The 57,671-nt window shown below is 73.6% G+C and carries 49 protein-coding genes and 2 tRNA genes (2 of these 51 only partly in view); 16 read left to right on the top strand and 35 right to left on the bottom strand.

Going from position 1 to position 57,671, the window contains the following annotated elements:
- Window positions 1-2,535 carry the 3' portion of a bifunctional FO biosynthesis protein CofGH gene (locus tag ACI78T_RS10855; protein WP_456558105.1) on the top strand. It extends 72 nt beyond the left edge of the window, so the window shows 2,535 of its 2,607 coding nt (coding positions 73-2,607); its start codon lies beyond the left edge, outside the window; the stop codon is at window positions 2,533-2,535.
- A 2-nt stretch (window positions 2,536-2,537) separates the two neighbouring features.
- Here the strand turns inward: ACI78T_RS10855 and ACI78T_RS10850 are convergent, their stop codons facing one another.
- The 10 genes from ACI78T_RS10850 to ACI78T_RS10805 all read right to left on the bottom strand — a co-directional run bounded on the left by ACI78T_RS10850 (window position 2,538) and on the right by ACI78T_RS10805 (window position 15,449).
- Window positions 2,538-3,365 carry an alpha/beta hydrolase gene (locus ACI78T_RS10850; RefSeq protein ID WP_456558104.1) on the bottom strand — a complete coding sequence of 276 codons (828 nt, stop codon included), beginning with the start codon at window positions 3,363-3,365 and terminating at the stop codon, window positions 2,538-2,540.
- Window positions 3,366-3,439: 74 nt separating this feature from the next.
- On the bottom strand, window positions 3,440-5,350 hold the full coding sequence (locus tag ACI78T_RS10845) for a hypothetical protein (RefSeq protein ID WP_456558103.1): 1,911 nt from the start codon (window positions 5,348-5,350) through the stop codon (window positions 3,440-3,442).
- Between the two features lie 91 nt (window positions 5,351-5,441).
- The gene (locus tag ACI78T_RS10840; RefSeq protein WP_456558102.1) at window positions 5,442-6,284 is read right to left on the bottom strand and encodes a formate/nitrite transporter family protein; all 843 of its coding nucleotides are present in this window, start codon (window positions 6,282-6,284) and stop codon (window positions 5,442-5,444) included.
- 80 nt (window positions 6,285-6,364) lie between these two features.
- Window positions 6,365-7,207, bottom strand: coding sequence for an HAD-IIA family hydrolase (locus tag ACI78T_RS10835; protein WP_456558101.1), 843 nt, complete (start codon window positions 7,205-7,207; stop codon window positions 6,365-6,367).
- Window positions 7,200-8,684 (bottom strand): biotin carboxyl carrier protein, encoded by a 1,485-nt coding sequence (locus ACI78T_RS10830; protein WP_456558100.1) that lies wholly within the window; start codon window positions 8,682-8,684, stop codon window positions 7,200-7,202. Before ACI78T_RS10830 ends, ACI78T_RS10835 begins: the two co-directional genes overlap by 8 nt.
- Window positions 8,684-10,057 carry an acetyl-CoA carboxylase biotin carboxylase subunit gene (locus ACI78T_RS10825; protein ID WP_456558099.1) on the bottom strand — a complete coding sequence of 458 codons (1,374 nt, stop codon included), beginning with the start codon at window positions 10,055-10,057 and terminating at the stop codon, window positions 8,684-8,686. Before ACI78T_RS10825 ends, ACI78T_RS10830 begins: the two co-directional genes overlap by 1 nt.
- Window positions 10,050-10,538 carry an acetyl-CoA carboxylase biotin carboxyl carrier protein gene (locus ACI78T_RS10820; protein ID WP_456558098.1) on the bottom strand — a complete coding sequence of 163 codons (489 nt, stop codon included), beginning with the start codon at window positions 10,536-10,538 and terminating at the stop codon, window positions 10,050-10,052. Before ACI78T_RS10820 ends, ACI78T_RS10825 begins: the two co-directional genes overlap by 8 nt.
- Before the next feature lie 5 nt (window positions 10,539-10,543).
- Window positions 10,544-11,614: a PEP/pyruvate-binding domain-containing protein gene (locus tag ACI78T_RS10815; protein ID WP_456558097.1), complete on the bottom strand. Its 1,071-nt coding sequence runs from the start codon at window positions 11,612-11,614 to the stop codon at window positions 10,544-10,546.
- Between the two features lie 11 nt (window positions 11,615-11,625).
- The gene (locus ACI78T_RS10810; RefSeq protein WP_456558096.1) at window positions 11,626-13,434 is read right to left on the bottom strand and encodes a PEP-utilizing enzyme; all 1,809 of its coding nucleotides are present in this window, start codon (window positions 13,432-13,434) and stop codon (window positions 11,626-11,628) included.
- 26 nt (window positions 13,435-13,460) lie between these two features.
- Entirely contained in the window at window positions 13,461-15,449 is a 1,989-nt protein-coding gene (locus ACI78T_RS10805; RefSeq protein ID WP_456558095.1) for an acetoacetate--CoA ligase, read from the bottom strand.
- Between the two features lie 86 nt (window positions 15,450-15,535).
- Here ACI78T_RS10805 and ACI78T_RS10800 point away from each other — a divergent pair, with 86 nt between their 5' ends.
- The 5 genes from ACI78T_RS10800 to ACI78T_RS10780 are packed head-to-tail and all read left to right on the top strand — an operon-like array spanning window position 15,536 to window position 18,895.
- The gene (locus ACI78T_RS10800) at window positions 15,536-16,381 is read left to right on the top strand and encodes an IclR family transcriptional regulator domain-containing protein (RefSeq protein ID WP_456558094.1); all 846 of its coding nucleotides are present in this window, start codon (window positions 15,536-15,538) and stop codon (window positions 16,379-16,381) included.
- Window positions 16,382-16,390: 9 nt separating this feature from the next.
- Window positions 16,391-17,020 carry a haloacid dehalogenase-like hydrolase gene (locus ACI78T_RS10795; protein ID WP_456558093.1) on the top strand — a complete coding sequence of 210 codons (630 nt, stop codon included), beginning with the start codon at window positions 16,391-16,393 and terminating at the stop codon, window positions 17,018-17,020.
- Between the two features lie 24 nt (window positions 17,021-17,044).
- A complete protein-coding gene (locus ACI78T_RS10790) occupies window positions 17,045-17,461 on the top strand; it encodes a hypothetical protein (RefSeq protein WP_456558092.1) in 417 nt (138 codons plus the stop codon).
- A gap of 50 nt (window positions 17,462-17,511) precedes the next feature.
- Window positions 17,512-18,525, top strand: a complete 1,014-nt coding sequence (locus ACI78T_RS10785) for an NADPH:quinone reductase (protein WP_456558091.1) — start codon at window positions 17,512-17,514, stop codon at window positions 18,523-18,525.
- A 22-nt stretch (window positions 18,526-18,547) separates the two neighbouring features.
- On the top strand, window positions 18,548-18,895 hold the full coding sequence (locus tag ACI78T_RS10780) for a LuxR family transcriptional regulator (protein ID WP_456558090.1): 348 nt from the start codon (window positions 18,548-18,550) through the stop codon (window positions 18,893-18,895).
- Window positions 18,896-18,972: 77 nt separating this feature from the next.
- Here ACI78T_RS10780 and ACI78T_RS10775 read toward each other — a convergent pair whose 3' ends face one another.
- The 3 genes from ACI78T_RS10775 to ACI78T_RS10765 form a co-directional block, all read right to left on the bottom strand.
- On the bottom strand, window positions 18,973-20,127 hold the full coding sequence (locus ACI78T_RS10775) for an acyl-CoA dehydrogenase family protein (RefSeq protein WP_456558089.1): 1,155 nt from the start codon (window positions 20,125-20,127) through the stop codon (window positions 18,973-18,975).
- Window positions 20,127-22,130 (bottom strand): ATP-binding protein, encoded by a 2,004-nt coding sequence (locus ACI78T_RS10770; protein ID WP_456558088.1) that lies wholly within the window; start codon window positions 22,128-22,130, stop codon window positions 20,127-20,129. The genes ACI78T_RS10775 and ACI78T_RS10770 overlap by 1 nt, the downstream gene beginning before the upstream one ends.
- A gap of 70 nt (window positions 22,131-22,200) precedes the next feature.
- Window positions 22,201-23,814: a carboxyl transferase domain-containing protein gene (locus ACI78T_RS10765; RefSeq protein ID WP_456558087.1), complete on the bottom strand. Its 1,614-nt coding sequence runs from the start codon at window positions 23,812-23,814 to the stop codon at window positions 22,201-22,203.
- Between the two features lie 91 nt (window positions 23,815-23,905).
- Between ACI78T_RS10765 and ACI78T_RS10760 the strand changes: the two genes are divergently transcribed.
- Complete coding sequence (locus ACI78T_RS10760) at window positions 23,906-24,511, top strand: SACE_7040 family transcriptional regulator (RefSeq protein WP_456558086.1); 606 nt, start codon at window positions 23,906-23,908, stop codon at window positions 24,509-24,511.
- A gap of 3 nt (window positions 24,512-24,514) precedes the next feature.
- Here ACI78T_RS10760 and ACI78T_RS10755 read toward each other — a convergent pair whose 3' ends face one another.
- The gene (locus ACI78T_RS10755) at window positions 24,515-26,275 is read right to left on the bottom strand and encodes a flagellar basal body-associated FliL family protein (RefSeq protein ID WP_456558085.1); all 1,761 of its coding nucleotides are present in this window, start codon (window positions 26,273-26,275) and stop codon (window positions 24,515-24,517) included.
- Window positions 26,276-26,456: 181 nt separating this feature from the next.
- Window positions 26,457-27,641: a hypothetical protein gene (locus tag ACI78T_RS10750; protein WP_456558084.1), complete on the bottom strand. Its 1,185-nt coding sequence runs from the start codon at window positions 27,639-27,641 to the stop codon at window positions 26,457-26,459.
- 147 nt (window positions 27,642-27,788) lie between these two features.
- On the opposite strand from ACI78T_RS10750, the gene orn reads away from it, so the two are divergent.
- Together orn and ACI78T_RS10740 are read left to right on the top strand one after the other, a co-directional pair.
- Window positions 27,789-28,478 carry an oligoribonuclease gene (gene orn / locus ACI78T_RS10745; protein WP_456558083.1) on the top strand — a complete coding sequence of 230 codons (690 nt, stop codon included), beginning with the start codon at window positions 27,789-27,791 and terminating at the stop codon, window positions 28,476-28,478.
- A gap of 61 nt (window positions 28,479-28,539) precedes the next feature.
- A tRNA-His gene (locus ACI78T_RS10740) sits at window positions 28,540-28,615 on the top strand.
- A gap of 42 nt (window positions 28,616-28,657) precedes the next feature.
- Here the strand turns inward: ACI78T_RS10740 and ACI78T_RS10735 are convergent.
- From ACI78T_RS10735 to ACI78T_RS10705, 7 genes are all read right to left on the bottom strand, one after another.
- The gene (locus tag ACI78T_RS10735) at window positions 28,658-30,376 is read right to left on the bottom strand and encodes an FAD-dependent oxidoreductase (protein WP_456558082.1); all 1,719 of its coding nucleotides are present in this window, start codon (window positions 30,374-30,376) and stop codon (window positions 28,658-28,660) included.
- Entirely contained in the window at window positions 30,363-31,844 is a 1,482-nt protein-coding gene (locus ACI78T_RS10730) for a flavin-containing monooxygenase (RefSeq protein WP_456558081.1), read from the bottom strand. The genes ACI78T_RS10735 and ACI78T_RS10730 overlap by 14 nt, the downstream gene beginning before the upstream one ends.
- 79 nt (window positions 31,845-31,923) lie before the next feature.
- Entirely contained in the window at window positions 31,924-33,471 is a 1,548-nt protein-coding gene (locus tag ACI78T_RS10725) for a hypothetical protein (protein ID WP_456558080.1), read from the bottom strand.
- A 17-nt stretch (window positions 33,472-33,488) separates the two neighbouring features.
- Window positions 33,489-34,130 (bottom strand): TetR/AcrR family transcriptional regulator, encoded by a 642-nt coding sequence (locus ACI78T_RS10720; protein WP_456558079.1) that lies wholly within the window; start codon window positions 34,128-34,130, stop codon window positions 33,489-33,491.
- Window positions 34,131-34,141: 11 nt separating this feature from the next.
- Window positions 34,142-36,292, bottom strand: coding sequence for a 3-hydroxyacyl-CoA dehydrogenase NAD-binding domain-containing protein (locus ACI78T_RS10715; protein WP_456558078.1), 2,151 nt, complete (start codon window positions 36,290-36,292; stop codon window positions 34,142-34,144).
- 13 nt (window positions 36,293-36,305) lie between these two features.
- Complete coding sequence (locus ACI78T_RS10710) at window positions 36,306-37,520, bottom strand: acetyl-CoA C-acetyltransferase (protein ID WP_456558077.1); 1,215 nt, start codon at window positions 37,518-37,520, stop codon at window positions 36,306-36,308.
- A 63-nt stretch (window positions 37,521-37,583) separates the two neighbouring features.
- Window positions 37,584-38,726, bottom strand: a complete 1,143-nt coding sequence (locus ACI78T_RS10705) for an acyl-CoA dehydrogenase family protein (protein WP_456558076.1) — start codon at window positions 38,724-38,726, stop codon at window positions 37,584-37,586.
- 128 nt (window positions 38,727-38,854) lie between these two features.
- Between ACI78T_RS10705 and ACI78T_RS10700 the strand changes: the two genes are divergently transcribed.
- A complete protein-coding gene (locus ACI78T_RS10700) occupies window positions 38,855-40,645 on the top strand; it encodes an AMP-dependent synthetase/ligase (protein ID WP_456558075.1) in 1,791 nt (596 codons plus the stop codon).
- 86 nt (window positions 40,646-40,731) lie between these two features.
- Window positions 40,732-40,974 (top strand): hypothetical protein, encoded by a 243-nt coding sequence (locus ACI78T_RS10695; protein WP_456558074.1) that lies wholly within the window; start codon window positions 40,732-40,734, stop codon window positions 40,972-40,974.
- A 69-nt stretch (window positions 40,975-41,043) separates the two neighbouring features.
- Here ACI78T_RS10695 and ACI78T_RS10690 read toward each other — a convergent pair whose 3' ends face one another.
- The 4 genes from ACI78T_RS10690 to ACI78T_RS10675 all read right to left on the bottom strand — a co-directional run bounded on the left by ACI78T_RS10690 (window position 41,044) and on the right by ACI78T_RS10675 (window position 44,141).
- Entirely contained in the window at window positions 41,044-41,325 is a 282-nt protein-coding gene (locus ACI78T_RS10690) for a ubiquitin-like small modifier protein 1 (protein ID WP_456558073.1), read from the bottom strand.
- Window positions 41,322-42,404 carry an exo-alpha-sialidase gene (locus tag ACI78T_RS10685; RefSeq protein ID WP_456558072.1) on the bottom strand — a complete coding sequence of 361 codons (1,083 nt, stop codon included), beginning with the start codon at window positions 42,402-42,404 and terminating at the stop codon, window positions 41,322-41,324. The genes ACI78T_RS10690 and ACI78T_RS10685 overlap by 4 nt, the downstream gene beginning before the upstream one ends.
- A gap of 91 nt (window positions 42,405-42,495) precedes the next feature.
- Window positions 42,496-42,915, bottom strand: a complete 420-nt coding sequence (locus ACI78T_RS10680; RefSeq protein ID WP_456558071.1) for a hypothetical protein — start codon at window positions 42,913-42,915, stop codon at window positions 42,496-42,498.
- Between the two features lie 68 nt (window positions 42,916-42,983).
- Window positions 42,984-44,141: a L,D-transpeptidase gene (locus ACI78T_RS10675; RefSeq protein WP_456558070.1), complete on the bottom strand. Its 1,158-nt coding sequence runs from the start codon at window positions 44,139-44,141 to the stop codon at window positions 42,984-42,986.
- Window positions 44,142-44,338: 197 nt separating this feature from the next.
- Here ACI78T_RS10675 and ACI78T_RS10670 point away from each other — a divergent pair.
- Both ACI78T_RS10670 and ACI78T_RS10665 read left to right on the top strand, forming a co-directional pair.
- Window positions 44,339-44,414 (top strand) — tRNA-Lys (locus tag ACI78T_RS10670).
- A 95-nt stretch (window positions 44,415-44,509) separates the two neighbouring features.
- Window positions 44,510-45,952: a hypothetical protein gene (locus tag ACI78T_RS10665; protein ID WP_456558069.1), complete on the top strand. Its 1,443-nt coding sequence runs from the start codon at window positions 44,510-44,512 to the stop codon at window positions 45,950-45,952.
- Between the two features lie 6 nt (window positions 45,953-45,958).
- Here ACI78T_RS10665 and ACI78T_RS10660 read toward each other — a convergent pair whose 3' ends face one another.
- The 6 genes from ACI78T_RS10660 to ACI78T_RS10635 all read right to left on the bottom strand — a co-directional run bounded on the left by ACI78T_RS10660 (window position 45,959) and on the right by ACI78T_RS10635 (window position 52,045).
- Entirely contained in the window at window positions 45,959-46,642 is a 684-nt protein-coding gene (locus tag ACI78T_RS10660) for a glycosyltransferase (RefSeq protein WP_456558068.1), read from the bottom strand.
- The gene (locus tag ACI78T_RS10655) at window positions 46,639-47,490 is read right to left on the bottom strand and encodes an NAD-dependent epimerase/dehydratase family protein (protein WP_456558067.1); all 852 of its coding nucleotides are present in this window, start codon (window positions 47,488-47,490) and stop codon (window positions 46,639-46,641) included. Before ACI78T_RS10655 ends, ACI78T_RS10660 begins: the two co-directional genes overlap by 4 nt.
- The gene (locus ACI78T_RS10650) at window positions 47,487-48,302 is read right to left on the bottom strand and encodes an aldolase/citrate lyase family protein (RefSeq protein WP_456558066.1); all 816 of its coding nucleotides are present in this window, start codon (window positions 48,300-48,302) and stop codon (window positions 47,487-47,489) included. Before ACI78T_RS10650 ends, ACI78T_RS10655 begins: the two co-directional genes overlap by 4 nt.
- A 61-nt stretch (window positions 48,303-48,363) precedes the next feature.
- Complete coding sequence (locus tag ACI78T_RS10645) at window positions 48,364-49,431, bottom strand: ABC transporter ATP-binding protein (protein ID WP_456558065.1); 1,068 nt, start codon at window positions 49,429-49,431, stop codon at window positions 48,364-48,366.
- Complete coding sequence (locus ACI78T_RS10640) at window positions 49,428-50,906, bottom strand: ABC transporter permease (protein WP_456558064.1); 1,479 nt, start codon at window positions 50,904-50,906, stop codon at window positions 49,428-49,430. The genes ACI78T_RS10645 and ACI78T_RS10640 overlap by 4 nt, the downstream gene beginning before the upstream one ends.
- A 128-nt stretch (window positions 50,907-51,034) precedes the next feature.
- Window positions 51,035-52,045, bottom strand: a complete 1,011-nt coding sequence (locus tag ACI78T_RS10635) for an iron ABC transporter substrate-binding protein (protein WP_456558063.1) — start codon at window positions 52,043-52,045, stop codon at window positions 51,035-51,037.
- A gap of 133 nt (window positions 52,046-52,178) precedes the next feature.
- Here ACI78T_RS10635 and ACI78T_RS10630 point away from each other — a divergent pair, with 133 nt between their 5' ends.
- Window positions 52,179-52,418, top strand: a complete 240-nt coding sequence (locus ACI78T_RS10630) for a hypothetical protein (RefSeq protein ID WP_456558062.1) — start codon at window positions 52,179-52,181, stop codon at window positions 52,416-52,418.
- On the opposite strand, the gene ACI78T_RS10625 is transcribed toward ACI78T_RS10630, so the two are convergent.
- Genes ACI78T_RS10625 through ACI78T_RS10615 form a run of 3 tightly spaced genes read right to left on the bottom strand, consistent with a single transcriptional unit; the run spans window position 52,419 to window position 54,971 of the window.
- A complete protein-coding gene (locus ACI78T_RS10625) occupies window positions 52,419-52,721 on the bottom strand; it encodes a hypothetical protein (protein ID WP_456558061.1) in 303 nt (100 codons plus the stop codon). It abuts the gene before it with no gap.
- 9 nt (window positions 52,722-52,730) lie between these two features.
- Window positions 52,731-54,572 carry a potassium channel family protein gene (locus tag ACI78T_RS10620; protein ID WP_456558060.1) on the bottom strand — a complete coding sequence of 614 codons (1,842 nt, stop codon included), beginning with the start codon at window positions 54,570-54,572 and terminating at the stop codon, window positions 52,731-52,733.
- A 12-nt stretch (window positions 54,573-54,584) separates the two neighbouring features.
- Window positions 54,585-54,971, bottom strand: coding sequence for a DUF6394 family protein (locus ACI78T_RS10615; protein ID WP_456558059.1), 387 nt, complete (start codon window positions 54,969-54,971; stop codon window positions 54,585-54,587).
- A 148-nt stretch (window positions 54,972-55,119) separates the two neighbouring features.
- Here ACI78T_RS10615 and ACI78T_RS10610 point away from each other — a divergent pair, with 148 nt between their 5' ends.
- Complete coding sequence (locus ACI78T_RS10610) at window positions 55,120-57,312, top strand: CocE/NonD family hydrolase (protein WP_456558058.1); 2,193 nt, start codon at window positions 55,120-55,122, stop codon at window positions 57,310-57,312.
- 104 nt (window positions 57,313-57,416) lie between these two features.
- On the top strand, window positions 57,417-57,671 hold the start of the coding sequence (locus tag ACI78T_RS10605; RefSeq protein ID WP_456558057.1) for an MFS transporter. It continues 951 nt past the right edge of the window; only the first 255 of its 1,206 coding nucleotides appear in the window; the start codon lies at window positions 57,417-57,419; its stop codon lies beyond the right edge, outside the window.

Raw genomic sequence — 57,671 nt, 5'->3', positions numbered from 1 at the left:
AGCCTCGACGCCGTCGAGGCCGAGACGCTGCTGCACGCCCGCGGGCTGGGCGAGGGCGAGCCGCTGGACCGGCTGCTGACCGCCGCCGGCCGCGTCCGCGACGCCGGCCTGGCCTCCGCCGGACGGCCGGGCGTGGTCACCTACAGCCGCAAGGTCTTCATCCCGCTCACCCACCTGTGCCGCGACCGGTGCCACTACTGCACGTTCGTGACGACGCCCGGGCAGCTCCGCGCGCAGGGCAAGGCGCCGTTCCTCTCCCCCGACGAGGTGCTCGACATCGCGCGCGCCGGCGCGGCGATGGGGTGCAAGGAGGCGCTGTTCACCCTCGGCGACCGCCCCGAGGACCGCTGGCCGGTCGCGGCGGAGTGGCTGGAGGCGCACGGCTTCGACTCGACGCTGGGCTATTTGCGCGCGATGGCGATCCGGGTGCTCGAGGAGACCGGGCTGCTGCCCCACCTCAACCCGGGAGTGCTGACCTGGGAGGAGATCCAGCGTCTCAAGCCGGTGTCGGCGTCGATGGGGATGATGCTCGAGACGACGGCGACCCGGCTCTGGTCGGAGCCGGGCGGCCCGCACTTCGGCTCGCCCGACAAGGAGCCCGCCGTCCGGCTCCGGGTGCTGGAGGACGCCGGCCGCTCCGCCGTCCCGTTCACGACCGGCGTGCTGCTCGGCATCGGTGAGGACTACGCCGAGCGGGTCGACGCGATCCTGCAGATCCGGACCGCGGCGCAGCGGCACGGGCACGTGCAGGAGGTCATCGTCCAGAACTTCCGGGCCAAGCCCCGGACGGCGATGCAGGCGCACGACGACCTGGAGCTGCAGGAGTACGTCGCCGCCGTCGCGGTGAGCCGGCTGCTGCTCGGCCCGAAGGCGCGCGTGCAGGCGCCGCCGAACCTGTCGGACTCCACCGAGCTCGGACTGCTGCTGCGCGCCGGCGTCGACGACTGGGGCGGCGTCTCCCCGTTGACGCCCGACCACGTGAACCCCGAGCGGCCGTGGCCGAACATCGACAAGCTCGCGGCGCTCTCGGCCGAGGCAGGCTTCGAGCTGCGCGAGCGGCTGGCCGCCCAGCCGGGGTACGTGCAGCAGCCCGAGCCGTGGCTGGACCCGCGGGTGCGGCCGCACGTCTCCGCCCTGGCCGGTCCCGACGGGCTGGCCGTCGAGGGACGCATCCCGGTCGGCCTGCCGTGGCAGGAGCCCGACGAGGCGTGGACGTCGTCCGGCCGGGTGGACCTGCACGTCGAGGTCGACACCGTCGGGCGCACCACCGACCGGCGCAGCGACTTCGACGCCGTCTACGGCGACTGGTCGGAGCTCCGCTCGCGCACGGAGAGCGCCCGTGACGGGCACTCGACCGCGCTCGCGGCGGGCGACCCGGAGGTGCTGGCGGCGCTGCTGCACGCCGAGCAGGACCCGGCCGGGCTCTCGGACGCGGAGTACCTGGCGCTGCTCGGCGCCGACGGCACCGACCTCGAGCACCTGTGCGCGCTGGCCGACGCCGTCCGGGCCGACGTCAACGGCGACGACGTCACCTACGTCGTGAACCGGAACATCAACTTCACCAACGTCTGCTACACCGGCTGCCGGTTCTGCGCGTTCGCCCAGCGCCGCACCGACGCCGACGCATACACGCTGTCGATGGAGCAGGTCGGCGACCGCGTCGACGAGGCGTGGGCGGCCGGGGCGACCGAGATCTGCATGCAGGGCGGCATCCACCCCGACCTGCCCGGGACGGCGTACTTCGACCTGGCGCGCGAGGTGAAGAAGCGGCAGCCGGGCATCCACCTGCACGCCTTCTCCCCCATGGAGATCGTCAACGGCGCGGCCCGCACGGGCCTGTCGTTCCGCGACTTCCTCACCGAGGCGAAGGCCGCCGGGCTCGACTCCATCCCCGGCACCGCGGCGGAGATCCTCGACGACGACGTCCGGTGGGTGCTGACCAAGGGCAAGCTGCCGACGGCGACCTGGCTGGAGATCATCCGCACCGCGCACGAGGTCGGCATCCCGACGACGTCGACGATGATGTACGGCCACGTCGACACCCCGGCGCACTGGGTCGCGCACCTGCGCACGCTGGCCGCGCTGCAGGACGTGACCGGCGGCTTCACCGAGTTCGTGCTGCTGCCCTTCGTGCACCACAACTCGCCGATCTACCTCGCCGGCGTCGCCCGGCCCGGCCCGACGGTGCGGGAGAACCGGGCGGTCCACGCGGTCGCCCGGCTGCTGCTGCACGGCCGGATCCACAACATCCAGACGTCGTGGGTGAAGCTCGCCGACGCCGGGACCAAAGCGGTGCTGCAGGGCGGGGCGAACGACCTCGGCGGCACGCTGATGGAGGAGACGATCAGCCGGATGGCCGGCAGCGAGAACGGCTCGCTGAAGACCATCGCGGAGCTGGAGTCGATGGCCGCCGCGATCGGCCGGCCCGCCCGTCAGCGCACCACGGAGTACGGGACGCCGTCGGCCGAGCGGATCGCCACCGCGCGGTCGGACGAGGGCCGACGGCGGCTCACGCTGTCGATCACCCCGCGCTGACCTCAGTCGGCGTCCACCCGCCGGGCCAGCTCCACGACGGCGCCCACCACCGCCTCGCCCTCGAGCAGGACGAGGTCGTTGTGGTCGGCACCCGGCACCTCCACCACCCGGTGCAGCCCGGCGGACGCGTCCGCGACGGCCCGGCTCTGGGCGGGCGGCACGATCACGTCGGCACTGCCGTAGACGACAGTGGTGGGCACCTGGATCCGGCGGACCTGTTCCGCCACCGGGTACCGGTCCCGCAGCAGCGCGCGCACCGGCAGGAACGGGTAGTGCTCGCGGCCCACCGCGGCCAGGTCGACGAACGGCGAGCGGAGCACGAGGCCGGCCGGTGGGTGCTCGACGGCGAGCCCGGCGGCGACCGCCGCGCCGAGGCTCTCCCCGAAGTACAGGAGCCGTCCGGGAGGCACCCGCCCCTCGGAGAGCAGGAATTCCCGGGCGGCTCGGGCGTCGAGGGCCAGACCGCTCTCGCTGGGGCTGCCCGGGTTGCCGCCGTAGCCGCGGTAGTCGAACAGCAGGACCGACAGCCCCTCGGCGTGCAGTGCCCGCGCCAACGGCGTCCGCAGCCCGCGGTGACCGCCGTTGCCGTTGGCGACGAGGACCGCCGGGGCCGCCGGGGCCGGTGCGGGCAGGTACCAGGCGGCGAGCTCGAGCCCGTCCTCCGTGGCCAGCCGTACGTCGCGGGCGCCGGGGAGCGCGGTCGAGGCGGATCCCACCGGCCCGGGGTCGGGCAGGTAGATCAGGGAGCGCTGGAACGCCCAGAGCAGGCCCACGAGCAGAGTGAACAGCACGACGATCACGACGGCCGTCCGGACCAGCACCTGCCGCACGACCCGATCATCGCGCGACGGTGCGCGGGCCGGCGGCGGGGCGTCCCCGCCGCCGGCCCGCGCTCAGCCGGGGGTCACGGCGTCGGGTAGTCGACGACGTACTGCGGCGTGCCCGGGTTGCTGCGGTCGGCCCGGCCACCCACGCCGTTGACCACGTGCTCGATGACGCCGAGCCCGTCCAGGTGGACGGTCATGACGTGGTGCAGCCGCACCCCCGGTGTCTCGGGCACCTCGAAGCCGTTCTCGGTGGTGATGCCCGGGCCGGCGTTGCGCTGGTAGCCGTACACGCCGCCGCCGTACAGCCGGTGCTGCTGCACGTCGTCCCCGACCTTGTACCCGGCCCAGCCGAGCGTGCCGTCCGGCTCCTGCCACTCGGCCTGCGAGGGCGGGTCGTAGGGCAGCTCGTTCTGGTACAGGACGACGGTGCCGTTCTCGCCGTTCCAGATCGTGTTGTGCTCCTGGAAGTGCTCGACGAACAGGCCGGTCGCCGTCACGTCGTCCCCGTTGATCAGCGCGCCGACCCGGCCGGTGTTGGTGCGCCACCGGTCGGTGTCGCCGTTGACGCCTTCGGTGAAGTCCTCGACGCCGTGGTCGGCCCGCCACACCCAGGTGTGGTCGATGAGGACGTCGTCGCTGTTGACCTCCAGCGCGACGTCGGCCTTGCCGATGTGCGGGCCGCCGACGCGGAAGTACACGTCGGAGATCGTCGTCGGGTTCGACGGGTCGGACTTCCCGCCGTTCCCGTGCGGCTTGCCCACCTGGAGCAGGGCCGGTGACGTCCTCGTCCCGGCGTCGATCGTCACCCCGGCGACGACGACGCCCGGGACGTCGGCGACCGTCAGCGGGACGGCGCCGCCGGCGGCGGTCAGCGTGGCGTGCCCGATGCCGAGCACCACGGTGTCCGCGCGCTTCACCGCGATGCTCTTGCCGATGTCGTAGATGCCCGGGGTGAGCAGCAGGTGCTTGCCGCGGGCCAGCTGGTTGTTGATCTCCTGCACCGAGGTGGACGGCCGGGCGATGAAGAACTCGGTGATCGGGATCGTGCGGCCCGCGGTCTGGCCCGTGGCCCAGCTCGTGCCGCGGGTGTTCGTCCGGGCGTCGGGGACGCGGACGTTGTAGCGGCCCTGCTGGTCGACGAAGAGGTAGGGCTTCTCCCGGCTGACCGGCGTCGTCTCCAGCGTCGTGTACGGCGGGTCCGGGAACGTGGCGTCGTCGGGGGCGCCCTCGACACCGGCGAACACCTGGTTCCAGACCGCGTTTGACCAGCCGGCCACGGAGCTGTTGCGGGTCAGCCACTGCTGCTGGGAGCCGTTGATCGTGAAGGGCAGCTGCGAGTCGGCGATGAAGCCGCCGCTGGCGTACTGGGGACCGGCCGTGCAGTAGTCCATCAGCGACAGGTTCGCGCCGCTGATGGCGACGCGGCGCATCGAGACGGCCTGCGAGACGGCCCAGAAGTTGGCCGAGGCGCGGCAGCCGTCCTGGCCGGCGGAGTTCACGGCGATCGACAGGTTCGACAGCGTGCGCCAGAAGTTGTTCAGCGCGATGCAGTTGCTGGTGCCGTTGTTCTCGAGGCACCGGTTGTACACCTCGGCCTTGCCGTTGATCACCACGTCACCGGGCGCGGCACCCAGGCCGCTGAGCTCGGTGTAGTAGCCGACCTTCGCCTGCAGGGGCTCGGCGGCCGTGCCGTAGGTGCCGGGCTCGAAGAGATAGGCGTAGCGCTCGCTGCCCATCTCGTTGTCCTTCTGTGCGGCCCAGGTGGCGTCGAGCTCGGCCTGGATGTCGCTGACCGGGGTGTCGGAGGTGAAGACGGTGACGTTGGGGCCGAGGTCGGGATTCGTCCAGCTCGTGGACGGCGGCGGCGCGGCGAGGGCCGGCCCGGCCGTGAGCGGGAGGGCGGACAGGGCGACGGCGACGGCGAGACCGCCGCCGAGCCGGCGGCGGCGCGGCGCCGAGGTGGAGGTGGGGTGCACGATCGTCCTCATCGTCGAGTCGTGTGGACCCGGTGTGACGGGCATCACCGGGATGACGCCAGGTTAGGACACGACCCCGTTCCGTCAACAGCCGCCCCCGGGCTCAGGCGCGCTCGGCGGGCTCCTCCGCAGGTGTGGCCTTCGCGGGCTGGTCGCGCAGGAACAGGTACCAGTACGACGTCGCGACGAAGACGACGGCGCCGACGAGGTTGCCCGAGCCGGCGAGCAGCCAGTTGTAGAGGGCGTCGCCCCAGCCGGTGTCCGGGACGCCGGCCCAGATGGCGGCCGGGATGAAGAACATGTTGGCCACGACGTGGTCGAAGCCCATCGCGACGAAGGCCATCACCGGGAAGAAGATCGCGAGGATCTTGCCCGACACGGACTGCGCCGCGAGCGACATCCAGACGGCGAGGCACACCAGCCAGTTGCAGCCCACCCCGCGCAGGAACGTCTCCCACGCGGTGTGCCCGGTCTTCCCCTCGGCGATCGACACCAGCCGCTCGTAGGTGAGCAGCGCGCTGCCCTCCGAGTCGGCGTCGCCGATCACCTTGGTCTGCACGGCGAGGAAGAAGGCGACGAAGAGCGCACCGACGAGGTTGCCGAACAGCACCAGCGTGAGGTTCTTCGCGACGTCGCCGCCGGTGATCCGCCCCCGCATGGCGCTCAGCGGGACCAGCATCATGTTCCCGGTCGCGAGGTCCGAGCCCGCGATGAGGACGAGGACCAGGCCGAGCGTGAACGCCGCCCCCATGAAGAGGGTCGGCAGCGTGCCCCACGTCGAGGGGTCCAGCCCCGAGGACACGGTGATGGCGACGAGCGCGCCGAACGAGATGTAGGCGCCGGCGAGGAAGGCGCTCACGAGCACCCGGTCCCACGTCCGATGGGTCTTCTTCGCCCCCGTCTCGGCGGCGACCTGGGCCATCTCAGCTGGTTCTCGCGCGGACACCGGCGCCCCCTGCGGCTCGGACCGTCAGTCGGAAGCCCGTAGTGCCCGCTCGGTCCGCGGTCCACGCACGAACGGGCCGATCAGCCGCGCAGCAGCTCCGCCAGCGCCCCGACGTCGGGCAGGTCCAGGTGCGGGCGCACCTCGGCGGGCAGGTCGCTGAAGGACTCCGCATGACCGATGCCCGTGTGCACGGCCACGGCGAACGCCCCGCCCGCATGGGCCATCGGCACCTCCAGCTCCGGGTCGTCGCCCACCACCGCGAGCTCGTCCGCCGCCAGCCCCAGCCGGCGCCCCGCCGTCCGCAACGCGGCCGGCGACGGCTTCCCGACGACGGTCGCCTCGCGCCCGGTGATGTCGCGGACGACGGCGCTGATCGCCCGTGACGTCCCGAGCGACCGTCCCTCCGCCGTCGCGAAGAACAGGGACTGGGACGCGCTGTACATCTCCGCCCCGTCGAAGACCGCGAAGACGGCCGCCTCGAGCGCGTCGAAGGTCAGCTCCTGCCGGAACCAGCCGGCCATCACCGCGTCGCACGGCGTCCCCCGCAGCGGGGGCACCGTCTCGATGCCCGCCGCCTCCAGCGGCTCGGTGATCCCCTTGCCGCCCAGCACCATCACCCGGCGGTAGCCACGGTCGAGGAAGACGTCCACCGCCGTCGACGCAGGCGTCAGCGCCTGGTCGGCGCCGACGGGCAGCCCGATCCCCTCCAGGACGTCGGCGATCTGCTGCGGCGTCTTCACGGTGCCGTTCGTGTAGATGCAGAACCCCGTCCCGCGCTCGAGGAGGGTCTCCAGCAGCGACGACGCGCCGGGCAGCGGGACCATGCCCTGGTTGTTGCGGTCCCCCATCACCAGCGTGCCGTCCATGTCGAGGACGAACCCGCGCACGCGCCGGAGCCGGTCGAGGACAGCGAGGTCAGGCAACGGACGTCCCTCCCGGGGCTCGACGGACCGACATGCGCAGCCCCGGCTTGGCCACGGCGAGGTCGTGCACGGCCTGCCGGGAGCCCAGCTCGTCCAGCAGGGTCAGCACCGGTGCCAGGGACGGGTTGAAGTGCCGGGGCGCGGGGCCGGCGGCCAGCATCGCGTCGACCTGCTCCTCGGGCATGTGCGCGCGCAGCAGCAGCTCCTCGTCGCTGATGCCCTTCGGGAACTGCCGGCGCAGCTCGGCCGGCGTCGGCGGCGGCGGCTCGGCCTGGAGCTCCTTCGCCCGTGGGCGGTCGAGGATCCGGTCCAGCACCGCGGGGTCGACCGGCGCGGTGGGCTTGCCGAAGCTGCCGAGCACGTACCGGATGACCTGGTCGGGCACGTTGCCGTAGCGCTCCTCGCCGATCACGTTGAACAGCGCCTGCGAGACGACCATCTGCGGGAACGGCGTGACCATGATCGGGTGGCCGAGCTCGGCCCGGACGACGCCGACCTCTTCGACCAGCGCCTCGAACCGGTGCTCCATCCCGATCTCCCGCAGCTGCCGGCGGGTCGTGGTCATGACGCCCCCGGCGATCTGGTGGTGCAGGAACGCCGCGTCGAAGTCCTGCGGGCCGCCCGCGGGCAGCCCCTCGGCCGCGGCCAGTCCCTCGAAGTAGTCGCAGACCAGGCCGAGCGCCCGGTCGTCGACGTCCACCCGGTGGCCCATCTCGCGCAGGTTGGCGACGGTCCGACGCGCCTCGGGCAGCGACGACCCGTTGCCCAGCGGCCCGCAGCCGACCTGCACCACCTCGACGCCCAGGTCCGGTGCGATCGAGTACGTCAGCGGGGAGAACCCGATGGTGGCGTGCGAGTGCAGCTCCAGCGACTTGCCGCCGAGCCGGGCGACGATCGCCGGCAGCAGCGTCCGGGCCCGCTCCGCGGAGAGGATGCCGGCCGGGTCCTTCACGTACACCCGGTCGAAGTTCGGGTCGGCGGCGTACTGCCCGGCCAGGTCGGCGTAGTAGGCGTCGTCGTGCACCACGCTGAGCGTGAAGGTCAGCGCGCCGATGACCTCGTCCACGCCGGCCTGCTTGAGCCGCCGGGCGGTCTCCCGGGCGGCGTCCATGTCGTGCATGGGGTCGAGGACGACGACCCGGTCGATCCCGTTGACGACGAGCCGGTCGTAGACGAGCTGCATCGTCTCCGGGTGGGAGTTCTGCCAGCTGATGAAGCGGAACCCGGTGCCGATGAACTGCAGCTTCGTCGTCGGCATCGCGGCCCGGGTCAGGCGCAGGCGCTCCCAGGGGTCCTCCCGGTGGGTGCGGACCGCGACCCCCATGGCGGTGCTGGAGCTGTAGTCCAGGGCCCGGAAGCCCACCCGCTCCAGCAGCGGCGCGACCTGCGCCACGTGTGCCGTCCGCAGCCCGGTCGCCCCCCACAGGCTCTGGTTGCCGTCGCGGATCGACACGTCGACCAGTCCCACGTCGGCCATCAGGACGCCCCCACCAGACGGCCGGCCAGGAACCGCTCGAAGAACGCGGTGTCCACTCCCCCGGCGGCGAACTCGGCGTCGGCCAGCAGCGCCTGGTGCACCGGCACGGTCGTGGTCACCCCGTCGATCCGCAGGAGGTCGAGCGCGGCGCGGGCGCGAGCCAGCGCGTCCGCCCGGTCGCGGCCGTGGACGACCAGCTTGGCCAGCAGCGAGTCGTAGTACGGCGGGACGACGGAGCCGCTCTGCACGTGGGTGTCCACGCGGAGCCCGTCACCGACGGGCAGCACCACCCGGTCGATCCGCCCGGGCGAGGGCCGGAAGTCGTGCGCGGCGTCCTCGGCGTTGATGCGGCACTCGACGGCGTGCCCGGTGAGGACGACGTCCTCCTGACGCAACCGGAGGGGCAGACCCTCGGCCACGGCGAGCTGCTCGGCGACCAGGTCGAGGCCGGTGATCATCTCGGTGACCGGGTGCTCGACCTGGATGCGGGCGTTCATCTCCAGGAAGTAGAAGGTGCCGCGCTCGCGGTCGACCAGCAGCTCCACCGTGCCCAGCCCCCGGTAGCCCAGGTGAGCGCACAGCCGCAGCGCCGCGTCGGCCATCTCGGCGCGCAACCCGTCGGGCAGCAGCGGGGCCGGCGCCTCCTCGACGAGCTTCTGGTACCTGCGCTGCACGGAGCAGTCGCGGTCGCCGAGGGCGACGGCCCGCTCGCCGTCCCCCAGCACCTGCACCTCGACGTGCCGCCCCGACGAGACGTAACGCTCCAGGTAGACCCGCGGGTCCCCGAACGCGGCGGCGGCCTCGGAGACGGCGAGGTCGAGGGTGTGCGCGAGGTCGTCGGGGCCGCGCACCAGCTTCATGCCGCGGCCGCCACCGCCACCGACCGCCTTGACCAGCAGGGGGTAGCCCACCTCGGCCGCCACCGCCCGGGCGCCGGCGAGGTCCGCGGCCTCGCCGCCGGGGACGACCGGCAGCCCGGCGGCCACGGCGTGCGAGCGGGCGGTGAGCTTGTCACCCACCGCCTCGAGCGACTCCGGCGTGGGACCCACGAAGACCACGCCCGCTGCGGCGCAGGCGCGCGCCAGGGACGGGTTCTCCGACAGGAAGCCGTAACCGGGGTGGACGGCGTCGGCGTGCACCGCCTGCGCGGCCCGCACGACGGCCTCCGGGTCGAGGTAGCTCTGCGCGGCGTTGGCCGGCCCGAGCCGGACGACACGGTCGGCCAGCCGCGCCGGCAGGGACTGCAGGTCGGCGTCCGAGGCGGCCAGGACCGACTCGATCCCCAGCCGTGTGCAGGTGCGGATGACCCGCGCGGCGATCTCGCCCCGGTTGGCGATGAGCAGGCGGTGGATCCGCCTCACGGTGCTAGCCACCCGCCCCACCGGCCCGGGCGGGGTCCACGACGCAGAGCACGGCGTCGGCGTCGGCGAACTCGCCGTTGCCGACCCGGAACTCGACCACCGTGCCGCTGACCCCGGCGTGCACCGGCGTCATCATCTTCATGGTCTCGACGATGCCGACGACCGTCTCGTGGTCGACCCGGTCGCCGACGTCCACGAACGGCGGAGCGCCGGGCTGCGGCGCCCGGAAGAAGGTGCCCAGCAGGGGTGGGTGCACGGCCACCAGCCCGTCGGCGACGCGGGACGACGTGGACGCCTGGGGCTCCGCAGCCACCGGCTCGGGCGTCTTCTCCAGCACCGGTTCGCGCGTCACCCGCTGCTCGGCGGTCCAGCCGTCCGCTCCCTCGCGGCGGACTGTGAGGGTCAGGTCGGCCAGCTCCAGGTGCAGCTCCGCCAGCCCGCTGGAGTCGAGCACCCGCAGGACGTCGCGGACGTCGTCGGGGGTCAGCTCCACCGCGCTCAGCCCTCGGACGGGCGCTTGCCGCCCAGCAGGTTGAAGACGTGGTCGAACGGGCGCGCGGCGGGGGCGGCGAGGCGGGCCCGGTCCTTCTCCGCCCACACCGTCTCGGGCCGGCTCTGCAGGAGGAACACGGCGCCGGCGTCGTCCACCGCCCACTCGATGTCCTGCGGGCAGCCGTAGTGCGCCTCGACCTCCCGCGCGGTCGCGACCAGCTGCGCGATCTCGTCGTCGGACACCGACGGCCGGTCCTGCAGCTCCGCCGGCACGTCGGTCTCCACCACCCCGTGGCCGGACGGGTCTGGCCGGTGCCAGCGGGTCTTGGTGGCCACGGTCCGCTTCATCTCGCCGGTCACCTTGCTGACGACGAACGAGTCCGGGGTGACGTCGCCGCTGACGACGGCGGACCCCAGGCCCCAGCTCGCGTCGATGGCGACCACCGACTTGTCGCCGCTGCGCGGGCTGCGGGTGAACATCACCCCGGAGCTGCGGGCGCCCACCATCCGCTGCACCACGACGGCCATGCCCAGGTCGGTCTCGGGGACCCCGCGCCGCAGCCGGTAGGTCACCGACTCGACGCTGTAGAGGCTGGCCCAGCAGCGGCGCACGTGCTCGAGGACCGACTCCGCTCCCCGTACCCAGAGATACGTGTCCTGGAGCCCCGCGAAGCTGGCCTCGGCGCTGTCCTCGCTCGTCGCGCTCGACCGCACGGCCACCGGCAGCGACGGGTCCCCGCACTCCGCGCAGAGGGCCGCGTAGGCGGCGGTCACCGCCTCGACGACGTCGTCCGGCGGCGCGGCGGACTCCACGACGGCCCGGATCTCCGCGGTGACCGCGGCCAGGTCCGCCGAGTCCGCCGGGTCCAGGGCGGCCACCCGCTCCGGCACGGTCACGCCGTGCACGGTGAGGTGCTCGACGGTCCGCTGGAAGGCCGCCGTCGTCACGGCGAAGCCGGAGGGCACCCGGATGCCGGCGCGGAGCAGCTCGCCCAGGCTGGCGCCCTTGCCGCCGACGTCGGGGACGTCGCCGATGCCGACCTCGGAGAAGTGCAGCACCGGGCGGGTCGTGGTCACGGTGGTCCCCATCAGCCGAGCACGGTGACGACGCCGCGGTCCCCGTCGACCCGGACCCGGTCGCCCGTGGAGATGCGCGCGGTGGCCGTGCCCGTGCCGACGACGGCCGGCATCCCGTACTCGCGGGCCACGATCGCCGCGTGCGACATCGTGCCGCCGATGTCGGAGACCGCCGCGGCGATCTTGCCGAACACAGGACCCCAGCTGGGTGCGGTGACCGGGCAGACCAGGATCTCGCCCTCGCGGATCTGACCGATGTCGTTGACGTTGAGCAGCACCCGCGCGACCCCCTCGACCACACCCGGCGAGGCCGCGTACCCGCGCACCGTGGACTCGTCGTCCTCGTCCGTGCCGAGCCAGGACTCGATCGTCTCCTGGGTGATCCCCCAGAGCATCTTCACGGCCGGGTCGTTGAGCGCCTCCGGGACGGCGCCGAGGGCGGGAGGCGGCGACCACGTCGACAGCGCCTCGACGATCCGCTTGCGCTCGGCGACGATCGGCTGCCAGTGCCGGGCGCCGAGCTCCGTGCCGCCGGACGCCCAGGCGAGCATGACGTCGGCGAGGGCGTCCTCGACCTCCACGTGCCGCAGGTGGAAGACGTCGTCGGCCTCGAGCAGCACACCGCGGTCGGCCAGCAGCTGGCCGAACGCGCGGATCTTCTGGAAGAAGCGGGTCGTGAACCAGTGCTCGCAGTAGAACTTGTGCGACTCGATGTAGGGGAAGACCTGACGGCACAGGCCGAGCATCTGGTCGAAGGCCGCCTTCTCCTCCTCGGAGTCGAGCAGCCCCCGGTACTCGTCGGCGATCCGGTCGCGTTCCTCGGCCAGCCGCTCGGTCGGGCGGGTGAGGTCCTCGCCGTTGCGGACCTGCTCGACGTAGCGCGGCAGGGCGGCGAAGGGAACCGTGAGGTCGTCGGCCCACGAGAGGTGGTGGTGGTAGAAGCCGTCACCCACCGAGACGTTGAACCACGGGTCCTTCGCCGCCTCGAGGCCGGCCAGCCAGCGGGCCCCGGCGTCGCCCCGCTCGCCGAGCGCCGCCAGCACCTTCGCCGGGTCGGCGCCTTCGACGAACAGGTCGCCGAGGTCGAGCTCCACGGCCAGCGCGGCGAGCTTCTTCAGCTCGTCGTCGGGGCGGTACATGGTGACGTCCATCCCGGCGACCATGCGGGCCACCATCTGGTCGCCCATCTCCGGGAAGGCCTGCTCGCAGAACTCGAAGAACACGACGTAGGCGCCGTACCCGAGCATCAGCAGCTCGGTGTGGTGGTGCCACATCTTCGAGTAGAGGTCGATGCAGCGGTGGAACCGCTCGCGGAGGAAGTGGTTGGACGCGAACCCGCGGCCGCCGGTGACCACCTCGAGCGGGTCGAGGTCACCGAGCTCGGGCACCTCGACGGCCTCGATGTCGGCGATCAGCGCCTCGATGCGGACCTGCCACTCGCCGTAGATGCGGTCCCAGTTGCCGTAGTAGTGGCCGGCGCGCTCCTGGAAGTCGGCGAACCGCCGCCCCTGCTCCGCCTCGTCGAGCACCGGGTTGGCCGTGATGTAGACCCGCCCGTTGATGATCCGGTACTCGATGCCCATCGTGGTCGGGAAGGAGAACAGCCGGGCGGTGTTCGCCCCGATCGCCGTGTAGGGGATCTCGGAGGTGATGCCGTCGAAGGCGGGGATCACCTCGGGGAAGTGCATCGAGTTGTAGAACCAGAACCGCTGGTCGTCCTCGGGCTGGAACCGGGTGAAGTAGGGGTACATCGCCTCCCAGCCCTCCGCCCCGGGAACGGCCTGGATCTGCGACGGGAGGGGGAACGAGCGCTCGGTCATGGCTGTCCTTCGACGGTGGAGGAGGGTCAGAGCGAGTAGTCGGTCTGGGTGCGGGCGTATGCGACGAAGTCGGCCAGGGCACCGGGATCGGCCATGGCGTCGGGGTCCGCGACGGCGGCGGGGTCGGCGCCGAGGAGGAGCCGGCGCACCGGGATCTCCATCTTCTTGCCGCTGCGGGTGAGCGGGATCGCGCTGACGGCCACGATTCGGTCGGGCACGTGCCGCGGTGAGTACTCGTCGCGGAGCCTCCGCCGCAGCCGCCCCTGCAGGTCGTCGTCGAGGACCGCGCCGGGGGCCAGGGAGACGAACAGGGGCATGAAGAACCCACCGTCGGGCAGGTCCAGGTTGGTGATGAGGGCGCCGAGGACGGCGGGGTCGTCCTCGACCACGCGGTAGATCTCGGCGGTGCCGATCCGGACGCCCTGCCGGTTGAGCACGGCGTCGGACCGGCCGCGGACGAAGCACCCGCCGCGCTCGTTGACCTCGAAGAAGTCCCCGTGCCGCCACACGCCCGGGAAGGTCTCGAAGTAGCTGCTCCGGTAGCGCGCGCCGTCGTCGTCGCCCCAGAAGAACAGCGGCATCGACGGCATCGGCCGGGTGATGACCAGCTCGCCGACCTGGCCGACGACGGGGTGCCCCGACTCGTCCCACGCCTCCGCGGCCACGCCGAGGGAGCGGGCCTGGATCTCGCCGGCGCGCACGGGCAGGGTCGGCACGCCCCCGACGAAGCCCGTGCAGCAGTCGGTGCCCCCGCTGCCGGTGGCGATCGAGAGGTCGGCCTTCACGTCCGAGTAGAACCACGCGGTGACGGCCGGGCCCACCGGGGAGCCGGCGGGCATGACGACGTCGAGGGCGGAGAGGTCGAACCGCTCCTTCGGCACGACCCCGGCCTTCTGCATGAGCTCGACGAACGTCGGGCTGGCCCCGAAGAGGCGGGCACGGCCGTCCTGCGCGATCCGCCAGAGGACGTCGACGTCGGGGTGCGCCGGGTTGCCGTCGTAGAGCACCGGCACCGCGCCGACCAGCGGCATGGTGAGGAGGAAGTTCCACATCATCCAGCCGGTGGTGGTGAAGAAGAAGCCGCGGTCACCGGGGCGCATGTCGTGGTGGAGGACGTGCAGCTTCAGGTGCTCGAGCAGGATCCCGCCGTGCCCGTGCACGATCGCCTTGGGCAGGCCCGTGGTGCCGGAGGAGAACAGCACCCAGAGCGGGTGGTCGAAGGGGACCTGCTCGAAGGCGAAGCCGGCCACGTCCTCGCCGGCCACCACGTCGTCCCAGGGGGTGCCCGGCTGCTCGAGCCCGAGGACCGGGACGGTGACGACCTCGCGGAGCCCGGCCATGCCTGCGACGAGGTCGGCCACCTCGGCGCGGCGGTCGAAGTCGCGGCCACCGTACCGGTAGCCGTCCGCCGCGAGCAGCACGACCGGGTCCAGCTGGCCGAGCCGGTCGAGCGCGCCGCGCGAACCGAAGTCCGGGGACACGCTCGCCCAGACCGCTCCGACGGCGGCCGTCGCCAGCATCGCGACCATGGCCTGCGGCACGTTGGGGAGGTAGGCGACCACCCGGTCGCCGGGGGCCACGCCCAGCTCCCGGAGGTGGGTCGCCAGCACCCTGACCTGCCGGGCGAACTCCTCCCACGGGAACTCGCGCAGCGGAGAGGTCTCGTCGGCGAACAGCAGCACAGGTGAACCGGCGCGCTCCTGGGCCAGCACGTGCTCGGCGAGGTTGAGCCGGGCGCCCGGGAACCAGCGGGCTCCCGACATCTCCCGGCTCTCGAGGACGGCGGTGTGCGGGGCCGACGAGCGGACCTCGAAGAAGTCCCAGACCGCCTGCCAGAACTCCTCGAGCTCGGTGGTCGACCACGACCAGAGGGCGGCGTAGTCGGGGAAGGTTCGGCCGGTGCGCGCCTGCGCGAACGCGGTGAACTCGACCAGGCGGGCGCGCGCTGTGCGGTCGGGGTCCGGCGTCCAGAGCAGGTCGCCCTCGCGCACCTGGGACGTCGCTCGGACCGGCATGCGGGAGACAGTGGCGCAGACCACATCCGGCGGGCAACACTCACCTGACGAGATTTCACGCTGCGAAAACGACGAGGTGGCGGCGCGTGCGGAACTACCGGGTGAAGCCGATCGAGTCGCTGGCGCGCGGCCTGCAGGTGCTCCAGACGCTGCAGGAGGTGCGCGCCGCGAGCCTGCACGACCTCCACGTCGCCACCGGGATCCCCAAGCCGACGCTCACCCGCATCCTCTGGACCGCCCACCAGCAGGGGCTGGTCTGGCAGCGGATGGTCGACGGGGCCTTCCTGCCCAGCCACACCCAGCACCGGCTGGAGCCGGACCACGACGCGTGGCTGGTGGAGATCGCCTCACCCGTGCTGGACGAGCTCGCCGGCCGGGTGCAGTGGCCGTCGGTGCTGGCCGTGCCCCGGCTGGACCACATGGAGACGCTCGAGACCAACAGCACCCGCACGTACTTCGACGCGTTGCCGCCCCGCCCCCGGGGCTTCCGGGTGAACATGCTCGGCTCGGCCTCCGGACGCGCCTACCTCGCCTACTGCAGCCCGCAGGAGTTCGAGGCGGTCATCCGGCGGCTGCGCTCGCGCGACACGGGCGGGCGGGGCCTCGCGTTCGACGACGAGGCCCTGCGAAAGCTGGTGGCGAGCACGCGCGAGCGCGGCTACGGCGTGCGGGCCCCGGACTTCGGTGGCGACCCCGCCCGCCCCCGGTCGGAGGTGGACGACGGCCGGGAGTCCATCGCCATGCCGGTGCGGCTCGAGGACCGGGTGGTGGCCACCATCAACCTGACGTGGCGGCGGCAGGTCATGTCGACGACCGGCATGGTGCAGCGGCACCTCGACGACCTGCGTCGCGCCGTCGCGACCGTCGAGGAGCGGGCGCGCGAGGCCGGCCTGGGCGTGGGAACCGGTGTGCCCGCGCCGCCACCGCGGTAAGGACCCGGCATGCAGTCGACCGTCGTCTTCGACCTGGACAAGGTGCTGCTCGGCGGGGACGCGTCGACGCTCTTCCTGCACGGCCGGCTCCGGCAGTCGCCGGGCCGGGCGCTCCCCCTCCTCGCCGCCTCGCCCGTGCTCCTGCTCGGTGCCGCGCTGCCCTGGACCCGGCCGCTGGGCGCCCGGCTGATGACCCGGCTGGCCGTGGGTGACCGGGACGTCGACGGCATCGCGGCCGCCTACCGGGAGGTCCTCACCGTCAAGCCGGAGGCAGCGGTCGCCGACGCCATCGCGTGCGTGCGTGCGCATGAGCTGGCCGGGGACACCGTCGTCGTCGCGACCGGCTGCGAGGAGACGCTGGCCCGCGGTTTCCTGACGGCGATCGGGCTCGGCCACCTCGACGTCGTCGGCTCGCAGGCCACGGTGCCGGTCCGGCGGGCCATGGGCGAGTCGAAGGTGACCATGCTCTCCGACCGCGGCCATCCCCCGCCGTGGACCGCCGTCTACAGCGACAGCGCGTCCGACCTGCCGCTGTTCGCCGGCACGCCGAGGCCCGTGCTGGTCAACGCCGGTGAGCGGGCCGCGCGCCAGGTCGAGCGCACGTTGGGCCGCCGGCCCGAGACCCTCACCTGGCGCTGACCGCGCGGCGGCTAGCCTCCGGCCGTGGGGTACTTCGGCAAGCTCGCGTACAGCGACGGGCGGTGGACCGCCGGCCGGCCGACGGCGGTGCCGTTCCTCCTCCTCGACGTCCACGACAGCGCCATCGCGACGATCGACTACCGCGGGGCCGACGCCTCGGGCGGCCGCTTCTTCCTCGGCTACGAGCCGCGGATCTACTTCGAGGAGCCCGACGCCTCGCCGCCGATCGACACCCGCGCCGAGGCGGACGGCTTCGCCCGCTGGGTGAAGGAGACGGCCGGCACGGACGTCGACCCGGACGACGTCCGCCGGCTCATGGCCGCGCCCGACGGCGCCCCGCCCGCCGAGGACGTCGTCGAGGAGGCCGTCGAGAAGCTGCTCGCGCTGGCCGGCCTCCCGGCCCCCGAGTGGCCGACGGACGACGACGCGCCCGCCGGCTGAGCGCCGTCCTCAGCGCGCCCCCGCGTCCGGGCGGCGGTAGGAAGGAGCCCGTGCGCGCCGTCTCCTACAGCCAGCCCGGTGGTCCCGACGTCCTCCAGCTCTCCGACCGACCCGTTCCCGAGCCCGGCCCCGGTGAGGTGCGGGTCCGCGTCGCCTTCTCCGGCGTCAACCCGACCGACTGGAAGTCGCGCAGCAAGACCCCGCCGGGCCCGGAGGGGCAGGTCCCGAACCAGGACGGCGCCGGCACCGTCGACGCGGTCGGCCAGGGCGTCGACCCCGTGCTCGTCGGCGAGCGGGTCTGGATCTGGGAAGCCGCCTGGCAGCGCCCGTGGGGCACGGCGGCCGAGTACACCGTCGTCCCCGCCCGCCAGACCGTCCTGCTGGGCGCCGAGCCGTCGTTCGAGCTCGGCGCGTCGCTCGGCATCCCGTTCCTCACCGCGCACCGCTGCCTCACCGTCGCCGAGTCGCTGCCCGACCGCATCGGCCCCGGCTCGCTGACCGGCCGGGTCGTCCTCGTGCAGGGCGGCGCGGGTGCGGTCGGCAACGCCGCCATCCAGCTCGCCCGCTGGGCCGACGCGACCGTGATCGCCACCGTGAGCAACCCGCAGAAGGCGCAGCTCGCGGCCACGGCCGGCGCCGACCACGTCATCGACTACCGGCGGCAGGACGTCGTCGCCGAGGTGCGCAAGGTCGCCCCCAAGGGGGTCGACTCGATCGTCGAGGTCTCGGCCGCGGTGAACGCGCCTGTCGACGCCCAGGTCATCGGCATGCACGGCGCCGTCGCGATGTACGCCGACGACGGCGGGGCGGAGGTCACCGTGCCCGTGCGGTTGCAGATGGGGCCCAACGCCCGCTGGCAGTTCGTGCTCGTCTACACCGAGCCGGCCAGGGCGAAGGAGATCGGCGTCGAGGACGTCAACGCCGCGGTCCTGGACGGCGCGATCCGGGTGGGCCGCGAGGCCGGGCTGCCGCTGCACGTGTTCCCGCTCGACCAGGCCGCGCAGGCGCACCAGGCGGTGGAGGACGGCGCCGTGGGCAAGGTGCTGATCGACGTCACGGCGTGACCGGCGCCCCTAGGCTGCGCGCATGAGCACCGTGGACGTGCACCAGCTCTCGGCCGAACTGCTCGACCGCGCCGCGCGGGGATCGGCGCACCGCGCGGCGAGCACGCTGCCGCACCCGGTCGACGGCCTGCGGCAGACCCTGATCGCGCTGCTCGCCGGCGGGGAGCTGGGCGAGCACGAGAGTCCCGGCCCCGCGAGCTTGCTGGTGCTCCAGGGCCGGGTCCGCGTGGTGGCCGGCGACCAGAGCGTCGAGGTCGGCGTGCACGAGTTCAGCCCCGTCCCCGACCGGCGGCACAGCCTGCACGCCGACGAGGACAGCGTCGTCCTGCTCAGCGTCGCCGTCCCCGACCGGGCACCCCTGGCCGATTGAGTGCCGACTGTGCGCTGGTCCACCTCATCGCCGCGAGATGACGTGGACCAGCGCACAGGCGCGTGTCAGGACAGCCGTCAGCCGACGCCGAGGTCGCGGGCGATGAGCATGCGCTGCACCTCGCTGGTGCCCTCGCCGATCTCCAGGATCTTCGCGTCGCGGTAGAACCGGCCCACCGGGAACTCGTTCATGAACCCGTACCCGCCGTGCACCTGCGTCGCGTACCGCGCGTTGTCCATGGCCACCTCGGAGCTGTACAGCTTGGCGATGGAGGCCTCCCGCTTGAACGGCTCGCCGCGCAGCATCTTCTCCGCCGCCCGGTAGTAGGCCAGCCGCGCGGTGGAGGCGCGCACCTCCATGTCGGCGATCATGAACTGGATGGCCTGGTTGCGGCCGATCGGCTGCCCGAAGGCCTCGCGCTCGCCGGCGTACTTCACCGACTCGTCGACGCACCCCTGCGCCAGCCCCACCGACAGCGCCGAGATCGCGATGCGGCCCTCGTCCAGGATCGACAGGAACTGCGCGTAGCCGCGACCCCGCTCCCCCACCAGGTTCTCCTCGGGCACCCGGACGTCGGTGAACGACAGCTCGCGGGTGTCGGAGGCGTTCCAGCCGACCTTCGAGTAGCGCTGGCCGACGGCGAAGCCCGGGGTCCCCGACGGCACGATGATCGCCGAGATCTCCTTGCCGCCGTCGGGGCGCGTCCCGGTGACGGCGGTGACGGTGACCAGCGCGGTCAGGTCGGTGCCGGCGTTGGTGATGAAGGCCTTGGAGCCGTTGATCACCCAGTGGCCGTCCTCCAGGCGGGCGGTGGTCCGCGTGGCGCCCGCGTCCGACCCGCCGCCGGGCTCGGTGAGGCCGAACGCGCCCAGCGCCTCCCCCGCGCACAGCCGGGGCAACCACTCCTGCTTCTGCTCCTCGGTGCCGAACCGGTAGATCGGCATGGCACCGAGGGAGACGCCCGCCTCCACGGTGATCGCCATCGACGAGTCGACGCGGGCCAGCTCCTCCAGCGCCACGCAGAGGTCGAAGTAGGTTCCTCCCGAGCCGCCGTACTCCTCGGGGAACGGCAGCCCGAACAGGCCGAGTTCGCCCATCTGCCGGACGAACTGCGTCGGGAACTCGTCGCGCTCGTAGAACTCCCCGATCTGCGGGGCGATGACCTCCTGCGCGAACTCGCGGACGGTCTTGCGGAGGGTCTCGGTCTCGTCGCTGAGCCGGTAGTCCAACATCAGTTCTCCTGCTGCTCAGGAGCGGCCGCCGCTGGGGTCACCAGGGCCACCCGCTCGTCCAGCGCGACCGTCTGGCCGGCTGTCACGCCGAGCTCGGTGACCGTCCCCGCGACGGGGGCGGTCAGCACGTGCTCCATCTTCATCGCCTCGACGACCAGCAGCGGGGTCCCCGCCGCCACCTCGTCGCCGACCGCGGCCTGCACCACGGTCACGGTCCCGGGCATGGGCGCGGTGACCGCGCCGTCGGCACCGGAGCCCTCGCCGTGCGCCGCCAGCCGCTCCTGCTCGCGCAGCGCGGCGACCCGGCCGTCCGCGGCCAGCCACACCGTCCCGCCCTCGTGGACGACGGCGTAGGACGCGGTCAGCCCGTCGAGGGTCACCGTCAGCCGGTCGCCGTCCCGGACGGCGCGCGCGGGCACCGGCTCGCCGTCCCCGACGCGGACCTCCGCCGCCGACGACCGGCCGCGCAGCCGCACCTCCACCGGGTCGCCGCCGGCGACCTGCAGCCGGCGCACGGTCCAGGCCGGCTCCCCCAGCCGCCAGCCGTCGGGGACGTCCCAGCGGTCGACGACCGGGCCGGCCGGCTCGCCCTCGACGAGCAGCGCCAGCGCCGCGGCCGCGTAGACGTGCGGGGGCGGGGGCTCGGGCAGGGTCAGGTCGTCCCCGCGGCGCTCGATGAGCCCGGTGTCGAGCTTCCCGGCGACGACGTCGGGGTCGGTGAGCAGCGCCCGCAGGAAGGCCGCGTTCGTCGTCACCCCCAGGACGGCGGTGTGCCCGAGCGCGCCGACCAGCCGCGCGCGGGCCGTGTCGCGGTCGGGGCCCCAGGCGATGATCTTGGCCAGCATGGGGTCGTAGTCGGTGCCGACGACGGAGCCGACCGCCAGGGAGCTGTCCACCCGGACGCCGGGGCCCGACGGCTCGACCAGCCCCAGCACCGTGCCCGCCTGCGGCAGGAAGCCGCGGGCCGGGTCCTCGGCGTAGAGCCGCGCCTCGATCGCGTGCCCGTCCAGCGAGATGTCGCTCTGGTCCAGCGGCAGCCGCTCCCCCGCCGCCACCCGGATCTGCTGCTCGACCAGGTCCAGGCCGGTGATCAGCTCGGTGACCGGGTGCTCGACCTGCAGGCGGGTGTTCATCTCGAGGAAGAAGAAGTCGCGCGGCCGGTCGGCGTCGACGATGAACTCGACCGTGCCGGCCCCGGTGTAGCCGACGGCCTTCGCCGCTTCGACGGCGGCGCGGCCCATCGACGCCCGCGAGGCGGTGTCCAGCAGCGGGGACGGCGCCTCCTCGATCACCTTCTGGTGCCGGCGCTGCAGGCTGCACTCGCGCTCGCCGAGGTGGATGACGTTCCCGTGCGCGTCGCCGAGGACCTGCACCTCGATGTGCCGCGAGTTGCCGACGTACCGCTCGACCAGCAGGGTGTCGTCGCCGAAGGAGCTCGTGGCCTCGCGCCGGGCACCGGCGATCGCCTCGGGCAGCTCCTCCTTGCTGCGCACCACCCGCATGCCCTTGCCGCCACCGCCGGCGCTGGGCTTGAGCAGGACCGGGAAGCCGACCGCGACGGCGGCGTCGGTCACCTGCTCGTCGGTCATGCCGGGCTCGGTCCGCCCGGGGACGACGGGGACACCGGCGGCCATCACCGTCTGCTTGGCGCGGATCTTGTCGGCCATGGCCTCGATCGCCGCGACCGGCGGGCCGATGAACACGATCCCGGCCTTCTCGCACGCGCGGGCGAACTCGACGTTCTCCGACAGGAAGCCGTAGCCGGGGTGGATCGCCTGCGCGCCGGTACGAGCGGCCGCCTCGAGCACCCGCTCGATCGAGAGGTAGCTCTGCGCGGCCGGCGCCGGCCCGATGGGGACGGCGACGTCGGCGAGCCGGGTGTGCAGCGCTCCGGCGTCCGCGTCGCTGTGCACCGCGACCGAGCGGATGCCCATGGTGCGCAGCGTGCGGATCACCCGGACGGCGATCTCGCCCCGGTTGGCCACGAGGACGGTGTCGAACATCTACGCCACCCTCCTCACGGGACTTTCTGTACCGAAAGTCCCTGGGAGTTTCGGTACAGAAAGTCCCTCGTCACATGCGGAAGACGCCATAGCCGACCTCCTCCAACGGAGCGTTCGCGGCGGCCGAGAGGGCGAGGCCGAGCACGGTGCGGGTCTGCGCGGGATCGATCACGCCGTCGTCCCAGAGCCGCGCGGTCGCGTAGTACGGGTGGCCCTGGTGCTCGTACTGCTCGCGGATCGGCGCCTTGAACGCCTCCTCCTCCTCGGCCGGCCACTCCTCGCCGCGGGCCTCGGCCCCGTCGCGGCGCACCTGCGCCAGCACCGACGCCGCCTGCTCGCCGCCCATCACCGAGATGCGCGCGTTGGGCCAGGTGAACAGGAACCGGGGCGAGTACGCCCGGCCGCACATGGAGTAGTTGCCGGCGCCGAAGGAGCCGCCGATGACCACGGTGAGCTTCGGTACCCGGGCGCAGGCGACGGCAGTGACCATCTTGGCGCCGTGCTTGGCGATGCCGCCGGCCTCGTAGTCGCGGCCGACCATGAACCCGGTGATGTTCTGCAGGAACAGGAGCGGGATCTTGCGGCGGTCGCACAGCTCGATGAAGTGCGCGCCCTTCAGGGCCGACTCGGCGAACAGCACGCCGTTGTTGGCGATGATCCCGACCGGGTGGCCGTGCAGCCGGGCGAAGCCGGTGACCAGCGTGTGCCCGTACAGCGGCTTGAACTCGGCGAACCGGCTGCCGTCGACCAGCCGGGCGATGACCTCGCGGACGTCGTAGGGCGTGCGGGGGTCGGGCGGCACGACCTCGTAGACCGACTCCGCAGCGTGCAGCGGCTCCTCGACCGGCGCGACGTCCCACGGCCGCGGCTCGCGCGGGGCCAGGGTGCCCACGATCTGCCGAACGATCTGCAGGGCGTGCGCGTCGTCGTCGGCGAGGTGGTCGGTGACCCCGCTGACCCGGCTGTGCAGGTCTCCCCCGCCCAGCTCCTCGGCGGTGACGACCTCGCCGGTCGCCGCCTTCACCAGCGGCGGGCCGCCCAGGAAGATCGTCCCCTGCTCGCGGACGATGACCGCCTCGTCGCTCATGGCCGGCACGTACGCCCCGCCGGCGGTGCACGACCCGAGGACGGCGGCGATCTGCGGGATGCCGGCCTTCGACATCGTCGCCTGGTTGTAGAAGATCCGGCCGAAGTGCTCGCGGTCGGGGAAGACCTCGTCCTGCATCGGCAGGAACGCGCCGCCGGAGTCGACCAGGTAGATGCACGGCAGCCGGTTGTGCAGGGCCACCTCCTGCGCGCGCAGGTGCTTCTTCACCGTCATCGGGTAGTAGGTGCCGCCCTTGACGGTGGCGTCGTTGGCCACGACGACGCACTCGCGCCCGGCGACCCGGCCGATGCCGGTGATGATCCCGGCGGCGGGCGCCTCGTCGTCGTAGAGCCCGTGCGCGGCCAGGGGCGAGAGCTCCAGGAACGGGCTGCCCGGGTCGAGCAGGGTGTCGACCCGCTCGCGGGGCAGGAGCTTGCCGCGGTCGACGTGCCGCTGACGCGCCCGGTCACCGCCGCCGAGGGCGACCCGGTGCAGCTGGGCGGCCAGGTCGGCGGCCAGGTCGGCGTGCGCGGCGGCGTTGCGGCCGGCGGTCGCCGGGTCGGCCGCGGCAGCGGGTCTGAGCACGGGCGCGTCCACGTCGCCGAGGTTAACGGTCGTTCACTCCGACGGTCCAGCTCACACCCCGGAGTGGTTAACGGACGTTCACCGCCGGGTTAGCATCCGCCGTGTGACCTCGACGCGCGCACCCCGGGATGCGGCGCTGCACGCCGACGCCGACCGGCCGTCGCGCCGCGAGCAGATCCTGCAGGCCGCGGCCCAGCTGTTCGCCGAGCGCGGGTCACGGGCGGTCGGGGTGGACGACGTCGGCGCGGCGGTCGGCGTCACCGGCCCGGCGATCTACCGGCACTTCGCGAGCAAGGACGCGATGCTCGCCGAGATGCTGGTCCGCATCAGCGAGCACCTGCTGGAGGGCGGCAGCCAGCGGGTGCAGGACGCCGGCGGGGACCCCGAGGCCCAGCTGCGCGCCCTCGTCGCCTTCCACGTCGACTTCGCCCTCGACAACCCGGCGCTGATCACCGTGCAGGACCGCGACCTGGGCAACCTGGCCGAGGCCGACGCCGCCCAGGTCCGCCGGCTGCAGCGGCGCTACGTCGAGGTGTGGGTGCCCGTCCTGGCCCGCCTGCACCCCGCCGCGGACGCCGCCGCCTGCCGCGCGCGGGCGCACGCGGTCTTCGGCCTGATCAACTCCACCCCGCACAGCGCGGGGCGTCTCGGCCGTCCGGCGATGGCCGCGCTGCTCGGCGACATGGCCTGGGCCGCCGCCACCGCCTGAGGGCTACTCGAACGGCGGGGTGGCCAGCGACAGGGCCGCCTCGGCGACCGCGTCGATCTCGGCCGACCCGCCCGCGGCGTCCTCGTCGACCCAGGCGCTCTCCACGATGGTCACCGCCGGGCCGGAGACCGCGCTGGCGTACTCGGCGCCGGAGAGCTCGTCGGGGCTGCCGGTGTACCGGACGCCCTCGCGCAGCAGGTCGCTGACGTTCCCGCTGCCGTTGCGGTCGGTGAGGGCCTGGAGGTTGCGGGCGGCCGCGGCGTCGGGCATCTGGACCCGGGACACCGCCACGACCACCGCCGCGCCGTCGACCTGCGTCGAGTAGAGCGCCCGGGACAGACCGGTGCAGTCGAGCTGCGTGAAGAAGTCCGCGGTGTCGCCGTAGGCGTGGCTCACGCAGGTCTCGTCGACCTGCACCGCCTCGACCCGGTACTCGGCGCCGCCCACCACCTGCACGTCGCCGACCGCCGGCCCGGCGTCCTGCGTCTGCGGTGCGCTCGGAGCGGCGTCGGCGCTCCCGCCGTCGTCACCGTCGCGCAGCAGGAACCAGCCGCCGACCCCGAGGGCGGCGACGACGAGGACGCCGACGAGCGTCATCAGCAGCACCCTGCCCCGCGACCCGGCGCGCTCCTCGGCCTCCTCCGCCTGCTGGTTCTGGTCCCAGTACAGGGGCGGCATGGCCGGGGGCGCCGGCGGCGCGGGCTGCTGGAAGGTCGCCGTGGGCGGGGCAGCGGTGCGGGGCGGGACGACGGTGCCCACGGTTGGCGGCTCGGGCTCGGCGCCGGCGAACAGCCCGCCGATGCCGCCCCCGTCGTCCGGCGGGGCGGGTGGCTCGTCGATCGCCACCGTGTCCCGGGGCGGCGCGACCGGGGCGGGGGCCTGCTGCGCGGCGGCCTGCTGCGCCGCGGCGGCCTCCTGCGCCGCGGCGGCGTGCCCGGCGGCGGCCGACGCGGCGACGGCCGCGGCGATCGCCTCGGGGCTGGGCTGCTCCCGGACCGGCGGAGCGGGCGGCTCCTGCGCGGCCGGGGCGGTGGCCGGCTGCTGCGCCGGTGCCGGGGCCGCCGTCGCGGGGGCGCCGAGCGCGGCCGGCGTGAGCAGCTCCGGACGGCGCAGGACATACGGCGAGTACGGGAAACCCTCGCCGTTGAGCTCCTCGACGGAGGGGCCGCGCCCGGGCAGCTCCAGGGCCTCCAGGGCGGCGCGCACGTCGGCCGTCGTCCAGAGGCGGGGGTTGTCCACGCCGGAGTACCGGCTGGCGCGGGCGATGCCGAGGAGCAGCGAGCGCGTCTCGAGCAGCGACACCAGGTCGCCCTCGCCGAGGTCGCCGTCGGCCGGCATCAAGCCGGTCACCTCGCCGACGAGCACGGTGAGCCGGGCGATGCGGCCGGGCTCCAGGCCGGCGCGCCGCAGCTTCATGGCGACCTCCATGCCGGCGCGCATGAGGCCGTCGAGCGGAGTGGACCCGCCGCCGGAGAGCTGGAGGGCCTGGCCCGGCCCGGACTCGGGCGCGATGGTCCACGCGCCCTCCGGGACGGCCTTCACCACGCCCGACTGCCGGAGCACCTCGGCGATCCGGATGACGGCGATGCCCTCCGGCACGAGCAGGACCGCGTCGGAGATGCGCCGCCCGAGCGGCCCGTCGATGAGCGGGAGGGCGGCGACCACGGCGGCGCGGACCGAGGCGCCGGTGTCCCAGCGCGTCAGCTCGCCGAACAGGGCTCGCTCCCCCGCCGTCTGAAGCGGCGCCGGGGTCAGGGCCAGCACGTCGGGTGTCCTCCGGGGCGGTCGGGTGTCTGGGGCCGGTCGGGGCCGCGGACGCCGTGGACCCGGGCAGGGCGCCCCCCGGCGCGCACTGCCCGTGCGTGGTCCACCCGGCGCCGGCAGCTGCTCACGACGCTACGTCATCGGGCAGGGCACGCGGCGTGCGCGCGCCGGAGCGCCGTGGTCACACGTGCGCGGGGGGCTCCTCCGTCGCCGGCTCCTGCGCCGCACGCCAGCGGGCGAACGAGCCACTGCGGGCCACGAGATCCACCGCCGTCCAGAGCACCGCGAACCCGACGCCGACCGGCAGCACCGACCACCAGTTCCACGGCGGCAGCAGACCGAGGGCCTCCTGCGCCACGGCGACCCCGTAGACGGCGGCGGTGACGACCAGCCCGGCCAGCCAGCCGGGGACCCGGCGGGTGACCGCGACGTCGACCAGGACCGCGCCCACGAGCAGCACGACGGGCAGCACCGAGGGCGGGAAGCCCATCGCGACCAGGCCCAGCCACATGACGGCCCGGTAGGCGAGGTAGGTCGCCGCGATGATCGTCGCCGTCCAGCGCAGCCCGACGACCTTGCGCGCGACCACGAGCGAGAGCAGGCCGGCGCAGATCAGCCACGCCGGGTGCACCCACGAGGGCACGGGCAGCATGAACATCGTCGGGGTCTGCCCCTGGGAGGCCGCGAAGTCCAGCAGCTGGGGCTCGGCCGTCGTCCGGCCGTCGAGGTAGGCCGCCAGCGACAGGACGCCGTACTCCTGGTGCTGGTTGGGGAAGAGGACGTTCTCGACGAAGAACAGCCACAGGCCCAGCGAGACCAGGTCGCGGACCCGGCCGGGGGCCGCGTACAGCCACCAGCCCCGGATGGCGCCGGCGAGCATGATCGCCGTCCCGAGGTAGAGCAGCGCGTGACTGGGGCTCCAGCTGGTGATGTCCAGGCCGTTGATGCGGTGGTTGACGATGTCGATCGGGATGGCGACGAGGAACGTCCCGATCCCCCACTGCATGAGCCGCAGCGCCCGCCGGTCGACGCCGTAGCCGCTGTAGCTGTGGAAGACGACCAGGCCGATGACCACGGCCGTGCCGGCGGAGTTCAGCAGGTGCGGGGGTGCGAGGTCGTCGCGCAGCCACCTGAAGTGCCACGAGACGTCCCAGGACGAACCGAGCATCTTCAGCAGGAAGGCACCCAGCCACGCGGTGTAGATCCAGCGCAGCTCGGTCTCGGTGGTGGCCCGGCCCGGGCGGCCGGGGGTCATGTAGGCCAGCCAGAGCCAGCGCACGAGAGCGACCGGGTGGGCCAGCCCGTTGCGGAGGGTGCCCGGAGCCGGAGGGACCTCGCGGACGGCGGGAGCGGCAGCAGGGGGCACGGGGATTCCTCGGGCTCGGTGGACTGGCCCAGACCCTAGCGGCGCGGAGGGCCGATTCCGAGCCTCCGAGTAGCAGGATCGCGACACCTGCGCTATCAGCCGGACACACGGGGCGAGCGGTGCGCACGGTGCGTACTGTCGGGCGTCGTGGCAGAGAGCGCAGGGCACCTGGTCTGGATCGACTGCGAGATGACCGGGCTCGACATCGTCAAGGACAAGCTGATCGAGGTCGCGGTCGTCGTGACCGACTCGGAGCTGAACGTCCTCGACCCCGGCCTGGACCTGATCATCTCCGCGGACGACGCCGACCTGGACGGCATGAACGAGGTCGTCGTCGAGATGCACCGCAAGTCGGGGCTCACCGACGCGGTCCGGGCCTCCACGCTCACCGTGGCCGAGGCCGAGCAGCAGCTGCTCGCCTACATCAAGCGCTGGGTGCCCGAGCGGCGCACCGCACCGCTGTGCGGCAACTCGATCGGCACCGACCGCGGCTTCCTCGCCCGCGACATGCCCGAGCTCGACGACCACCTGCACTACCGGATGGTCGACGTCTCCTCGATCAAGGAGCTCGCCCGCCGCTGGTTCCCGCGGGTCTACTTCGCGCAGCCGCAGAAGGGGCTGGCCCACCGCGCCCTCGCCGACATCATCGAGTCGGTCCGGGAGCTGGCGTACTACCGCCGGACGCTCTTCGTGCCGGCGCCCGGGCCCAGCAGCGACGAGGCGAAGGGCGCCGCCGAGGAGGCCGTCGGCGCGTTCGCCGAGGTCCTGGCGGCCGGCGACGCCACCCCGCGCACCGGTGTCGACGAGGCAGCACCCCCGGCCGCGTCGGGGAGCTGACCCGCTCCGGTATCGTTGCTCCGGTTCCCCTCCCGGCGCGTGCGCCGTCCGGGGAGCGACGGTGGGTGTAGCTCAGTTGGTAGAGCACCAGGTTGTGATCCTGGGTGTCGCGGGTTCGAGCCCCGTCACTCACCCCACGCAGAAGGGCCCCGGTCAGCCGACCGGGGCCCTTCTGCCTGTCAGCTCGCCCGTGTGCGCTGCACCACCGTCAGCGGGAGCAGCCGCAGCGCGCCCGGCGCGTGCGCAGGCACGACGGGCCGGCGCGGTGGGACCGGGGCGACCGGCCGGTAGGGCTCGCCGGGAGCAGGCCGCGGATCGGCCTCGCCCTTGTTCGGCCAGAGGCCCGTCGCCCGCTCGGCCTGGGCGGTGATGGTCAGCGACGGGTTCACGCCGAGGTTGGCCGACACCGCCGACCCGTCGACCACCGACAGCCCCGGGTAGCCGTGCACGCGGTGGTAGGGGTCGACGACGCCGTCCCGCGGGGTGGCGCCGATGACGCAGCCGCCGAGGAAGTGCGCCGTCATCGGGATGTTCGCCAGGTCGGTGAACGCGCCGCCCGGGTCACCGCCGATCTTCGCCGCGATCCGCCGCACGGCCTCGTGCCCGCCGGGGATCCAGGTCGGCACCGGCTCCCCGCGCCCCGGCCGGCTGGTGAGCCTCCGGCCGAACCGCCCCTTCCGCCCGGAGACGACGATGCTGTTGTCGCGGGTCTGCATCACCAGCGCGATCAGCGTGCGCTCCGACCATCCGCGCACCGACAGGCTGCGCACGAACGCGCCCGGGTTCCGCGCGATGACCCCGAGCGCCTTCAGCCAGCGCGGCAGCCGCCCGCCCCCGTCGACCAGCACCGTCTGCAGCAGGCCGATGGCGTTGCTGCCCTTGCCGTAGCGCACCGGCTCGACGTGCGTGTGCTCGTCGAGGTGGAAGGACGAGGTGATCGCCACGCCCCGGCTGAAGTCGGTGGGTCCGCCGCGGCGGCCGGTGGCGGCGAGCACCGCCTCCGAGTTCGTCCGCGTCTGGTGCCCCAGTGTCGGGGACAGCTCCGGCAGCGTGCCGCCCTCCTTCATCGCGTGCAGCAGCCGCTGGGTGCCGTAGGTGCCGGCGGCCAGCACGACCTGGTCGCACGTCCACCGGCGGACGGTGCGCTTCCCGAGCCACGCGCCGGTGCGCCGGGCCTCCACCTCCCAGCCGCCGCTAGGACGGGGGCGCACCGAGGTCACGGTGGTCAGCGGGTGGACCACCGCCCCGCCGCGCTCGGCCAGGTACAGGTAGTTCTTCACCAGGGTGTTCTTGCCGCCGACCGCGCAGCCGGTCATGCACGAGCCGCACTCGGTGCAGCCGGTGCGGTCGGGCCCGACGCCGCCGAAGAAGGGGTCCGGCACGGTCACGCCCGGCTCGCCGTAGAAGACCCCGACCGGGGTCGACACGACGGTGTCCCCCACGCCCATCTCCTCGGCGACCTCGCGGAAGATCTCGTCGGCCGCCGTGGTCGTCGGGTTGGTGGTGACACCGAGCATCCGGGACGCCTGCTCGTAGTACGGCTCGAGCTCGGCCGCCCAGTCGGTGATGCCGGCCCACTGCGGGTCCTGGAAGAAGGCGGGCGGCGGCTTGTAGAGCGTGTTGGCGTAGTTGAGCGAGCCGCCGCCGACGCCGGCGCCGGCCATCACCAGGACGTCGGGCAGCAGGTGGATGCGCTGGACGCCGTAGCAGCCCAGCTGCGGCGCCCACAGGTAGCGGCGCAGGTCCCAGGAGGTCTTCGGCAGCTCGTCGTCGGCGAACCGGCGCCCCGCCTCGAGCACCGTGACGCGGTAGCCCTTCTCGGTCAGCCGGAGCGCGGCGGTGCTGCCACCGAAGCCGCTGCCGACGACGACGACATCCGTGTGCTCAGTCCTGGGCACGGGCCCCTCCGGCGACGGCGACGGGTGCCGGCTCGAACTCCTCGAGCCGGAGACGGCGCAGGCGGCGCCGGAAGGTGAGGGTCGAGGCCGGCCAGTTCTGCGTGTTGCGGCCGTTCTCGTTGATGTACCAGCTGTGGCAGCCGCCGGCGAAGACCGTGTGCCCCACCCGCTCCTGCACCCAGGCGTCGAACCGCTCCGCGACGTCGCGGCGGATCTCGAGCCGCCGGGCCCGGCCGTCGCGCAGCGCGCGCACCGCCTGCACGACCCAGCCGATCTGGGCCTCCAGCATCACGATGATCGAGTTGTGGCCGAGGTTGGTGTTCGGGCCGTAGAGCACGAAGAAGTTGGGGAAGCCCGGGACGACGGTGCCGAGGTAGGCGCTGGCGCCGTCCTTCCACTGCTCGTGCAGGTCCCGGCCGCCCCGGCCGGTGATCCGCATGGGCAGCAGGAACTCGGTGGCCGCGAACCCGGTGCCCAGCACGATGGTGTCGACCTCGCGCTCGGCGCCGTCGGCGGTGACGATCGAGCGCGGCCGGATCTCGGCGATGCGGTCGGTGACCACCTCGACCTGCGGCAGCTGCAGCGCCGGGTACCAGTCGTTGGACATCAGGATGCGCTTGCAGCCCATCGGGTCGGTCGGCGTCAGCTTCTCCCGCAGGGCCGGGTCGGCCACCGCCTCCCGCAGGTGCTTCCGGTACGCGGCCTTGTGCGCGAACAGCAGCCGCGGCTCGGTGTTGAAGCCGAGCGAGCGCAGCTCGTTGGAGAAGTAGTTGCCCTCGCGCGAGAGCCGCAGCAGCCCGGGCACGCGGGCGAACGCCCTCTTGGCCCGGTCCCGGTAGGCACGGTCGGGCTTGGCGAGCACGTAGGGCGCCGACCGCTGGAACACCGTCAGCGACGCCGTCCGGGGCGCGATGGCCGGCACGAACTGGATGGCGCTGGCCCCGGTGCCGAGGACGGCGACCCGCTCGCCGGTCAGGTCGTGCTCGTGGTCCCACTGCGCGGAGTGGAAGAGGGTGCCCTCGAATCGGTCCAGGCCGGGGATGGCCGGCGTGCTCGGCCGGCTGAGCTGGCCGGTCGCGGCGACGAGGACGTCGGCCTCGTGCTCGGCGCCGCCGGCGAGGGTCAGGCGCCAGACGCCGTCGTCCTCGTCGAAGGCGGCCGCCAGCACCTCGGTCCCGAACCGGATGTGCGGCAGGACGCCGAAGTCGCGGGCGACGTCGCGCAGGTACTGGTGGATCTCGGCCTGCGGGGCGAACCGCCGCGACCAGTCCGCCTTCGGCGCGAACGACAGCGAGTACAGGTGCGAGGGCACGTCGCAGGCCGCGCCGGGATAGGTGTTCTCCCGCCACACCCCGCCGACGTCGTGGCTCTTCTCGAAGAGCACCAGGTCGCTGATGCCGGCCTGCTTGAGCCGGACGGCGGCGGCGATCCCGCCGAAGCCGGTCCCGATGACGGCCACCCTGGTCATCGCATCCCCCACGCGTCGGCACTCTGCCCGATCGCCGCGGTCCCGGTGTCGTCGGTCAGGACGCCGGGCTGGTCCACGGTCATGCCGGAGCTCCTGCGGGGACGGTGACGGCGGCCTGGCCGTCCCGGAGGGACAGCCGCACGGTGCGGCCGACGTGGGTGATCGCGCCCGGAGGCAGGGCGGCCAGCGACAGCTCGGCGGCAGCGGCACGGTCGTCGGGGGCCGTCGCGGCCGCCACCCGCTCCCCGGAGGGGAGGCGGCCGACGACGAAGGCCTGCTGCGGGGCGCCGTCGCGGCCGTGCTCGACCGTCGCGGTCTCCACGGTGAGCTCCGGCCCGTCCTGCGCGGCGGTGGCGGCGTCGAGCACCGGGGGCGCGTCCGGGTGGTCCACGGCGCCGGGCTCCGGGTGGCCGACGTACCCCTCCGGGTGCGGACGGGCGCCGAGCAGGACGGAGTGCTGGTAGGAGAGGTAACCCCCGTTGGCGTGCACGAGACCCGTTGCCGCCCCGGCGCGGAGCCGCTCGACCATCGTCGCGACGGCGTGCAGCGAGTAGGTGTTGAGCGGCCCGCCGAAGGACGAGTGGCCGCCCGCGACGCTGAGGACCGCGTCGCGGTCGAGCCCCAGGTGCAGGGCGGCGAGCTTCGGCACGATCGGGAAGCAGCTGTAGACGTCGACGAGGTCGACGTCCCCGATCGCGAGGCCCGTGGCGTCCAGCGAGCGGTCCAGCGCCCGGCCCAGCGCCGCGGAGCCCGAGAACCCGGTGCGGCGCAGGGGGTCGGGCAGGTCGTCCACGCCGGCGCCGCCCCACACGTAGGTCAGCCGGTCCTCCGGGATCCCGTGCTCCCGCGCGACCCGGAGGGAGGTGACGACGACGGCCACCGCCTGGTCGACGTTGGGCATCGCGTTCATCGACAGCGGGTACGGCTCGCACACCATGCGGTTGCCGGCACCCACGGTGCCGACCTGCTCCGGGGTCAGCCCCTCGGCGTTCCAGGCGTAGGGGTTCTGCGCCGCCACCCGGCTCAGATCGGCGTACAGGCGCGCGGACCACGCCGCGCTCTCCTGCGGGGTGAGCCCGAGGTCGGCCTGCAGGCGGTTCTCGAACAGCGGGTACATCCGCGGCGGGAGGACGAGCCCAGCGGCCAGCATCTCGGCGGAACCGAGCTCGCCGAGGTCCAGCGGCGGCGGGCCGCCGGGGGCGGCGCTCCAGCCACGCTCCCGCGGGTCGACCCCCGCCTTGGCCAGCGCGTTGGCCGACGCCTGCGCCTCGCCGCCGACGACCACCGCGACGTCGCTCTCCCCCGCCCAGATCGCGGCGGCCGCCCGGTCCAGCAGCCGGGCCGGCAGGTGCCCGCCGAGCGCGGTGTTCTCGCAGGTCCGCGGGGTCGCGCCGACGCTCGCCGCCACGGAGGCGGCGAGGTCGTCGTAGGCCCAGCTCGCGGTGCGGATCGCGAAGACCGTGTCGGCGGCACGGAGGAGCTCCGGCGCGCCCGCGTCCTGCCCGGCCCGACTCAGCGCCTGCACCATCAGGTCCAGCGGCTCGCGGGCGGCGTCCACCGCGCGCTCCCGGTTGGCGCGGAGCTGCCCGACTCCGGCCAGGACGGGGGTGCGGGTCTCGTCGGGCACGGGATCTCCTGGGGTCGTCACGGGACGTCCGGCACCGCACGTCGCTGCAGGGACGTCGGGGTGAGGGCCTCGACGATGGTCAGCCAGTGCTGGAGGAACTGGCCGCGCGGGGCATCCGGCTGCAGCGCGTAGGTCAGCGCCTGGCCGCGCATCGACGTGAGCAGCACCTGGTACACCGACTCGGCGGCCGGGTGGCGGGCGACCTCCTCGCCGAACACCTCGAACGCCAGCTCCCGCAGCTGGGCACCGAGCCGCCGCTCGTGCGGCAGCAGCGCCGCCCGCAGCTCGGGGTCAGTGCGGGCCGCCGTCCACAGCTCCATGGCCGCGACGAACAGCGGCCCGTGGAACCGCTGCCAGACCAGCTCTAGCCCGAGCCGCACGCGGGCCACGGATTCGTCGGGCAGCTCGGCGGCGGCCTCCCGGACGCTGCCGCTGAACTCCTCGTAGAGGTGGTCGACGGCGGCCAGCACCAGGTCCGCCTTCGACGTGAAGTGGTGCGTCAGCGCGCCGCGGGAGACCCCAGCCCGGCGCTGCACCTCCTGCGTCGTGGTGTGCGCGTAGCCGAGCTCGACGAGCGACTCGACGGTCGCGCGGACGAGGGCGTCGCGGGTCGCCGCCCGCCGCTCCGCCTGGGTGCGGCGGAGCGGCGTGCGGCGCACCTCGACGTCGGTCAGCCCGCCACCGCCGCACGGAGGCTGCCCGCCGGCACGGCCCGCTCGAGCAGGATGGCCGGGGGCCGGAACCGCTCGCCGTAGGCGTCGGCCAGCTCGTCGGCGCGCGCCACGAAGCCGGCCACCCCGCCCTCGTACTGGTCGACGTACTGCAGCACGCCGCCGTAGAGGGGCGGGAAGCCGATGCCCATGATCGAGCCGATGTTGGCGTCCTCCACCGAGTTGAGGACCTTCTCCTCCACGCAGCGCGCGGTCTCGACGGCCATCGCGAACAGCAGCCGCTCCTGCGCGTCCCGGAAGGGCACGGCGTCGGACGACGGGAAGAGCTCCGTCAGACCGGGCCACACCCGCTTCTCCGGCTCCCAGTCGAAGAAGCCCTTCCCGGCGGACTTGCCGGTGCGCCCCTGCTCGACCAGTGCCCGCAGCACGGCGACGCCCGGGTGGTCGTCCGTGGCGCCGGCCTTCGCCGCCTCGTCCCGGATCTTCAGCGGCAGGGTCAGCGTGACCTCGTCCAGCAGCGTGAGCGGCCCCGCCGGGAAGCCCGCCTGCAGGGCGGCCCGTTCGACGCTCATCGGCGCCAGGCCCTCGGCCAGCAGGGCGGCGCCCTCCATGACGAGCGTGCCGAACACCCGGCTGGTGAAGAAGCCGCGGCTGTCCTGGACGACGATCGGCGTCTTGCCGATCTGCCGGACGACGTCGTAGGCACGGGCGAGCGCCTCGTCGGAGGTGCGCTCCCCCACGATCAGCTCGACCAGCGGCATCTTGTCCACGGGCGAGAAGAAGTGCATGCCCACGACGTCGGCCGGCCGCGAGACGCCCTCGGCGAGACCGGTGATGGGCAGGGTCGACGTGTTCGACGCCAGCAGGGCGTCCGGGAGCGCGTTCGCCTCCGCCTCGCTGAGCACCCGGTGCTTGAGCGCCTGGTCCTCGAAGACCGCCTCGACGATCACGTCGCAGCCGGCCAGGTCGGCGGCGTCGCCGGTGGGCGTGATGCGGGCCAGGAACGCGTCGGCCTTCTCCTGCGTCATGCGGCCGCGCGAGACCTGCTTGCCGACGAGGCTCGCGACGTGCGCCTTGCCCTTCTCGGCCGCCTCGACGGTGACGTCCTTGAGCACGACGTCGACGCCGACCTTCGCGAACGCGTGTGCGATGCCGGCACCCATCATCCCGGCGCCGAGCACGCCGACCTTGGCCGCCGTGTACTGCTCCGGGCCGGACGGCCGCGAGCCACCGCCGTTGATCCGGTTCAGGTCGAACCACAGCGCCTGGATCATGTTGGTCGAGATCTGGCCGACGACGAGGTCGACGAAGTAGCGGCCTTCGACGGTGAACGCCGTGTCGACGTCGACCTGCAGGCTCTCCACCGCCGCCGACAGGATCGCGTACGGCGCCGGGTAGGGCGCGCCCTTGAGCTGCTTGGTCAGGTTCGCCGGGAACGCGGGCAGGCTCGACGCGAGCGACGGCGTGGACGGGGTGCCACCGGGCACCTTGTAGCCCTTGACGTCGTAGGGCTGCTGCGCGCTCTCGTTCGCGAGCACCCACTGCTTCGCCTTGGCGAGCAGCTCGTCCCGGTCGGCCGCGGTCTCGTGCACCAGCCCGAGCTCCATCGCCTTCTCGGGGCGGATCTGCTGGCCCTGGAGCAGCAGTTCGAGCAGCGCCGTCGTCAGGCCGAGCAGCCGCACCGAGCGGACGATCCCGCCACCGCCGGGCAGCAGGCCGAGGGTGACCTCCGGGAAGCCGAGCTTGACCTTCGGGTCGCCGAGGACGACGCGGTGGTGGGTGGCCAGGGCGATCTCCAGGCCACCACCGAGGGCGGCGCCGTTGATCGCGGAGGCGACCGGGACGCCGAGCGTCTCCAGCCGGCGCAGCTGGCTCTTCACCAGCGTCACCTGGGCGAGGACCTGGTCGCGGGTCTCGGGCGTGGCCTGGATCAGGCTGCCGAGGTTGCCGCCCGCGAAGAAGGTCTTCTTCGCGCTGGTCAGGACGACGCCGCGGATCGATTCCTTCTCGGCTTCGAGCCGGTCGATCGTCTCGCCCATCGACCGCACGTACGCGTCGTTCATGGTGTTCGCCGACGACGAGGGGTCGTCGAGGGTGAGGACGACGACGCCGTCGGCGTCCTGCTCCCAGCGGATGGTGCTGTCAGACATTCGGGGGTGCTCCTCAGACTCGCTCGACGACGGTGGCGATGCCCATGCCGCCGCCGACGCACAGGGTGGCCAGGCCGTAGCGCAGGTCGCGCCGCTCGAGCTCGTCGACGAGCGAGCCCAGGATCATGGCGCCGGTCGCGCCCAGCGGGTGGCCCATCGAGATGGCCCCGCCGTTGACGTTCACCTGCTCGTGGTCGAAGCCGGTGTCGGCCATGAACCGCAGGACGACGGCGGCGAAGGCCTCGTTCATCTCGACCAGGTCGATGTCGTCGACGGTGAGCCCGGCCTTGGCCAGCGCCTTGTGCGTCGCCGGCGCGGGGCCGGTCAGCATGATGACCGGGTCGGCCCCGGACACGGCGGTGCTCACGATGCGGGCCCGCGGGGTCAGCCCGTTTCGGCTGCCCGCCTCCTCGGTGCCCACGACGACCAGCGCGGCGCCGTCGACGATGCCGCTGGAGTTGCCGGCCGTGTGCACGTGGTCGATCCGCTCGACCCAGTGGTACTTGTTCAGCGCGACGGCGTCGAAGCCGCCCATGTCGCCGATACCGGCGAACGCCGAGGGCAGGCCGGCCAGCGACTCGACCGTGGTACCCGGGCGGACGAGCTCGTCGGTGTCGAGGACGACGGTGCCGTTCTTGTCGGTCACCGGGACGACGGAGCGCTCGAAGTAGCCGTTCGACCAGGCCTTCGCGGCGCGGGCGTGCGACTCGGCGGCGTACGCGTCGACGTCCTCACGGCTCCAGCCGGCCAGCGTCGCGATCAGGTCGGCACCGATGCCCTGCGGCACGAAGCCGGTGCGCGCGGCGGTCTCGGGGTCCATGGGCCACGCGCCGCCGTCCGAACCCATGGGGACGCGGGACATCGACTCGACGCCGCCGGCGAACACCAGGTCCTCGAAACCGGAGCGCACCTTCTGCGCGGCCAGGTTCACGGCCTCGAGCCCGCTGGCGCAGAAGCGGTTGATCTGCACGCCGGCCACGGTGTCGGGGAGGCCCGCGGCCAGCGCCGCCGTCCGTGCGATGACCGCGCCCTGCTCGCCGACGGGCGAGACGACGCCCAGGACGATGTCGTCGACCAGCGCGGGGTCGAGGCCGGGGTTGCGGTCGCGGACCGCGTCGATCAGGCCGGTGGTCAGGCTGATCGGCTTGACCGAGTGCAGCCCTCCGGTCTTCTTGCCCTTGCCGCGCGGGGTGCGCACGGCGTCGTAGATGAACGCCTCGGCGGTCATGCGGGTCCTCTCGGGATGGTCCGGAAGGGCCAAAGTGGCCACTTTGGCCCCTGGGGGGCGGGGTCAGACGCCGAGGGAACGGCCGACGATCTCCTTCATGATCTCGGTCGTCCCGCCGTAGATGGTCTGGATGCGGCTGTCGATGAACGCCTTGGCGACCGGGTACTCGAGCATGTAGCCGTAGCCGCCGTGCAGCTGCAGGCACCGGTCGACGACGCGCTTCTGCAGCTCCGTCGTCCACCACTTCGCCATGGCGGCGTCCTCGGCGGTGAACCGGCGGGCGTTGTGCTCGAGGATCGCCTTCTCCAGGAAGGTCTCGGCGATCGTGACCTCGGTGTGCATCTCGGCCAGCTCGAACCGGGTGTTCTGGAACTTCCCGATCGGCTTCCCGAACGCGGTGCGCTCCTTGCAGTACTCGACGGTCAGGTCGAGCACGATCCGGGCGGAGGCGACGGCGCCCGCGGCGATGGACAGCCGCTCCTGCGGGAGGTTCTCCATCAGGTGGAAGAAGCCGTGCCCCTCGGTGCCCAGCAGGTTGGCCGCGGGCACCCGGACGTCCTCGAAGAACAGCTCGGCGGTGTCCTGGGCCTTGAGGCCCACCTTGTCGAGGTTGCGCCCGCGCTGGAAGCCCGGCATGCCCCGCTCGACGACCAGCAGCGAGAACCCCCGCGCCCCGGCCTCGGGATCGGTGCGGGCGACGACGATGACCAGATCGGCGTTGATGCCGTTGGTGATGAAGGTCTTCGAGCCGTTGAGCACCCACTCGTCGCCGTCCCGGCGGGCCGTCGTCCGCAGGCCCTGCAGGTCGGAACCGGCGCCCGGCTCGGTCATGGCGATGGCGGTGATGATCTCGCCGCTCACCAGGCCGGGCAGCCAGCGCTGCTTCTGCTCGTCGGTGGTGAGCCCGATCAGGTACGGGGCGACGACGTCGTTCTGCAGCGTGAAGCCCAGGCCGCTGGCGCCCACCCGGCTGATCTCCGCGGACAGGATGGCGTTGTAGCGGAAGTCGGAGACCCCGCCGCCGCCGTACTCCTCGGGGACGTCCATGCCGAACAGGCCGTGCTCGCCGGCCTTGAGCCAGACCGAGCGGTCGACGACGCCGGCGTCCTCCCAGGCCGCGTGGTGCGGGACGACCTCCTTGGCCAGGAAGTCGCGCAGCATCGCGCGGAACGCCTCGTGGTCGGCCTCGTAGAGCGCGGACTGCACAGGAACCCTCCGGGGAGCGTGATCGTTTGGGGCGCCAGAACTGCCAGAAAGCTCAACATACAGACCATCCGTTCTGTATGTTCGCGATCCAGGTCACAGCGTCGTGCCCATCGACAGGAGCCCACCCGATGCAGGAGTACTCCAGCCCCACCGCCTTCGAGATCCCCTCCACCGCCGCCCTCCCGGACGCGGTCACCGAGCACGCCACCTCGACACCGGACCACGTCGCGCTCAGCCGGAACGTCGGCGGCGGCTGGGAGCCGGTGACGAGCCGCCAGTTCGCCGAGCAGGTGTCCGCCCTCGCCCGCGGCATGGTCGCCGCCGGGGTCCAGGCCGGTGACCGCGTCGGCATCCTGAGCAAGACCCGCTACGAGTGGACGCTCGCCGACTACGCGATCTGGACGGCCGGCGGCGTCGCCGTCCCCATCTACGAGACCTCCTCGGCCGAGCAGGCGCAGTGGATCCTCTCCGACTCCGGAGCCGTCGCGGTGGTCGTCGAGACCGCGGCGCACCAGGCCCTGGTGGAGTCGGTGCGGGACGGGCTGCCCGGCCTGCGCGACGTCTGGCAGATCGACGCCGGCGACCTCGAGGACGTCGCGGCGCGTGGTGCGGACGTGCCCGCCGAGCAGCTGGCCGAGCGCCGGGCCACCCTCTCCGCCGGGTCGCTGGCGACGATCATCTACACGTCCGGCACCACCGGCCGGCCCAAGGGGTGCGAGCTCACCCACGGCAACCTGCTCTACGTCGCGGAACTGGCGCCCACCGTCATCCCCGCCATGCGTGCCGAGGACGCGAGCTCGCTGCTGTTCCTCCCCCTGGCCCACGTCTTCGCGCGGATCATCGAGGTCAGCTGCATCCAGAACGGCGCCCGCCTGGGCCACACCGGCGACCTCGCGCAGCTGCTGGCGGATCTGGGCACCTTCCAGCCGACGTTCCTCGTCGCGGTGCCGCGGGTGTTCGAGAAGGTCTACAACGGCGCCCGGCAGAAGGCCCACGCCGGTGGCAAGGGCGCCATCTTCGACCGTGCGGAACGGGTCGCGGTCGCCTGGTCGAAGGCCCAGGACACCGGCGGCGCCGGGCTCGGCCTCAACCTGCAGCACAAGCTGTTCGACGCGCTCGTCTACGGCAAGCTCCGCGCGGCGATGGGCGGCAAGGTCGAGTACGCGCTCTCCGGGGGCGCCCCGCTGGGCGAGCGCCTGGGCCACTTCTTCCGCGGGATCGGCGTGACGATCCTCGAGGGCTACGGCCTGACCGAGACCACCGGACCGGCCACCGTGAGCGGCCCCGCCGCGCTCAAGGTCGGGACCGTGGGCCGACCGGCGCCCGGCTCCGCGGTGCGCATCGCCGAGTTCGGCGAGATCCAGGTCCGCGGGCCGCAGGTGTTCACCGGCTACTGGAACAACCCGGCGGCCACCGCCGAGACCATGCGCGACGGCTGGTTCGCCACCGGGGACATCGGCGAGATCGACGCCGAGGGCTACGTGACCATCACCGGCCGGATCAAGGAGCTGATCGTCACCTCGGGCGGCAAGAACGTCTCCCCCGCCGTCCTCGAGGACAAGATCCGGGCCCACCCGCTGGTCAGCCAGTGCATGGTCGTCGGCGACAACCGGCCCTTCATCGGCTGCCTGATCACCCTCGACGTCGAGGCGCTGCCCGGCTGGCTGGAGAGCAAGGGCCGCCCGTCCGACACCCCGATGACCGACCTGGTCCACGACCCGGAGGTGCTGGCCGAGATCCAGGCCGCCGTCGACGCGGCGAACAAGCAGGTGTCCCGGGCGGAGTCCATCAAGTCCTTCGAGATCCTGCCCGTCGAGTGGACCGTGGAGGGTGGCCAGCTGACGCCGTCGCTGAAGCTGAAGCGGTCGGTGGTCATGAAGGAGTTCGCCGACGAGGTGGAGAAGATCTACGCGGGCTGAGTCGCGAGGTGCCCGTGTGACGGGTGCGGTGGACACGTGACCGGCGGTGCTGGCGTGACGGGCGTGCGACTCGGACTCTGAGAGGCATGACCAGCGTCTACGCGTACGGAACGGCTCACGCGGTGGTGATGGTCGGCTCCTTCGGCGCCGAAGGTCTCAAGCCGCGGCAGATCGGCCCGGCGCACGCCACGATCGGCCGGGTCAGCGGGCAGAGCCGCAAGGCGCTGTGCGGCGCCTACGTCTCCATCGACGAGCAGCAGCCCTGGCCGCCGGAGGGGTACGACGAGCAGCAGCTGTGCGAGAGCTGCGCGGAGCTCGCCGCCCTCTGACCCGCGACTGTCGGGTTGTCGTCGCCATTCCTCGCGGATGACGACATCAGCCCGACACCCGACGGGGCCTCAGCCGCCGGCGACCGACGGCAGCACCTGCACCTCGGCGCCGTCCGGGACGGGGGTGGCCAGGCCGCCCTGGAACCGGACGTCGTCCCCGTCGACGTAGACGTTGACGAACCGCCGCACCTGGCCGGTCTCGTCCCGGATCCGGCGGCAGAGCATCGGGTGCTGCGCGGCGAGCGCGTCCAGCACGTCCGCCAGCGTGGTCCCCGGCGGGTCGACGTCCAGGTGCTTGGCACCCCCGGCGAGCGACGCGAGCACGCCGGGCAGCACCACCTGCACGCTCACGGCACCCGCGCGGCGCGGACGGTGAGGACGTCGGGCAGGTGGTCGGCGACCAGCGTGAAGGTCTCGCCCTCGTCCGCGCTCGCGTAGACGCAGCCGTCCCGCGTCCCGAAGTAGATGCCGGTGCTCCCGTGCTCGTCGGCGCAGAAGGCGTCGCGCATGACGGCGCTCCAGTTGCCGTCGGGCAGGCCGTTGCCGAGCTCGATCCACGTCCCACCGGCGTCGCGGGTGCGGTGCACCCGGAGCCGGCCGCCCGGCGGCACGCGCTGCATGTCGGCCACCAGCGGGATCACCCACGCCGTGCCCGGGGTGTGCGGCGAGGAGACGATCGGGAAGCCGAAGTCCGCGGGCAGCCCCTCGGCGATCGACGTCCAGGACCCGCCCGCGTCGTCGGTGCGGAAGACGCCGAAGTGGTTCTGCGCGTACAGCCGGTCCGGACCGGACGCGTCGACGGCGACCTTGTGCACGCACTGGCCGTACTCGGGCAGCTCGTCCGGCAGGAAGGTCGCCGTGATGCCCCGGTTGCGCGGCTCCCACGCCGCCCCGCCGTCCTCGCTGACGTAGACCCCGCCGGTGCTCATGGCGACCGTCACCCGGTCCGAGGCGGGGTCGGGCAGGACGGTGTGCACCGCCCCTCCCCCGCCGCCGGGCTCCCAGGTCTTGCGGTGCGGGTGGTCCCAGAGGCCGCGCACCAGCTCGAACGAGCAGCCGCCGTCGCTGCTGCGCCACAGCGAGTGCGGCTCGCACCCGGCCCAGACGACGTCGGGGCGCTCGGCGGTGTCCGGCCGCAGCTGCCAGACCCGGGCCAGCGCGGCCTCCTCGCCATCCGGGAAGCGGATCGCGCCGTGGTCGGTCTCCTGCCAGGTGGCGCCGACGTCGTCGCTCCACATGACGGTGGGACCCCAGTGCCCGTACTGGATGCCGGCCAGCACGCGCGGCTGCGCGCGGCGGGTGTCGATCGAGACGGCGGCGACCTCCTGCGCGAGCAGGTGCGGTTCGCTCAGCGTCCAGGTGCGCCGGTCGTCGTCACTGCGGGCGAGCCACAGCCCCTTGCGCGTACCGATGGCCAGCAGGTCTGTCATGACGCCCTCCGGGGTCGACGGATCGACGTGAGGGCGACCGTAGGACCGCGGACGGCCTCACGGGAGGTCTGACCGTGCGGGGCGCCGGAACTCAGCGGCGGGTGGCGCCGCCACCTCCGGGCTGCTCGGGCTGCGCGACGTCGGGCCGCGGGTGGGTCTGCCCGTCGTGCGTCAGGTCGGGGGCGATCTTCTCGGCCCGGGCCCGCAGCCGCTCGGCCTCCGACGCCTCCTCACCGGCCCGCTGGGCGCGCTCGCGCGCCTCCTGCTCGGCCAGGCGGGTGCGCTCCTCCACCTCGGCCCGCTCACGCCGGGCGCGGGCGGCCTGCTCCTCGGCGAGCGCCTGCTCCTTCTCCGCCCGGGCGGCACGCACCTGCGACTCCTGAAGGTGCTCGCGCGCCTGCTCGCGCTGGCGCAGCTTGGCCACGCGGGACCGCTTGGCGAGCGCCAGTGCCAGCAGCACCAGGAGAACGACGGCGACCGCGACGATCAGGACGATGAGCCACGTGTCCATGGGGACCCCCTCCTCGGAACCACGGATCTTGTGCCCGTGGGCCGGAGAGGGGAAACGCCGCGGTCAGCTCACTTCAGCGCGCTGCCGGCCTGCCACTCCTCCCACGGGATGGTCCAGTCGTAGATGTCCGAGCGGAGGGTGCCCGCGCTCGAGCCGCGGATCTCGACGACGTCGCCGGGCTGGGAGAAGTTGAAGAACCAGGCCGCCCGGTCGGTCGACAGGTTGATGCACCCGTGCGACACGTTGCTGTTGCCCTGCTGGGCGACCGACCACGGGGCGGCGTGCACGAACTCGCCGCTGTCGGAGATCCGGACGGCGTACTCGACGGGAGTCCGGTAGCCCTCCGGGGAGTCGACCGGCACGCCGTAGGTGCTCGAGTCCATGATCCGGTCGCGGTTGAGCTCGGTGACGACGTGCGCACCGTTGTAGCTGGGGTTGTCCGGGCTGCCGGCGCTCATCGGCCAGGTCTGCACGAGCTGGTCGTTGTCGTAGACCTCCATCGTGTGCGTGGAGGCGTCGGCGATGGACACGTGCTTCTCGCCGATGGTGAAGGACACCGTCCGGTTCTTCTCGCCCCAGACGCCCTCGCCGAAGTCGATCCCGTACAGGTTGGCGTCGAGGCGGACCTCGGTGTGCGCCGGCCAGTACTGCGAGGGCCGGAAGTGCACCTCCGTGTCGCTGAACCAGTTCCAGACGCCGTCGGTCGCCGGGGTGCTGGTCACCACGAGGTGGCTCTCGACGGCGGCCTTGTCGACGACCGGGTCGTCGAAGTAGACGCGGATGGGCATCCCGACGCCGACGGTCATGCCGTCGAGCGGGCCGATGCCGGGCGTCGAGAGGGTCGCGGGGGTGACGGTCGTGAAGGTCGACGTCGCCGTCGCCTCCTCGTCGTCCTCGTTCACCGCGGTGGCGGTCAGGGTGTACTGCGTGCCGTAGGCCAGCGGCTCCGCGGGCGCCCAGACGGCGGTGTCGGCGCCGTCCTCCTGCTGCACCTCGCCGGTGACCTGCGCACCGCCGGCGTCGACGAGGGTCACCTCGTCGAGCTCCCCCTCGGGGACCGAGATCTCCAGCGGTGTCACGGGCGAGACGTCCGCCGAGCCGTCCGCCAGCGCCAGCGACACCTCGGGCGCCGGGACGGCGGCAGCCGTCTCCTCCGACGAGCCGCGCGGGTCGTCGTCCCCACCGCTGCACCCCGCCAGGAAGATCATCGCTCCCGCGGTGATCACGGCTGCTGTCCTGCGCACCCTGCCCCGTCCTCTCCCCTGGGACCACGGACCGGTCGAGCCCGGTCCGTGCACCTGTGGTCCAGTGTCCACACCCGGGCAAACGAGCCGATCGAGGCGAGCGTCACGCCGGGGGCCCGGAAACGGCCCGGACGGCGCTGGTATCGTTCTCCCTCGTCGCCCGACAACCGGGGCGACACGCGCCATTAGCTCAATTGGCAGAGCAGCTGACTCTTAATCAGCGGGTTCGGGGTTCGAGTCCCTGATGGCGCACCACGGAGAACGGCCCGGTCCCTGAGGACCGGGCCGTTTCTCGTCCGCCGGGTGCCGCTGTGCCCGGTCGGCGGGAAAGGGTCGCCTAACCTGTGCCGGTGGCCCTGGGGACGACAGCGATCGAGCAGCCCCGGTCCCGCGTCACGGATCCCGCCGTTCCGCCCTGGGGCGCGGTGGAGCTGCTCCCGCCGCTGCTCCTCCTCGTGCTGGGCACCGTGCTGCTGCTGCCGGGGCACGGGCTCTGGTACGACGAGCTCTTCACCGCCGAGGTGAGCCGGCTCCCGCTGCGCGAGATCCTCGCCGCGGTCGTGGAGGGACGGGGCACGACCAGCTACCTCGCCGACGTGCCGCCGTCCTACAACGCGCCCTACTACGTGGTGGTGCACGCCTGGATGGCGCTCCCGGGCCTGGGCGGCGACACCTCGCTGCGGGTGCTGTCCCTCCTCGCCACGGCCGGCGGGATCGCCCTGATCACGCGAGCCATCACGCGGCTCGCCGGCCGGGCCACCGGCGTCCTGGCAGGGCTGATCCTCGCCGGCAGCCCCCTCCTGCTGGTGCAGTCGGTCGAGGCGCGCAGCTACGGCCTGGCCGTCCTCGCCACCGGTGGCGCCGTCCTCGGGCTGGCCCGCTGGCTCCAGGAGCCGCCGCGCGGCCTGGTCCTCCTGGGGCTGGCAGGTGCCGGCATGGGGCTGGCGCACTGGTACGCCGTCACCACGCTCGCCGGTCTGGTCGTGGCCGCCGTCGTGCTGCGTGGCCGGCGCGCCCTGCCCGTGGTGCTGGTCGGCGCGGTGGCCGCCCTCCCCGCCGCCGCGCTGGTCGGGGTGAATCTGCTCAGCGGGAACGGCGGCCGGAACGCCGACCACCTGCGCAGCACCGGCGGCCGGCTGGCCGGCCTGGCCGTGGAGGCCTGGGCGGGCGGGCACTTCCTGCTGCTCGCCGTCGTCCTGGGCCTGGGCGTGGTCGGCGCGGTCCGCGCGGCCGGCGTCCGGGTGGTCGCCCTGTGCTGGACGGTCGTGCCGCTCCTCCTGCTGACCGCCGCGGAGCTCATCCGCCCGGTCTACTCCTCCCGCTACCTGCTCACCGGGCTCCTGGGCCTGGGCGTGCTGGCGGCCGCCGGGGCCCTGGCGATGCCACGCGTCGCCCGACTGCCGGCCGCAGCACTGGTGCTGGTCTGCACCCTGCTGGCGAGCGCACCGCTGGCCGACCGGAATCCCCGGGAGCGGTCCGACGACGTCGTCCGGGCGCTCGCCGAGCTGCAGCGGCCCGGCGAGCCGGTCGTCGCCGCCGACCGGCGCTCGGCCACCGGGCTCGACCACTACGTCCGGGTCCTGGCCCCGCGGCTGCGGCCCGACGTGGTCCTGCCGCCCGAGGACGCCCCTGCCGGCGAGAGCCGGGTGTGGCTGGTCCGCCGGGTCTTCGACGGGGTCCCGGTGGCCACGGACGACGACGCGGTCCTCCGGGCGGCCGGCCTGCGCCTGACCGAGGAGCGCGACTTCCCCGGCAGCCGCACCTCCCTCGTCCTGCAGCGCTGGGAGCGCTGAACGGGCTCAGCCGCGGGTGCGAGCGGCCCAGGCGAGCGAACGCGCCGACTGCCGGACGCGCGCGACGGTGGTCCAGGCCGACCTCCCGGACGGCCGGGGATCCCGGTGGACCGGCAGGCTCGCCACCGGGACGCCCGCGCGCGCCACGCCGAGCACCACGCTCGGTGCGTCCTCCGTGGTCATCGCGGTCAGCACCGCGGCGCGCACCCGGGCGTCCATCGCGAAGAACGCCCCGGCATCGGGCGGGAGGCCGGTGAGCCGGGCGGCCACCCGCCGGTGCAGCGTCCCCGTGAGACGGCGGGCCGGGGACTCGTAGGCCCCCCGCCGCCCGGCGAACACCGCGCCGACGTCCCCCGCGGACAGCCGGTCGAGCAGCAGCGGGACCGCCTCCGGCGGGTCCTGGAGGTCGGCGTCCAGGCAGACCCACGCGTCGGCGCCGGCCTCGTCGGCCAGCCCCCGGGCGAGGGCGGCGTGCTGCCCTCCGTTCACGGGCAGGTCGGTGACGGCGATCCGGGGATCGGCGGCGGCCAGCGCGCCGGCGACGGCCGAGCTGTCGTCCGGCGAGGCGTCGACGACCAGCCGCAGCCGCCACGTCCGGTCCGCCAGCGCGGCCGCCAGCCGCTCCGCCAGGGGCCCCAGGGTGGACGCGTTGCCGTACACGGGCACCACGACCGCCACCCGCCGCGTCACGTCGCCGCCCAGGTCCGGGCGAGCCCCTCGGCCAGGTCGACCGAGGGCTCCCACCCGAGCAGCCGCCGGGCGGCGGACGGGTCGGCGACCCAGTCGGCGGTGTCCCAGTCCCGGCCGGGGTGGGCGCCCGCAGCGGTGGCGATCCGCCGGCCGGTCACGCGCTCGGCGGTCGCCACCAGCTCCTCGGTGCTGGTCTGGATCCCCGTGCCGATGTTGAGGACGGTGCCGCCGGGCAGCGTCTCCTCGACCGCCGCGCGCACACAGGCATCCACGACGTCGCCGACCCACACCCAGTCACGGCGGCTGATGCGCGGCGGCAGCGGCACGGTTCCCCCGTGCCGTGCGGCGGCGAGCACGACCGGGACCAACCGCGTGGGGTGGTCACCCGGCCCGTACACCTGGAAGGCGCGCAGCACGGCGGCCCGCACACCGCGCTCGGCCGCCGCCGCCTGCAGCAGCAGCGAGCCGGCGGCCTTGGTGGCCCCGAAGAACCCGCGGGGGCGCAGCGCGGCGTCCTCATCCAGCGGACGTGGTGCGGCGGCGTACTCGGTGGAGGACCCGAGCCGCACGACGGCGTGGCACCGGTCGGGCAGCGCGTCCACCAGCCACGGGCTGGTGTTGACCTGGACGGTCGCGGCCCGCTCGGCTGCCGTGGCCTTGGCCCGGCCCGCCGCCAGGGAGAAGACGACGTCCGGGTCGGCCGCCCGCACGGCCCGGGTCGCGGCCTCCGGATCGGCGAGGTCGACCTCCGCCCGCGTGAGGCCGACGACGTCCCAGCCGTCGGTGCGCAGCCGGGACACCAGGTGCCGGCCGACGAAACCGCCGGCTCCCGTGACCAGGGCCTTCACGCCGGCCGGACCGCCGGCTCCAGGACGCGGGCCGGCGGCACCGCGGCAGCCCCGGTGACCGCCGCGACGAACCGCGCCCGGCGGTCGGCCACCTCGGCGGGGTCCGCATCGCGCATCCGCCCGACGCCGGCCAGCAGGCGGGGCACCTCGGTGAACGGGTCCCGGCCGGCCATGTCCGCGGTGAACGACCGGCGCAGGAAGGTGAAGTCGGCGCCCAGGCGGACCAGTTCCGCCGCCAGCAGCCCCGCGGCCACGGGGAAACCGCGGCCGAGCAGGGTGAGGCCGCCGACGCCGAACGGGACGTCCACCTCGTCGCGCACAGCGTCCACGGTCCCGTCGACGAGCGGCCGGAACAGCTGGTCGGAGCCCCGGTCGATGCGCAGGTCGTTGAGCCCGACGTAGATGCGCGACAGCGGCCGCCGGGCGAACTCCGCGGCGCGGTCGACGGCGTCCTGGGTCTCGATCAGGATCCCGACCCCGCAGCGCCCCGCGACCAGATCGAGCGTGCGGTCGACCTCCTCGGTCGTGCGCACCATCGGCAGCAGCACCTCGTCCGCGCCCAGCGCGACCGCGGCGTCGAGCTCGTCTGCGGTCCACGGACCGAACCCGTTGACCCGGCAGATCAGCCGGCCGTCGGTCGCGGCGCGCATGCGTGCCAGGTCCTCGGGCGTGTCCTCGTTGATCTGGGTGTTCTCCCCCAGCTGCCGACGGGCCTTGCCGCGGCGCTCCCAGTCGACGACGATCCCGGCCGCTCCGGCGGCGACCACGTCGCGCCCCCAGCCGGGGTCGACCGTGAAGAGGAAGAGGTCCACGGCGCGAAGCTTAGGCTGTCCTAACGTCCCCGCTCGACCGGGTCCCGGGACGGCGCGTCGCTCAGAGCGACGGCTGGAGAGGTGCCGCCGCCGGCTCCCCGACCGGGAAGGCCAGCGCGGTGCCGCGCACGACCACCGCCACGTCGTCCCCGACCGCGGGCAGGTCCGAGCCGTCGACCCGCGCGCTGACCGCGCCACCGTCGGGCAGGACCAGCCACACCCGCGAGTCGTGGCCGTAGAAGTCGACGCTGCGCACCCGCGCCACGACCGCGTCGGGCCGGGGCGGGGCCAGCCGGAGCTGTTCCGGGCGGAGCAGCACCCGTGCCCGACCGTCGGGGACGTCGCCGTCGCACCGGACCGCGCCCAGCCCGCACTGCGCGACCCCGGCGTGCACCTCGGCGTCGAGCACGACCGCCTCGCCGACGAAGGTGGCGACGTCGAGGTCGCGGGGGCTGCGGTAGAGCGTGCGGGGGTCGGTGAGCTGCACCAGCCGGCCGCCGCGGAGCACCGCCACCTGGTCGGCCATGGACAGCGCCTCGGCTTGGTCGTGGGTGACCAGCACCGCGGTGGCGCCGGTCGCGGCCAGCGCGGCGGAGACCGCGCTCCGGGTCTCCTCGCGCAGGCCGGCGTCCAGGGACGAGAACGGCTCGTCGAGCAGCACCAGGGACGGCGCCGGGGCCAGCGCGCGGGCCAGCGCCACCCGCTGCTGCTGGCCACCGGAGAGCTGGTGCGGCGGGCGGTCGGCGAGCGCGGCGTCGAGCCCGACGAGCTGCAGCAGCTCGCGCACCCGGGCGCCGTTCCGCCGCTCCCGGCGGGGCAGCCCGAAGCTGATGTTGCCGGCCACGGTCAGGTGCGGGAACAGCCCGCCCTCCTGCGGGACGAAGCCGATGCCGCGCCGGCGCGCGGCGACGCCGCGCCCCTCCCCCGCCACCACCCGGTCGCCGAGGGCCACGGTCCCGGAGTCGGGGTCGTCGAAGCCGGCGATGAGGCGCAGCAGCGTCGTCTTGCCGCAGCCGGAGGGGCCGAGCAACGCCGTGAAGCTGCCCTGCGGCACGTGCAGGTCCACCCCGGTGAGGACCGGGGTGGTGCCGAAGGCCTTGGTCAGCGCCTTCACCGTCAGGGAGCTCATGTGGTCAGACCTCGTCGGGCGTCACGGGACAGCAGGACGGTAGCGGGCGCCGACAGCAGCACCATGATCACCGCGTAGGGAGCGGCCGCGCCGTACTCCAGCGCACTGCTCGCCGACCAGAACGCGGTGGCCAGCGTCGTCGTTCCGGTGGGCGCCAGCAGCAGCGTCGCGGTCAGCTCCGTGACGACGGCCAGGAACACCAGCGCGGCACCGGCGCCGATGCCGGGCGCCAGCAGCGGCAGGGTCACCCGGCGCAGCCGGTCGGGCGCCGACGAGCCCAGGGACGACGCCACGTCGTCGTACAGCGGCGGCGACTGCTCGACCGCCGACCGGACGGTGACGATCGCCCGCGGCAGGAACAGGATCGCGTAAGCGGCCAGCAGCACCGGCACCGTCTGGTAGAGCCAGGGCGTGACCCGGATGCTGAGGGTCACCAGGGCCAGGGCCACGACGATGCCGGGCACCGAGCTGCCGAGGTAGGTGCTGCGCTCGAGCAGGGTCGAGATGCGGCCGCGGGCACGCACGGCGAGCCAGCCGGTCGGCAGCGCCATCGCGACGGTGACGACGGCGGCGGCGCTCGCCAGCGCGAGCGTCGTCCCGGTCGTGGTGGTGAGCGCGGCCCAGTCGACCGACGCGGACGCGCCGGAGGTGAGCCAGTAGCCGAGGCTGGCCAACGGCACGACCACGGCCAGCCCGACCAGCGCGGCGAGGGCCAGCAGCGCCGGCGCGGTCAGGCCGCCCAGGGCCACCGGCCGGACCGGGCGCACGGCGCCACGGCCGGTGCGGGCGTAGCCCCGCCGCCCGCGCAGCCGGATCTCGGCCACCAGCAGCACGAGGCAGAGCACCACGAGGACGCCCGCCAGCATCGTGGCGCCCGGCCCGTTGAACGTGGCCCGGTACTGGTCGTAGATCGCGGTCGTGAAGGTCGGGTAGCGCAGCATCTGCAGGGCGCCGAACTCCGCGAGGAGGTGCAGCGCGACCAGCAGGCCTCCGCCGAGCAGCGCCACGCGCAGCTGCGGCAGCTGCACGCGGCGGAACACCGACCAGCTCGACAGACCCAGCCCGCGGGCGGTCTCCTCCAGCGCCGGGTCGAGCCCGCGGAAGGCCGCGACGACCGGCAGGTAGACGAACGGGAAGTACGAGAGGGTCACGACCAGCAGCGCGCCCCAGTAGGTGTCCAGGCCGGGCAGCAGCGAGATCCAGGCGTAGCTGTTCACGAACGCCGGCACCGCGAGCGGGGCGACCAGCAGCACGTGCCAGATCCGCCGGCCCGGCACCGACGAGCGCTCGACCAGCCAGGCCGCGCCCACGCCCAGCACCGCGCAGCAGAGCACCGTGCCCAGCACCAGCCGGGCGGTGTTCCACAGCAGCTCACCCACCCGCGGCCGGAACACCAGCTCGCGGACGCCGTCCCAGCCCAGGTCGACCGTGTACCAGGCGATGTAGCCCAGCGGCAGCAGCGCCAGGGCAGCCACGCCGACGGCCAGCGCCAGCGTGACCGGCGACCGGCGGAGCCGCCGGGACGGTGACGCGGACGGCCGCGAGCCCCGGGCCGCCGGGACGACCGGCGCCCCGGGGCCCGGGACGGGGAGAGTGGGTGTGGTCAGAGCAGCCCCACTTCCTGCATGAGCTCGGTGACCTGCGGGGCGTTCAGCGAGCCGGGGTCGACGGTGGGCGGCTGCAGGTCGGCCAGCGGCGGCAGCACGCCGGCCGAGGGCACCCCGACGCCCACCGAGTACTCGAGGGCGCTGCTGTCGGCCAGCCGCTCCTGCGCCTCGGGGCTGGTCAGCCACTCGACGAGCCGCTGCGCGTCGTCCTCCTGGTCGGAGGACGCGAGCACCCCGGCGCCGGAGATGCTGACGAACGCGCCCGGGTCCTGGTTGCGGAACCAGTGGAGCCTCGCGTCGTCGCCCACGAGACCGTTCTCGGCCTGGTCGCGGAACCAGTAGTAGTGGTACGTGATGCCGACGGGCACCTCGCCCTCGTCGACGGCCTTCATGACCGCGGTGTTGCTGGCGTAGATCTCGGCGTTGCGCTCCAGCCCGGTGAGCCACTCGCGGGTGGCGTCCTCGCCCTCGAGCGCGAGGACGGCGCTGACGATCGCCTGGAAGTCGGCGCCGCCGGCCGCGATCGCGACCCGGCCCTCCCACTCGGGGGCGGCGAGGTCGAGCATCGACGCCGGCAGCTCCTCCTCGGCGATCTCCGAGGGGTTGTAGATCAGGGCGGTGGAGCGGGCGGCGAAGCCGACCCAGGTGCCCGACCCGGGCCGGTAGGCGGGCTCGACCTGGTCGAGCGTCGCCTGGTCGACCGGGGCGAGCAGGCCCGCCTCGTCGACGACGTCGATCGACGGGCTGTTCTCGGTGAGGAAGACGTCGGCCGGCGAGGCGTCGCCCTCCTGGACGATCTGGTTGGCCAGCTCGGAGTCGTTGGCGTCCCGGAACTCCAGCTCGATGCCGGTCTCCTCGGTGAAGCCCTCGACCATCGTGCGCACCAGGCTCTCGTGCTGGGCGCTGTAGACGGTGAGCACGTCGGTGTCGTCACCGCAGCCGGACAGGGCCAAGCAGGCCATCGTGCTGACGACGACGCCGGCGATCACCCGGGGGTGCCTGGTCAACGAGCTCCTCCTCGGGGTGGATAGGCGAGGCACACCTAACCATGCCACGACCTGCCCGGTCGCCACGGTCCCGCCCGAGCGCGGCCGCCGTGGTGCATGCATCCGGTCGTGCCGTCGCGCGCGAAGACCCGTCGTGGGTTCGCTCTCTCCTCAGCAGCACGAATGGGTCATCCGGCCGCTGATCGACGCCGGGCTGGGCCTGGACCGGATCCGGGACCTGCTGTTCCGCCTGGGTTTCGAGGCGATCGTCAGCGAAGGGCGGGGCACCGCCGCGCAGGTGACGACGATGGTCAGCGCCGAGCCGCCGCACGTGCAGGCCGCCTGGCACGAGGTGATCGGCCGGATGCTCGCCCTCCACCGGACGAACGCCTGACTAGAGCTCGTCCCCCGTCTTCGGGACGAGGCGCAGGTGCGGCCGGGTGGTGATGCTCTCCCGCTCGTCCGGGACCAGCGGCAGCCCGGCGGCCCGGCGGACGCGGTTCTCCGGCACGTCGAGCGCCCGTGCCAGGAACTCGGCGAGCCCCTCGCTGATGAAGCTGGCGCCCCCGCTGCGGGCCATGCGCTTGAGCGTCTCCGGCGGGATGACCCAGCGCGCCATGCGGGCGGCGTCCTCCGGCGTCCGGGCGAGTTCCCAGAGCCGGCGCCGCACGAGGTCCTGCAGGTCCTTCCTGACCATCCCCGCAGGCTAGGCCCGTCGGGCGGGGGCCGCATCCGGTCCGCGGCTCGCCGTCTCCGGCGTCCCCTTCAGCTTCCGCCAGATCCAGCTGGACGGGACGCGCGTCCCCGTCACGAGGTACTCCAGGACCCCGGGAACGAGCAGGATGGTGTCGAGCGCGCGGCGGGCGGCGGCCCAGCCGGCGAGGAGCAGCTCGTCCCCCGGCCGCAGGACGAAGTCGTCGTCGGGCGCCAGCACCACCTGCCGGTCGCGCATGACCAGCAGGACGAACGCGTGCAGCGGTTCCTCCCGGTCCTCGGGGTTGCGCAGCAGCCGGCCGAGGCGGGCGTCGTCGCCGTCGAGCCACCAGCCCAGCGCCGGCGCCTCCTGGGCGGTGAGCCGCACCTTCCACAGCGCCTGGAGGTGGGTGCCGCACAGCCCCTTCAGCCGGTCGACGATGGCTGCGGCCCAGTCGTCGCCCTTGGCCGGCATCTCGCGGAGGAACCGCCAGAGCAACGGTGTGGAGAGCTGGGCGTACACCTCGTGGGCGACCACCTCGGTCGGCACCAGGAGGGCGTCGATCTCCATCGCGGCGAACAGCGGCGCGCTCGCCGCCCGGTTCTGCCGGGCCGCCACGAAGAGGGCCGGGTTGCTCCTGCGGGCGGCGGCGACCAGGGACAGGTTCGTCGTGTCGTTGTTCGTGCCGGCCACCAGCCCGACGGCGCGGTCGAGGTCGGCCTGGGCCAGCACCCACGGGTCGGAGCCGTCGCCGACGAGCAGGTCGGCGTTCTCGACGTCGGTCCGGTCCGACTCGATGACCGTGACCTCGAGCCCCTCGGCGCGCAGGTCGCTGGTCAGCTCCCGGCCCAGCCGGCCGTATCCGCACACGATCCAGCGACCGCTCCGCGGGGGCGAGCCGCGCTCGGGCAGCGCCGCTCCCGGCCCGCTCTCCAGCCAGGTGAGCAGCTGGTAGGACGCCGGTGCCCGCAGCGCCAGGCGCAGGTGGTCGCCGAACCTGTCGAAGGGGTTGACCGTGGCCGGGCTGCCGAACGCCTGCATCCGCTCGGCGATCGTCCGCGACGTCACCCGCGCGATCACGGGCAGGTCGGGGCGCAGCAGCGCGGCGGCCATGACGATCGCGAGGTTGGCCTCCTCGTCGTCGGTGAGGGCGACCACCGCCTCGCAGCAGGCGTGGCCCAGGCCCGCGACGGCCAGGTGCCCCGGGTCCCGGGCGTCGGCGGTGAGACCGGGGACGTCGGCGTGGTAGCTGTCCAGCTCCAGACCGTCGATGCGCTCGTTGTCCCGGTCCAGGACGACGAAGCGCCGGCCGAGCGCGTCGAACGAGTGCCCCAGCAGCTCCCCCGTGCGCCCGTAGCCGGCGATGAGCAGGAACGGCTCGCGCAGCCGGGCGACCTTGCGGCTGAAGTGCTGGAGGGCCAGCGCGGAGCGGAAGGCGCGGTCCTGCAGCAGCGCGAGGAGCGAGCCGATGGCGTAGGCCCAACCGATCACCGTGAGGTAGATCGAGATGGTCACCCACATCCGCTGGTTGTAGGTGAACGGGAACGGGATCTCCCCGAAGCCGATCGTCGTCGCGGTGTAGCTCATGACGTAGAACGCGTCGAAGAAGCCCATCCGCGCCGGGTTGCCGTCGGCGTCCTGACCCGGGATCACGGTCAGGCCGAGCACGCTCACCGAGAAGATGACGATGAGCACGATCAGCGGGGCCCGCATCCGCCGCAGGATGAGGAAGATCGTGGCCGACGCCTGCGCGGCCGAGTGCGCGGCGACCCGGAAGGTGGCCCGGCGGATCCGGCGGTCGTCCTCGTCGGTCGCGAAGATGTTCTTCCAGAACGCGAGCAGTGGGTTGCCCATGGCGGCCTCCGGTCAGCCGCGGTGGAAGGAGACCGTCTCCACGACGAGCAGGACGACGGAGACGATGTTGGCCAGCAGCGCACCGCCCGAGAGCGACACGACGCTCGCCGTCCAGGCCTCGTTCATGCCGGCGCTGGAGACGTAGGTCGCGTAGCCGAACATCAGAGCGGCGCCGATCAGCTGGAGATCGGCCACCAGGCTGGTGGCCAGGTGCACCGCACCGATCTGCGTGCGGTCGCCGAACTTCAGCACCGTCGCGATCAGGTTGACCACCACGGCGGCGAACAGCTCGTAGGGGTTGTGCAGGGTGGGGTCGTCGATGTCGCCGATGAAGAAGCCGAAGTTCAGCGTGGCGGCGAGCAGCACGAAGAAGCCGAAGACCACTTTCTCCAGGTTCACGCGCACCTCCCCGCCGCGGGCCTGAGCCGATCTTGGCGTGCCGGCCGCGGTTCCGCGCCCCGGGAGCGCCTCCTTTTCCGTGACCGAGCGTCACCCCTGGGCGGCTGCGTCGTTCCCTGAGCAACCTGGCCACGTCGCCGAGAGGCTCATGATGACCACCACCGCCGCACCCGGACGCCGCTCCGCCCGGGCCCTGTCGCTCGCGCTGCCCGTCGTCGTCGCCGTCACCGTCGCCTCCCCGGCGACCGCCGCGCCGAAGGACGCCAACCCCGGCAGGGGCCACGGCCAGCAGGCCGCCGCCCGCGCCTCCGCCTTCGACTACACGCAGGTGGAGGGCCTCAGCACCGACCGGTACGGGACGGTGAAGGAGACCCTCGAGCTGCCGATGCACGACGGCACCGAGGTGCACGTCGAGGTGACGCGCCCGGCCGGGGCCGACGGCGCCCCGGAGGCCGGCGAGTTCCCCGTCATCCTGGAGGCCAGCCCGTACCACGGCGCGATGGCCGACCGGGAGGGCATGCGGATCCTCCCGGAGCCGCGCGACGAGGACGGCACCTCCCTCGGGCTGACCGGCTACTTCGTGCCCAAGGGCTACGTCGTCGTGATGATGGACCTGCGCGGCACCGGGCTCAGCGACGGTTGCCTCGACCACCTCGGCCCGAAGGACGCCCAGGACCTCGAGGACGTCGTCGAGTGGGCGGCCGCGCAGCCGTGGTCCAACGGCCGGGTCGGGATGACCGGGCACTCCTACGTCGGTTCCACGCCGTCCCTGGCCGCGGCGATGGACCCGCAGGGCCTCGAGACGATCGTGCCGAGCGCCGGCATGGCGACGATGTACGACCACCAGTTCCAGGCCGGCGTGCCGTACTTCCTGCAGTGGGCCGGCCCGATGTACGCCTACGAGCAGATCGCCCTCGAGCGCGACCTGCCCGGTGGTGAGCACGCCGGCGACAAGCCCGAGCAGACCGGCTGCGGCCTGCCCAACAGCGCCCTGACCGCCGGCGAGGCCCAGCTCTCGGGCCAGTACACCGCCTGGCACGGCGAGCGCGACTGGCGCGCGGGCGCGACCGCCGCCGACATCCCGGTCTTCATGGTCCACGGCGTCAACGACAACGCCGCCCGGGTCGCCGGCATGGACTGGTTCACCCAGCGGGCCGGCCGGGCCGGCGACAAGCTCTGGCTGGGCCAGTGGGACCACGGCTCCGGCTGCTGCCCCACCCGCCGCGGCATCCAGTGGACCTACGCGCTGCACGCCTGGTTCGACCTGCACCTGGCGCAGCGCGACGTCGACACCGGCCCGGCCGTGGAGCTCTTCCTCTCCGACGGGACCTTCGAGGGCGGGCGGACCGGCGACCGGACCCAGGTCATGACGGCGACCCAGTGGCCGCCGGCCGCCGAGACGCTGACGCTGCACCCGTCCGCCGACGGGACGCTGGACCGGCAGCCGTCGGCCCTCCCCGGCTCTGTGAGCTTCACCGGTGACCCGCTCGGTCACACCGATCCCCAGGGCACCGGTGGCGCCGACTTCGTCTCCGAGCCCGTCGCGCAGGACACCGTGCTGGCCGGCAAGCCGCTGATGGACCTCGTCGCGTCCGTGACCGTCCCGCGCGTGCACCTGATCGGCACGCTCTACGACGAGAGCCCGGACGGCGAGCGGCGGCGGATCAGCCAGTTCGCCATCAACCCGGAACTGCGGGTCGGCGTGGCGACGCCCAAGCCGGTGATCCCGGGCCAGCTGATGGAGATGCAGCCACCCGGCTTCGCGATGGCGCACGACCTGCGCGCGGGGCACCGGCTGGCGCTGCGGTTCACCACCTCCGACCCGGACAAGGTGCCGACCTTCGCCGTCGACCCGCGGGTGACGATCGCCACCGGGCCGGGCGGGACCGTCCTGCGGGTGCCGGTGGTCACCTCCCCGGCGCTGGCCGACGACACGGTGCCCTTCGGGTCCGAGGACGGGGAGCCCGCGGTCGGGCCGGCCCAGCCGGGCGGGACGGCGTCGGTGACCCCGGCCCTCGGCGCACCCGAGCGGACGCCGGTCACCGTCGCGTTCCACGAGTTCGACGTGCGGGAGGGGTTCGACAACGCGGCGCTGCTCGTGGGCGCGGTGCCGGCCTCCGCCGCCGACGTCGACCTGTACCTGCAGCGCCTCCAGCCCGACGGGTCCTGGAGCGGCGACCTCACCTCCGGCGGCAGCAGCAGCCTCACGGAGGAGTCGCTGCGGATGACCGATCCGGCGCCGGGCCGGTACCGGCTGGAGGTGCACAACTGGGCCGGTGCGCCGAGCACGCGCATCGACCTGACGCTGACGTTCCTGAACTCGGTGGGTGAGCCGGGGTGATGGGTGCGGCGGGGGTGGTGACCCGCCGGTGAACGCGTCGAGCGCCCCTTCCCCGCACGGGAGGGGGCGCTCGACGCGTCCGGGCGGTGGGTAGCGTCCCGCTGGTGCGGAGGGCGACGGCACGCCGGGACCCCACCCGGCGGCAGCTCGACGCCCTCACGTTCGCCCTGTTCTCGGTCGCCCTGGGCACCAACGTGCCCACTCCCCTGCTGCTGGTCTACCGGGAGACGCTGGGCCTGTCGGCGTCCGACCTGACGGCGATCTTCGGCTGCTATGCCATCGGCCTGATCCTGGCGCTCAGCGTCTCCGGGGCGGCCTCGGACCGGTTCGGCCGCCGGGCGCTGGTCCTCCCGTTCGGC

It is taken from the genome of Blastococcus sp. SYSU D00922 (genome assembly GCF_054050495.1).
This window is presented reverse-complemented; position numbering and strand designations above follow the sequence as displayed.

Coding starts and splice junctions, on each gene's coding strand:
- ACI78T_RS10845 (WP_456558103.1), bottom strand. CDS start 5,350: ATGAGGACGATCGTGCACCCCACCTCCACCTCGGCGCCGCGCCGCCGC.
- ACI78T_RS10830 (WP_456558100.1), bottom strand. CDS start 8,684: ATGGCCGACGTGGGACTGGTCGACGTGTCGATCCGCGACGGCAACCAG.
- ACI78T_RS10810 (WP_456558096.1), bottom strand. CDS start 13,434: ATGACCGAGCGCTCGTTCCCCCTCCCGTCGCAGATCCAGGCCGTTCCC.
- ACI78T_RS10805 (WP_456558095.1), bottom strand. CDS start 15,449: ATGCCGGTCCGAGCGACGTCCCAGGTGCGCGAGGGCGACCTGCTCTGG.
- ACI78T_RS10795 (WP_456558093.1), top strand. CDS start 16,391: ATGCAGTCGACCGTCGTCTTCGACCTGGACAAGGTGCTGCTCGGCGGG.
- ACI78T_RS10780 (WP_456558090.1), top strand. CDS start 18,548: ATGAGCACCGTGGACGTGCACCAGCTCTCGGCCGAACTGCTCGACCGC.
- ACI78T_RS10775 (WP_456558089.1), bottom strand. CDS start 20,127: ATGTTGGACTACCGGCTCAGCGACGAGACCGAGACCCTCCGCAAGACC.
- ACI78T_RS10770 (WP_456558088.1), bottom strand. CDS start 22,130: ATGTTCGACACCGTCCTCGTGGCCAACCGGGGCGAGATCGCCGTCCGG.
- ACI78T_RS10730 (WP_456558081.1), bottom strand. CDS start 31,844: ATGACCAGGGTGGCCGTCATCGGGACCGGCTTCGGCGGGATCGCCGCC.
- ACI78T_RS10715 (WP_456558078.1), bottom strand. CDS start 36,292: ATGTCTGACAGCACCATCCGCTGGGAGCAGGACGCCGACGGCGTCGTC.
- ACI78T_RS10710 (WP_456558077.1), bottom strand. CDS start 37,520: ATGACCGCCGAGGCGTTCATCTACGACGCCGTGCGCACCCCGCGCGGC.
- ACI78T_RS10700 (WP_456558075.1), top strand. CDS start 38,855: ATGCAGGAGTACTCCAGCCCCACCGCCTTCGAGATCCCCTCCACCGCC.
- ACI78T_RS10695 (WP_456558074.1), top strand. CDS start 40,732: ATGACCAGCGTCTACGCGTACGGAACGGCTCACGCGGTGGTGATGGTC.
- ACI78T_RS10685 (WP_456558072.1), bottom strand. CDS start 42,404: ATGACAGACCTGCTGGCCATCGGTACGCGCAAGGGGCTGTGGCTCGCC.
- ACI78T_RS10680 (WP_456558071.1), bottom strand. CDS start 42,915: ATGGACACGTGGCTCATCGTCCTGATCGTCGCGGTCGCCGTCGTTCTC.
- ACI78T_RS10645 (WP_456558065.1), bottom strand. CDS start 49,431: ATGAGCTCCCTGACGGTGAAGGCGCTGACCAAGGCCTTCGGCACCACC.
- ACI78T_RS10625 (WP_456558061.1), bottom strand. CDS start 52,721: ATGGTCAGGAAGGACCTGCAGGACCTCGTGCGGCGCCGGCTCTGGGAA.
- ACI78T_RS10620 (WP_456558060.1), bottom strand. CDS start 54,572: ATGGGCAACCCACTGCTCGCGTTCTGGAAGAACATCTTCGCGACCGAC.
- ACI78T_RS10610 (WP_456558058.1), top strand. CDS start 55,120: ATGATGACCACCACCGCCGCACCCGGACGCCGCTCCGCCCGGGCCCTG.